The following is a 57671-nucleotide window of genomic DNA, read 5'->3' as shown; positions in this document are numbered from 1 at the left end:
CGCTTCTAAGCCACGACGATTCAATAACCCTGTCATAGGGTCTTTGGCTGCGAGATCTTTGAAGTAACCACGTTCAATATTGGAATTGACGTAGAAGAAGATGGTTACTGAGAACAGATACACAATGATGGCAACAATAAGGCTGTCTTTCTCGTAGACGAAAAAGTGCTCAACCTCTTTCGCGATGTCTAATTTGTAATACATCGCATGGTGAGACGAGACACCATCCAGTTTGATCTCGTGATAAAAAGCCGCAGAATCTACCGGAGTCGCTAAAGTGGTATCAATGATATCGATCCGACCTGCAAGATGCTCATTCGAGTTTGCGAGCAGCTTGTCAGCATTAATATCCACCGACAGCATCCCTTGGTGAACGCCTTTATGGAATACAGGGATCGTCATACTGATTATACGGTCAAGGGAATCAAAACGATAACCAGGGCCTGAAAGGGTAAGTTGGTCAGGGTTGTTGGCTGTTTTCTGCCAATAAGGACGACTCTTTATGGTCGAGAGTAACTCTTTGCTCAGCCCTTTGGCAAAACCTTCAGGTGAAGAGATCACATAGCCGCTCGTATCAATAAAGTGCACGCCGGCATGGTATTCATCAAGCTGGGATAAAAATGAAAGAATAGGAGCTAACGCTATTTTTTCTGACGCGCTCTTATAACTATCACTGCTTTCAGAACAAAGAGACTCTTGACCAATTAGCATATAGTCGATATCGACAGAGGGAATGTCTGAGGTTTTACCGTCGGCAAGTAGCAATACATCAATAGGCCAGATTTGGCAAAGACCATCCACAACATGTTTGTTGTGATCAAGAAAGAGAGGGTTTCCTGATTTATAATAGTTGGAGAAGCTGTAGTCTAGGGCTGTCGCCACTTTTGTGGTTCTTTTGAACACATCTTCAATACGATGAAACTCACTACTGATATCTTTTTCTACCGCGTCAAAATGATTCTTTCCTATTAGGCCAAGTAACATCGCGGCGATCACAGCGGGAAACCCGAAAACAAAGGTTAGGCTAAAGTGCCTATTTACTTTCATATAATGTGCTCTTAGCGTTCAGCTATTTTCATTTTCCCCATTAATATTATTACATTAATCGGCAATTCGCTCGACGTAAAATAATGTAAATTGATATTAACGACACACCTAACGGTCAAATAACCGCTTACAAATGAATAAAATAGAGAAGCGCCAACATATAGAGCAGGTGAGTTTGTTATCTGAGCCCATTTCAATGCTGTTAATAATATGACTTATGGCCTATTAGCTCACCTAACACCAAACTCAATTCACCGGCTAATGACCGCACGCTCAATCACAGATTGAGGCACTGTCACGCCAAGCTCACGAGCAGCATCTAGGTTGACCACCAGCTGAGAGCTCTGCGCAGTTTTGACACTCAACTTCCCGGGCTTCTGTCCTTCCAGAATGGCTGCGACATAATCCGCGGTCTGAACCCCAACATCATAATAATCTAGACCTAAACCAGCAATCGCTCCCTTTCCGACATAAGATGTGGCGCCTGCGACGACTGGCGTATCTGCGTGGTTAGCCGCTTTGATAAGACCCTCCATGCCGCTTGCAACCGTATTATCGGTCAAGGCATAGATAACATCGGACTTCTTAGCAATGGATTCTGCTTTTGCTTCGACATCGTCAACAGTCAGCGCTTTTTCGGTGTGAAGTGTATAACCGAAATCTCGAGTTGCCTTTCTCAATAACCCAACTAACGCAACGGCATTTGCTTCTGCTGGGTTGTAAACTACACCGATTGAATTAGCTTCAGGGAGCAGTTCTTTGATTAATGACACATGCTGAGTGATCGGAGATAAGTCAGAAAGCCCCGTGACATTACGCCCCGGCTTTTCTAATTGTTTAACGAGCCTAGCGCCGATAGGATCCGTAACCGCGGTAAACACGATAGGAATCGAGCGAGTCGCCGACACTAAGGCTTGTGAAGTCGGTGTCGCGATACCAACAAGTACATGTGGATTTTCACTGACGAGCTCTCTGGCAATCTTGGCTGCCTGAGCCGGGTTACCATTCGCCATTTCATAGGAGAATTCTAAGTTCTTACCGGGTTCATAACCATTGGCTCTCAATCCTTCAATAAGCCCTAAACGTGTCGCATTCAGATCTGGATGGTCAACAACTTGTGAAACCGACACTTTGGCAACGTTTGCCATTGCATTGCCAGTCCATAGCAACATCAAGCAACTTAAAACCGCTGCCAATACCTTTCTTACAGAACTCATTATCGCTCCCTGAATCAAGCTCTACCCGTCATTACTCGCTCAAAGAGAACAACATCAAAATCACTATTGACATTATTACCAGTAACCATTGATAACTTGAAGTGATATTTAACAAAAATACAACAAGGCTCGAGTTATGTGAGAAAGGTTATATTGACTTCGGAGGAAGGTAAGAAACCAAGTGAATAAGGACAGGTAAGCTAAACGGAAAGTAAGCGAGGTAACAAAAAGAGGAGCAAATCTGAGAACAAGCTATAGAAGATGAATAGTTGTTCTCAGACAAGAGGGAGAGCTGGGATTCTTTAGAACCAACGCTCCATTGAGGATTTATCTAACTGACGAAAGGCACGATTTAAAATGATTGCCAATTCTTTATAGCGAGGGCGCGGCTTCATAGGCTCTAACGCAAAACCCGTTTCAGTGATCTTTTCATGCAGTTCGCGGTACCACGATACTAGCGCCGGCGGAAGTTGTGTATTTGAGCGATTGCCCAACCACCACATACCTTGTAGCGGCAAGCTGATCGCAAACAAAGCCATAACCACAGCCTGTGGCATCGCTTGGTAATTATTAAAGACCATTTGTGTAAGAACACTGATAGCGGCAATCGCAGGCATCACTTTCACGCCAAAACGGGTCGCTTTAATAATGCGTTGTTCTGGGAAGATCGCGTTTAACTCTTTTCGGACGGGCCAGAGATCCATGTACTTTTGGCCATCTTTTAAACTACTAGCTAAACCAACTCTATTGCTCATATGAGTCTCCCATTAAAAAAAAGTTGAAATCATCAACTAAAAACACAAAAATTTGACGAAAAATAATATTCTTTCAAATTTTTTTGTTATATTTGCACAATATCGCTATTATTTGCAGACCTCAATCTCATTGTTGCCCTTATTTACAATTTAAGCAACTTTGAGAAGACTTCTGCAAGGAATGCACAAGCCTCTTTTTGATAAAGAGCGCTTTCACTTTATACGGAAATTAACGTTTTTTTGACCAAGGTTAGTACGCAAGCCTATGTGCTTCGACTATTCTTGAGATTAATTTTCATCCTTAACTGATTTCGATCAGAAAAATAAACAGGTAGTCATTAATGTCTAAGCTAGTTTTAGTTTTAAACTGTGGTAGTTCTTCTCTTAAATTCGCTGTTGTTGATGCAGAAACAGGTGCAGAGCACCTAACTGGTCTTGCTGAGTGTCTAGGTCTTCCAGAAGCTCGTATGAAGTGGAAACTTGATGGCAAGCATGAAGCACAACTAGGCGCGGGCGCAGCTCACGTAGAAGCACTATCTTTCATGGTAGAAACTATTCTTGCTTCTAAGCCTGAGCTTAAAGCTAACCTTGGCGCTATCGGCCACCGTATCGTACACGGTGGCGAGCAGTTCACTTCTTCTGCACTTATCACTGATGAAGTTCTTAAGGGTATTCAAGACGCTGCGACTTTCGCACCTCTTCACAACCCTGCTCACCTTATCGGTATCGAAGCGGCTCAACAGAACTTCCCTGGTCTACAAAACGTTGCTGTTTTTGACACTGCGTTCCACCAAACAATGCCTTCTGAGTCTTACCTATACGCTCTACCGTACAACCTGTACAAAGAGCACGGCATCCGTCGTTACGGCATGCACGGTACTTCTCACCTATTCATCACTCGTGAAGTTGCAGGCCTACTAAACAAGCCAGTTGAAGAAGTTAACATCATCAACTGTCACCTAGGTAACGGCGCTTCTGTATGTGCAATCAAGAACGGTAAATCTGTAGACACTTCTATGGGTCTTACTCCTCTTGAAGGTCTTGTAATGGGTACTCGTTGTGGTGACCTAGACCCTGCAATCATCTTCCACCTACACGATGCTCTTGGTTACTCTGTTGAAGAAATCAACAACATGCTGACTAAAGAGTCTGGTCTTGCTGGTCTAACTGAAGTGACTTCTGACTGTCGTTTCGTTGAAGACAACTACGGTGAGAAAGAAGAAGCAACTCGTGCAATGGACGTGTTCTGTCACCGTCTAGCTAAGTACGTTGCTGGTTACACTGCAACTCTAGAAGGTCGTCTAGACGCAATCACTTTCACTGGCGGTATCGGCGAGAACTCTGGCCCAATCCGTGAAATGGTTCTTAACCGCCTAGGCATCTTCGGCATCGAAGTTGACGGTGAAGCTAACCTTAAAGCTCGTTTCGGCGGCGAAGGTACTATCACTACAGCTAACAGCCGTATCCCTGCAATGGTTATCTCTACTAACGAAGAGCTAGTAATTGCTGAAGACACTGCGAAACTAGCAGGTCTTTAATTGATTTTCCTGACTAGCTTCACTCGAAGCTAGTCAGTTTTTCATATCAAGAAAATGGGGCTCAACTTCTATTCCTACCCCAATTTTAATATCGGTGGGAATAGCAGTTGAGCTTTTTTTATTTCCAATAGTTAAAGGTGTTCGTCAATGTCCCGTACTATTATGCTTATCCCTACAAGCGCTGGTGTTGGTCTTACTAGTGTTAGCATGGGTGTTCTTCGCGCTATGGAGCGTAAAGGCGTAAGTGTTTCTTTCTACAAGCCAATCGCTCAGCCTCGTAGCGGTGGTAACCAACCAGATCTAACGTCTACTATCATCAGCGCAAACAGCGACATTAAGATTGGTGAGCCAATCGCAATGACTAAAGCTGAAGCTTTGATCGGTAGTGAAAAAATGGACGAGCTTCTTGAGTCAGTTGTTGAGCAATACAACAAGATCAACAAAGACGCAGAAGTAACGCTAATCGAAGGTCTAGTACCTACTCGTAAGCACCCATTTGCTAACCAAGTGAACGCGGAAATCGCAAAAACACTTGGCGCGGAGATCGTATTCGTTGCGACTCCTGGTACTGACAACCCTACGCAGCTTAAAGAGCGTATCGAAGTAGCATGTTCTAACTTCGGCGGTACTAAGAACAAAAACATCAAAGGCGTAATCATCAACAAGCTTAACGCTCCTGTTGATGAAGCTGGCCGTACTCGCCCTGACCTATCTGAAATCTTTGATGATGCAGACAGCGCTCAGCAAGCGAACCTTGAAGTAATGCAAATCTTCAATTCTAGCCCTATCCGTGTTCTTGGCTGCGTGCCATGGAGCATCGACCTAATCGCAACTCGTGCGGTTGATATGGCTAAGCACCTTAACGCTGAAATCGTTAACGAAGGTGAAATCTCAACTCGTCGTATTAAGAGCATCACTTTCTGTGCACGTTCTCTACCTCACATGATTGAGCACTTCAAACCAGGTTCACTGCTAGTAACTTCTGCAGACCGTCCTGACGTTATCGTTGCTGCGGCTCTTGCTGCGAAAAACGGTGTTGAGATTGGCGCAATCCTGCTTACTGGCGGTTACGACATTCCAGAAAGCATTGCTAACCTTTGTGCACCAGCATTCGCTTCAGGTCTACCGATCTTCAAGGCTCAAGGTAACACTTGGCAGACATCTCTAAACCTACAGAGCTTCAACCTAGAAGTTCCTGCAGACGATAAAGAGCGTATCGAGTTCGTTAACGATCACGTTGCAAGCCACATTGATGGCCCTTGGATTGATTCTCTATCTGAAGGTACTCAAGGCATCCGTCGTCTAAGCCCACCAGCATTCCGTTACCAGCTAACTGAATTTGCTCGTAAAGCGGCTAAGCGCATCGTTCTTCCTGAAGGTGATGAGCCACGTACAGTTAAAGCTGCGGCTATCTGTGCTGAGCGCGGTATCGCAACGTGTGTACTTCTAGGTAACCCTGAAGAAATCCGTCGCGTTGCAGCGCAGCAAGGTGTTGAGCTTGGCGCTGGCGTTGAGATCATCGATTCTGCATCAGTTCGCGAAAACTACGTAGCTCGTCTAGTAGAACTTCGTGGCGCTAAAGGTATGACTGAAGTTGTTGCTCGTGAGAAGCTAGAAGATTCAGTATTCCTAGGTACTATGATGCTTGAAGCTGGCGAAGTTGATGGCCTAGTTTCTGGTGCTGTTCACACAACGGCGAACACAATCGTTCCTCCGTTCCAGATCATCAAGACTGCTCCTGATGCTTCTATCGTATCTTCAATCTTCTTCATGCTTCTGCCTGATCAAGTTCTTGTATACGGTGACTGTGCGATCAACCCAGATCCAACAGCTGAACAGCTTGCTGAAATCGCTATCCAATCTGCAGATTCTGCTGCGGCATTCGGTATCGACCCACGCGTTGCTATGATCTCTTACTCTACTGGTGAATCTGGTAAGGGTGCAGACGTAGATAAAGTACGTGAAGCAACGAAACTTGCTCAAGAGAAGCGTCCTGATCTAGTGATCGACGGTCCTCTACAGTACGATGCAGCAATCATGGAAAACGTAGCCGCTTCTAAAGCGCCTAACTCTCCAGTTGCAGGTAAAGCGACAGTATTCGTATTCCCAGACTTAAACACGGGTAACACGACTTACAAAGCTGTACAGCGTTCAGCAGATCTAGTATCTATCGGTCCAATGCTTCAAGGTATGCGCAAGCCAGTAAATGACTTGTCTCGTGGCGCTCTAGTAGACGATATCGTTTACACAGTAGCTCTAACGGCTATCCAAGCAGACCAAGCTGCACAAGCTGAAGAAAAAGTAATTAACTAATTTTTCTTTTGTAAAAAGCAAAAACCCTAGATGTTTATCTAGGGTTTTTTTATGTCTGGAGTAAAGGAACTACTTGGTAAGCCTAGCCTCGACCATGTGGTGATTCTAAGTCTAGCTCTGGTCCTTTGGGTACAACTTGAGTCGGATTGATACCAGTGTGGCTGTAGTAGTAGTGACGCTTGATATGATAGAAATCGGTCGTCTCTTTAATACCCTCTATTTGATAGAGCTCTTTTAGATAACCTTGGATATGTTTGTAATCCGCAATTCGTTGCTTGTTACACTTGAAGTGACCCACATACACAGCATCGAATCGAACCAAGGTCGTGAACAACCGCCAATCCGCTTCAGTAATCTGCTCTCCCGCTAAATAACGTTTCTCACTAAGATGCGCATCCACTTTATCTAACGCTTCAAATAACGCTTCATACGCCTCTTCGTAGGCTTCTTGTGTTGTCGCAAAGCCGGTTCGGTATACGCCGTTGTTGATGTTTGGGTAGATATAATCATTCCACTCATCAATCTTCTTGGACAACTCCCACGGGTAGTAATCATCGGTGTTACCCGTTAGCTCGTTAAACTCTGAGTTAAACATGCGAATGATTTCAGACGACTCGTTACTCACAATGGTGTTGGTTTTCTTATCCCACAGCACAGGTACCGTTACTCTACCCGAGTAGTCAGGCTTGGCTTGAGTGTAGATTTGGTGCATGCGGGTATGGCCAAATAGAGGTTCAGGTAACCCCATTTGCCAACCTTCACTCATCATGTCTGGGCAAACAACCGTCACGTCAATGTGATCGGTTAGGTCTTTCAGCTCACGGAAGATAAGGGTTCGGTGCGCCCAAGGGCAAGCCAATGATACGTATAAGTGATAACGGCCGCTTTCAGGCTCAAACTGCGCGCCCGGTTTGTTCTCTATCCAGTGACGAAAGCCCGCATCTTCACGAACAAACTTACCACCGCTTTCTTTGGTGTCATACCACACATCGTGCCAAACACCTTCAACTAATTTGCCCATATCCAAACCTCTGTGATGCTAACTTTTCTCTAGTATAAAAAAAGCCAACTTTTTCAAAACTAGAAGAAGTTGGCTTAGTTGTTCGAATTATTTGATGAAGCTGTTGAGCAAAATATAGGAACTAGGTCTGCAGTACAAAAAAAGCGCGACTCTAAAAACTAGTCGCGCTTAAGCCTGTCACAGGCTGAACCGTTTTAAATTGGCCCTAGACTTGTACGTGCAAGCAAGATACTGCGTGCACATCATCGCCTTGAATCGTTGGCTTAGTTTGCGCACACGCTTCTGTCGCTTGTGGACAACGAGTACGGAAAACACATCCTGATGGTGGGTTGATTGGCGATGGTAGGTCACCTTCCAGCATCTGGATAGTTTTACTACGCTCTAAGCGAGGATCTGGAATAGGAACCGCAGACATCAACGCCTTGGTGTACGGGTGCTTTGGATCAGAGAATAGTGCATCTGACTCACCCAGCTCAACCGCATTACCTAGGTACATTACCAATACACGGTCTGAGATGTGCTTAACCACTGACAAATCGTGCGCGATAAATACCAGCGAAAGACCTAGCTCTTTTTGCAGTTCTTTCAAAAGGTTAACAACTTGAGCTTGGATAGATACGTCAAGTGCCGAAACAGGTTCGTCACAAATGATCATCTTAGGTTTCAAGATAAGTGCACGTGCAATACCAATACGCTGACACTGACCACCAGAGAATTCATGTGGGTAACGGTTGATTACGTTTGGTAGTAGACCAACCTTTGCCATCATCTCTTTAACTCTGTCCTTCACTTCTTGTTTAGAAAGTTCAGGGAAGAAAGTCTCTAGAGGCTCAGCAATGATATCGCCTACTGACATACGTGGGTTAAGCGACGCTAGCGGGTCTTGGAAGATCATCTGAATCTCTTTACGAGTCTCACGACGCTTCACTTCCTGCATCTTAGTTAGGTCTTGACCTAACCACATCACTTGACCTTCAGTCGCTTCAACCAAGCCGATAATCGCACGGGCAAAAGTTGATTTACCACAACCAGACTCACCCACTACGCCTAGTGTTTCGCCTTCGTAAAGGTGAACATCAACCCCATCAACCGCTTTAAGGTTTGATGGTTTTGCCCAAGGCCAAGCAGACTTAGCTGCAATGCTAAAGTGAACTTTCAGGTCTTTAATATCTAATAGTAATTCTTTACTCATTTTGTCCAAGTCTCCCAGTCTGAAAAACAAGCACGCTGACGGTCTTTAGCAAATGGCTGCAAAATCGGTGCTTCTTGCTTACAACGGTCCATTACACGGTGACAACGGTCTTGGTAAGGACAACCTGTTGGTAGGCGAAGTAAGTTAGGTGGGTTACCTGGAATCGTCGGTAGAATTTCACCTTCGGTATCCAAACGAGGAATCGCTTTAAGCAGGCCTTCCGCGTATGGGTGGCTTGGCTCGTAGAAGATTTCATCAACCGTGCCGTACTCCATTGTACGACCCGCGTACATCACAAGTACTTTGTCACAAGAACCAGCAACAACACCCAAGTCATGGGTGATCATAATGATTGCTGTATTGAACTCATCTTTTAGTTCGTTCAGCAATTCCATGATTTGCGCTTGAATGGTTACATCCAGTGCCGTTGTTGGTTCATCAGCGATAAGCAATTTAGGACGACACAGCAGTGCCATTGCGATCATCACACGCTGACGCATACCGCCCGAAAACTCGTGCGGGTACATAGTGATACGCTTGCGTGCTTCAGGGATTTTCACCGCTTCAAGCATGCGTACTGATTCTTCAAACGCTTCTGCTTTACCCATGCCTTTATGCAGCATAAGTACTTCCATCAGCTGATCACTTACTTTCATGTAAGGGTTCAGTGAGGTCATTGGATCTTGGAAGATCATCGCGATCTGTTCAGCACGAACCTTGTTCAGTGCTTTTTCAGGCAGGTTGAGAATTTCATTGCCTTCAAACTTTGCACTGCCCGAGATGATGCCGTTCTTAGCCAGCAGCCCCATCAGTGCAAATACCGTTTGTGATTTACCTGAACCCGACTCACCAACAATACCCAGCGTTTCGCCTTGGTTAAGTGAGAAGTTCAAGTCGTTTACTGCGGTTACGATACCATCTTGTGTGGTAAATTCGACGCGCAGATCTTTGACATCTAATAAGCTCATTATTGCTTCCTTAATCTTTTATAGCTTTTAATTGCTATTTCGTTATCTGTCTTTTGGATCAAGCGCGTCGCGCAGACCATCACCTACGTAGTTAAAGCAGAACAGCGTAACTACCATGAATGCCGCAGGGAATGTCAATTGCCAGATTGCAACTTCCATTGTTTGCGAACCTTCTTGAAGCAATGCGCCCCAGCTTGTCATAGGCTCTTGAACACCAAGACCAAGGAAAGATAAGAATGATTCTGTAAGGATCATGCTTGGAATAAGCAACGTAGAGTAAACCGCTACGATACCCAGTACGTTCGGTACGATGTGACGTGTAATGATCTTCCATTTGCTTACACCACATACGTGTGCAGCTTCAATGAACTCTTTACTACGTAGGCTCAACGTTTGACCACGTACAATACGCGCCATATCTAGCCAAGCAATCGCACCAATAGCAACGAAGATTAGGACGATGTTACGACCAAAGAACGTTACCAGTACGATTACTAGGAACATGAATGGCACTGCGTACAAGATCTCTAGGATACGCATCATCACTCGGTCAGTACGACCACCGATGAAGCCAGAAGCTGCACCGTAAAGCGTACCAATCAGTACCGCTACGAATGCGCCCATCACACCAACCATCAATGAGATACGACCACCGATAAGAGTACGAACGTACAAATCACGGCCTAAGCTATCAGTACCAAACCAGTGGTCCGCGCTTGGCGCTGCATGCATTGCGTACCAGTCAGTATCATCATAAGTGTACTGAGCAAGCATCGGTAAGAAGATAACTGCCAATACCATAAGCGTAAGAATAAACAAGCTTACCATTGCCGCTTTGTTTCGCATAAAACGAATGCGGGCATCCTGCCACAAACTGCGACCTTCAATCTCTAAACTCTCAGAGAACTTTTCGATCGCTTCTAAATTTTCTTTTTTCTTCAACATAACCATGCGTCCCTGTTAGTAGCGAATTTTCGGGTCAATTAGCGCTAGCAAAATATCAACGATTGCGTTGAACAAGATGAATAGGAAACCAATCAAGATGGTTACACCCATTACTAGCGAGTAGTCACGGTTAAACGCGGCGTTAACAAACAGCTTGCCGATACCTGGTAGGCCGAAGATGGTTTCAACAACAACAGAACCTGTAATGATACCTACAAACGCAGGTCCCATATAAGAAACGACAGGCAGCAGTGCTGGCTTCAGTGCATGTTTTAGAACGATGTAACGGTAACTTAGGCCTTTTGCACGAGCAGTTCGGATAAAGTTACTGTTTAGCGTTTCAATCATGCTACCGCGAGTAATACGAGCAAATGTGGCTACGTAAAGAAGAGACATCGCGATAACTGGCAGGACGATGTACATATAAGTACCGCCGTGCCAACCACCTGCTGGGAATATGTTCCAGTGCAGAGAGAACAGGTAAATAAGCGCTGGAGCCAACACGAAGGATGGCATTACTACCCCGAGCATAGCGGTCGACATTATGGTGTAGTCAATCCAGGTGTTGTGCTTCAAGGCGGCAATCGTCCCGACCGATACTCCCATAATCAGGGTAAAGATAAAGGCAATAAAACCTACCTTCGCAGATACTGGAAGTGCGACTGCGATCAGCTCATTTACGGTGTAATCTTGATATTTGAATGATGGACCAAAGTCACCTTGAACGATGTTAGTCAAGTACGTGGTGTACTGTTCAAATACAGGTTTATCTAAGCCGTATTTAGCTTCGATGTTAGCCATAACTTCTGGCGGTAATGGGCGTTCGCTCGAAAACGGGTTACCCGGTGCAAAACGCATGAGAAAGAAAGATATAGTGATCAACACCAACATGGTTGGAATCGCTTCGAATATCCTTTTCATAATGAATTTAAGCATAAACTCACTCTTTTCAGTCTGTGACAATTAAAAATTAAATAGACACTGCGTGCGATTTCTCGCACACAGGTCTAAGTTAGTTATATTTTATTTTTATAGGAGGTTATTTTGCTTTGATATAAAGATCTTTTGAATAGATCTTATCTTCGGCGTTACCTTCTGGGTAACCACCTAGCTGAGGTGATACAAGACGTGTTGTAACGTACTGGTAGACTGGAGCAATTGGCATGTCTTTAGCTAGCAATTTTTCTGCTTCGATGTATAGCTTAGTACGCTCTTCTTCTGAAGTAGAGCTTAGTGCTTTATCGATAATCTTGTCATAGTCTGCGCTCTTATAGTGCTGACCAGCAGTTGTATTTTGACTAACCATCAATGTTAGGAATGAAGATGCTTCATTGTAGTCACCACACCAACCTGCACGAGCAACGTCAAAGTTACCAGTATCTTTACTGTCTAGATATGATTTCCACTCTTGGTTTTCGAGTTTCGCGTTAATACCAAGCTCTTTCTTCCACATTGATGCGATTGCTACAGCAAGCTTCTTGTGGTTTTCAGACGTGTTGTAAAGCAGGTTAAATTCAAGTGGGTTGCTCTTCGTGTAGCCCGCTTCTTCAAGAAGACGCTTCGCTTCAGCAATACGCTCTTTTTGAGAAAGTTGACCATACTCTGGAGTTACCGGGTCAAAACCAGCAGTAATTTCAGGAGTCAAGAAGTAAGCTGGTTTTTGACCTTGACCAAGAATCGCTTTCGTCACGATGTCACGATCCATCGCATAAGACATTGCTTTACGAACACGTACGTCGTCGAAAGGTGCTTTCTGTGCATTAAATTGGTAGTAATAAGTACACAGGTTACCCTTAATGTTTACATCTTCTGGGTATTCTTTCTGTAAGCGACGGAAGTGCTCGTTAGGAACTTCATATGTGAAATCTAGTTCGCCAGAGAGGAAGCGGTTCATTTCCGCTACTTGGTTTTCGATTGGTAAGAATGTTACTTTGTTAAGAACTGTATGTTCGTTATCCCAATAATTTTCGTTGCGTACTAGTTCAAGACGCTCGTTAACTACCCATTGATTTGGAACAAATGCACCATTACCAACAAAGTTTTCAGGCTTAGTCCACTGGTCACCGAATTTTTCAACAGTTGCTTTATGTACTGGCTTCACTGTTGTGTGACCCATCATCATTACGAAATATGGGACAGCTGTATCTAAAGTCACTTCTAACGTGTAGTCATCTAAAGCTTTAACGCCTAGTTCACTCTTGTCTTTCTTACCCGCAACGATGTCTTTCGCATTCGCCATCTTGGTATATTCCATGTACCAAGCGTATGGAGAAGCAGTTAAAGGATCAACCGCACGTTGGAAGCTGTAAACGAAGTCATTTGCCGTTACAGGATCGCCGTTAGACCATTTTGCGTCTTTACGTAGGTGGAAAGTGAATGTTTTGTTGTCTGTCGTTTCCCAGCTTTCAGCTACTCCTGGGATAGTATTGCCGTCGCCATCTTGGTTCACTAAACCTTCTAGAAGGTCACGAATTACGTGAGATTCTGGTACACCTTGAGATTTGTGAGGGTCGAGTGTTGCTACTTCAGTACCATTACCGCGAACCAGTTCCTGAACTTTTGCTAGTTCAGTGCCTGCTGGAACTTCAGCAGCGATAGAAAGAGTAGAAGTGGCAGCCACTGCCAAACCAGCACCTAGAAGAAGGGCCTGAGTGATTTTATTCTTGTACATTTAATAAACTCCAAGTTTTCCGTATTGCATCCATGACTTCTTTGCTTGGTTCACTGAACGGCAGTGATTTAGATTTATTTAGCTCAAATTTTAAGCATAAAAATCTAAAACCTTACAAAGATTGAGGCACACACTATCAACCATTGAAGTAATTTGCCATAAACAAGTCGCAAAAAATCGGATAATTCTCCGAATTACTCAAGGTAACAGTGTAAATCTCTAATAAAAACCTAATGAATAGTGAGTTACACATAGGGATTAATTAAAAAACAGCCTTTAGTGTTGATGTATCTGTATTGATACTTTTTTTAGCATCTTATGCTAGAACACGGTCAGCAAATTAACATTAATGCCACATGAAATCTAATTGCACATCACATATCCCCTAAATAGACTCCACTATTTGTGAGGATTATCACTTTATACAAAACAGCATAATGCACTGCACCAAAACAGATTTAGAAATGCACCAAGACAGGCAAAATCACGTACCGAATTTATATGCAACTTGAATGATTAACCATTTATTAATACACCACTTATTTATAAATAGCTTTGTAGCACGTACAAAAAAACCGACTTTAATAGTCGGCTTTTAATATTCGTTCTGAAGGTGAGTAACCTTGGGTGATTATTTTTCCCAACGCTCTGCAGCTTTCGCGTCTGAGTCTCGAGAGTCAACCCAACGAGTTGCTTCAGTGGTGCGTTCCTTCTTCCAAAACGGCGCTTTGGTTTTTAGGAAATCCATCACAAACTCACAGGCTTCAAAGGCCGCACCGCGGTGTGCACTGGATACACCAACGTAAACAATCTGGTCACCGATATCTAGGTCACCAACACGATGGATAACTCGCATCTTTTGGATTGGCCAGCGTGCCTCAGCTTGATCACAGATCTCGCTCAGTGATTTTTCTGTCATACCCGGATAGTGCTCCAGAGACAAACCAATCACATTGTCGCCAAGGTTCATGTCGCGAACTTTACCAACGAACGTCACAATCGCTCCGGCAGCTGTACCTTGAGCCAAGTAGTCGTATTCGTCGCCTACCGAGAAGTCCTCAGCTGTCACTAATACTCTTGGATCCATGCTTAGCCTCCAGTCACTGGTGGGAAGAAAGCCACTTCGTCGCCGTCTTTCACTTCAGCTGTCAGAGGTACGATTGATTGGTTAAGTGCAGCCAGAAGCTTCCCCTCTTCCAATGCGATATCCCATTTGCCTTCTTGTGTCACAAGATGACTACGAATCGCTTCAATCGTCTTAAATTGTGCATCAACTTCAACGCTGTCCACACCAACAAGTTCACGAGTTTGAGCAAAGAAAAGTACTGTAATCATGACTCCACCTTAAAGTGACCAGATTTACCACCTGTCTTCTCTAGCAGGCGCACGTTTTCGATAACAATGTCTTTCTGAACAGCTTTACACATATCGTAAATCGTTAACGCAGCCACAGAAGCAGCCGTTAGCGCTTCCATCTCTACGCCCGTCTTACCCGCAAGCTTACAAACAGATTCGATGCGAACCTTGTTTTCAGACTCAATAGCTTCAAGCTGCACTTCTACTTTAGTTAATAGCAGAGGGTGACACAGGGGAATCAGATCCCACGTCTTCTTCGCCGCTTGAATACCCGCAATACGTGCCGTTGCGAAAACATCACCTTTATGGTGGCTACCAGAGACAATCAGCTCTAGCGTTTCTGCCGACATTTGAACGAAGGCTTCCGCTCTCGCTTCACGTACTGTTTCCGCTTTAGCCGATACATCGACCATGTTTGCTTCGCCAGACGCGTTAATGTGTGTAAATTGGCTCATACTCAAACCGCCTTATACAGAAAGGTGTGGCATGAAGTTACAAGGACGGTGGCTAGCATCCATCTGTTGCTTGATGATCTTAGTCCAACCGGTGCGGCAAGCGCCTGTAGAACCTGGCATCGCAAAGATAACCGTGTGGTTAGCAAAACCCGCAATCGCACGAGATTGAATTGTCGAAGTACCGATCTCTTCGTAAGATACTTGACGGAATAGCTCACCAAAGCCTTCTACTTCTTTGTCGAACAGTGGCTTAAGCGCTTCAGGCGTGCTGTCACGAGAAGTGAAACCAGTACCACCCGTGATCATGATAGCTTGTACGCTTTCATCAGCGATCCATTTAGATACGATCGCACGGATCTTGTACATGTCATCAATAACGATTTGCTTATCAACCACGTTGTGACCCGCTTCTTTAGCATGCTCTGCTAGGTAACCGCCTGAAGTGTCGTTTTCTTCTGTACGAGTATCTGAAACCGTTAGTACTGCGATGTTTGCTGCTTGGAATTTGCTTTCTGCGTGACCCATTTGTTCACCTATATAAATTTTTCATTAGACTGATTCGCCCAGCCTGAAGAAGCTGAGCGATAAAATGCTTTAGTGTGTGTAGCGGGTTAACCGCCGATTGACGCCAAGTTTGGAGTCATGCCGCTGTTGCCATCGTGTAAGAAGTGGCTAACGGACTTGGTTTGAAGCTGAGCCTGAATTCGATCAATGAGTTCTTGCTCTTGTTGATCTTCTTGAATCAGATCTCTCAGTTCAACACCATGGTCGCCAAACAGACATAAGTGAAGTTTACCGGTCGCAGAAACGCGCAGTCGGTTACAACTCTCACAAAAGTCTTTCTCGTAAGGCATGATCAAACCGATTTCACCCTTGTAGTCTGGGTGGACAAACACTTGCGCCGGGCCATCGTTAACGGCTTTGACTTTTAACAGCCAACCATTAGCAATAAGCTGGTTGCGAATCGCAACGCCAGACACATGATGTTTATCGAACAACTCGTCCATCTCGCCGGTTTTCATCAGCTCGATAAAACGTAATTGAATAGGTTTGTCTTTGATCCAATTAAGGAAGGCTGGTAATTCCTGACTATTGAGGTCTTTCATTAATACGACGTTGACTTTGACTTGTTCAAAGCCAACCTCAAACGCTTTATCAATGCCTCGCATAACCTCAGTAAACTTATTCTCACCAGTGATCTGATGGAACATGCGCGAATCTAAACTATCCACGCTCACGTTTATATGGGTTAAACCAGCATCACGCCATTGCCCTACTTGTTTCTCCATGCGGTAGCCATTCGTTGTGGTGGCTACTTTTTCGATGCCTGGAGTAGAAGCAACGGTATGTATGATTTCAGGAAAGTCTTTACGCAGACTCGGCTCTCCGCCTGTAATGCGGATCTTTGAGGTACCACAATCTGCAAACGCTTTAACAACGCGTTTGATCTCGGGAACACTTAAAAAAGACGAGTTTTTTTGCCCTGACGGTTTGTAACCATCTGGTAAGCAGTAAGTACATTTAAAGTTACAGACGTCTGTAACCGACAAGCGCAAGTAATAAAACTTGCGATGGAATCTATCTTCGAATTGTTGCGCCACGGAACACCTTTCCAAACACGGGAGGCATAATCATTTCCAATTAAGCCCTTGTGACAACATGTCACTGGCTCTTGATGCGTATCGGTACAGCAAATACCACTGTGCGACTTAGCATGCGAGAGCTCGGAGTTATGGCAACTGAGCGTTATATTCACACGCGCAGTAGCTGAGTAATAAAATACTTAATATTTGTACGTGAATCTAGCTCTGATGGTAAAAAACGGGTCACATCGGCAAAAAAAACGTATCAAACGCTCAAAATAACTCTTGTTGAGTATATAGCGAGAAGCATTTAACCTAAATTATAGTTGGTAATAACCTAACAAGAACAATAAATGAATATTTACTCTTCAAAGAAAGTCGTAGCAATCGGCGGTGGCCATGGCTTAGGTCGCATGTTAGCTGCATTAAAAGACTTTGGTAACAACGCAACTGGCATTGTTGCAACGACAGATAACGGCGGTTCCACCGGACGTATTAGAGATTGCCAAGGTGGCATCGCATGGGGAGATACACGCAACTGTATCAACCAATTAATCACAGAGCCTTCAATCAGTTCGATGATGTTCGAATACCGCTTTCGTGGTCAAGGTGAGCTAGACGGTCATAACTTGGGTAACCTAATGCTGACGGCGTTAGACAACCTTTCCGTTCGCCCATTGGAAGCAATTAACCTGATTCGAAATATGCTCAAGGTCGATGTCAATATCGTGCCGATGACTGAGCATCCTTCAGACCTCACGGCTCTATCAATAGACGGCCGCTGGGTTACCGGCGAAACCAACGTTGATGACATGACGGAAAAGCTGCGCATGATGGACTTGTCTCCAGAAGTGCCAGCAACCAAAGAAGCCGTTGCTGCCGTTGAGCAAGCAGACTGCATTGTCCTTGGCCCTGGAAGCTTTTTAACCAGTGTGATGCCCCCTCTTCTCCTTCCAGAGATTGGCAAAGCAATCTCTGAGAACACCAAGGCAAAAGTTATCTTCGTTGAAAACCTTTCACCAGAGCACGGTCCCGCAGGGAAAATGACGCTTCAAGAGCAATTGGAGTGGTGTGAACGTACCTGTAAGGCAAGGAAAATAGACATCGTGTTAGGCAATGAACCTCACCCGGAACTAGAAGTGCAATGGAATTGTGTGACCACAGATCTTGCATCGGCAAACCGAGATTGGCGACACGACCGTGTGAAGCTTCAACAAGCCATTGAAGCCCAGTTGGCGTAGCCATAGGTTCAAGCGACAAACAACAAAAAAGGAGCATGCTGCTCCTTTTTTAATCTCAGTAATAACTCGCTGTTTTAAAGGTCCGTCATCAACTGCTGATATTCAGTGTACGTCGATAACAGGAGGTCTTGCATATCTTGAAAATCAATCTCGGTTACAGGCAACGCTTGCTTCACTTTTGCGTCTAAGCTAATCGCAAAACTACACAAAGAATCCGCACCAAAGCTTGCTGCGCTGCTCTTAAGCGCATGACTGATATCAGCCAAGTACTTAGAGGTATCCGACTCTTTATTTATCTCTAGGTGTTCGTAGTAGCCTTTCAACTCACCTAAAAAGATTTCCAGTAAAACCGGGACATTCTCTTGGCCTATTTCGCCGGCAAGCTCATCAACTTTTTGCTGATTTAATACTTTCGTCATTATTATTTTCTTATTGTTTGTTGATTACTGCTTCGCATTCCACGTTTGCAACTTACGGTATATCGTCGATGGACTGACATCTAAGAAACCTGCCGCACGAGGGATGTTGCCATCACACGCTTTAATGGCCTGCTCGATAGCCGTTTTCTCAGTGATCCACAATGGGAAAATATCTTTTACCGTGATGTCTTCATTCTGCTTCTCTTTCAATCGCAGACTGTTTTCAATCGGTTGGTTCAACGGTGGTGGAAGCATGTTGAGAGTAATCTCTTTGCCGTTATTCAAAACCACTACGTTCCGCAACACGTTTTGTAGCTGACGAACGTTACCCGGCCACTCATATTGATTAAAGCGATCAAGTACTTCCTGAGCAAAACGTACAAACGCCTTCCCCTCCTCGACCGACATATAGCCTAGCAGAGAATACGCGATCTCGATGACATCTTCACCACGCTCACGCAATGGCGGCAAGTGCAATGGAATCACGTATAAACGATAGTATAAATCTTCTCTAAAGCGACCTTCTTGTACTTCTTTCCAAGGGTCACGGTTGGTCGCACACACAAAACGAACGTCGACACTCTTCATCTTCGAAGAGCCGACTTTTTGGAAAGTACCGGTTTGGATAAAGCGCAGCAGCTTGGTTTGCAGCTCTAAGTCCATTTCGCACAGTTCATCAAGGAACAGTGTTCCACCATCAGCAAGCTCAGCAGCACCTTGGCGATCGGTCGCCGCACCGGTAAAGGCACCTTTAACGTGGCCAAACAGCTCACTTTCAATCAGGTCTTTAGGGATAGCGGCACAGTTAATCGCGATGAACGGCTTATCGCCACGCTTACTCGCCGCATGAATGGCTTCTGCACATACCTCTTTACCGGTACCACTTTCACCAGTAATGAAAATGCTCGCCTTACTCGATGCAGCAGAATCGATAGTTCGGTAAACCTGCTGCATGGTTTGGCTGCTGCCGATAAAACCTTGGTAGTTCTGGTTTCCCGGGTGTTCCGAGCTATTTTTAAGTTTGGTGGCTTTGCGGATCGCATTATTCACCGTAATACGGAGTCGGTCGGCTTCACACGGTTTGATAAGGAAATCTTGAGAGCCATGACGCATCGCTTCTACAGCGGTATCGATAGAGCCGTGAGCCGTCATGAAGATAACTGGAACTTCAGGGTATTTTTGTTTTACAGCAAATAGTACGTCCATACCCGTCATATCAGGCAGACGTAGATCTAATAAAATAAGGTCTGGGATTCGATGATTCAAACTCTCGATTGCATCGCGGCCAGTGCCGACAATGTTGATATCAATTTCGAGCGGTGTAAGATACGAGCGATATAAAGCTGCTACCGAAGCGGTATCCTCTACCATCAACAAATACTTCGATTTGTTATCTAGCGTTTTTGATTGCATATCCTAGCCATTTATAATTTGCATTTCTTATTATAGTCGCATTCCGCTTTGCATTATGCAAATTAGCCACAGTATTTGTAGTGTGTTTTTTTACTTGCTTCAAACAATCAATGTTTTATCTATCTGGCACGAACGATGCAACGGTATAAATGACCTTCGGGTCACCTAGCCAACTGACGTTGTTAGTGGACCGATTGTTCACAAACGTAAGCCAGTAGAACATTTACTACTGGCTGTTTTTTTGTCTGAAACACTCTCAATTCTTGTGTTGAGGGGGATCAATTCTCGAGCGAAAAGTGAGATTAGCTGTTGGTAATAAACTGCTTTCTTAACTGCTCAATTTCATCACGCTTCTGTGCGGCCAATTCAAATTCCAGATTCTGAGCATGCTGATACATCGCAGATTCTAGCTTGCTGATCTCTTTATCAAGCTGTTGCGGCGTAAGTACTGCATAACTTTCAGAAGGCTCTGCCACCTTAGATAGTGGAACTTGTTTCGATTGGCGCTGCTGCTTCGACTTGGTTAGATCACCCAGTTCCATAATGTCTTTGATATTGCGTTTCAACGCTTGCGGAGTGATGCCTTGCTCTTCGTTGTAGGCTTGCTGTTTCTCGCGACGACGATCGGTTTCATCAATCGCTTTTCTCATCGACTTAGTAATCGAATCACCATAAAGGATTGCTCGACCTTCCAAGTTACGAGCAGCACGACCAATGGTTTGAATCAGAGAACGCTCAGAACGCAAGAAGCCCTCTTTATCTGCATCAAGAATCGCCACCAGCGACACTTCAGGCATATCCAAACCTTCACGAAGTAAGTTAATGCCCACTAACACATCGAACTTGCCCAAACGTAGGTCTCGGATGATCTCTACACGCTCAACGGTATCGATATCCGAGTGCAAGTAACGCACTTTAACGCCGTGCTCACTTAGGTATTCGGTTAAGTCTTCTGCCATTCTTTTGGTCAACGTGGTAACCAAAACACGCTCTTCTTTCACTGAACGGATTCTGATTTCAGACAGCAAGTCATCCACCTGCGTCGCGACAGGTCTTACTTCGATGATTGGGTCTAACAGACCAGTAGGACGTACCACTTGATCAGCAATCTCGCCATCTGATTTTTCAATCTCGTAATTACCTGGTGTTGCCGACACAAAAATCGTTTGTGGGGCTATAGACTCAAATTCTTCAAACTTCATTGGACGGTTATCCAATGCAGAAGGCAGTCTAAAACCAAACTCGACCAAGGTTTCTTTACGAGAACGGTCACCTTTATACATCGCACCAATTTGCGGCACAGTCACGTGTGACTCATCGATGATCAGCAAACCATCATCAGGCAGGTAGTCAAATAACGTTGGCGGCGCTTCCCCTTCCGCACGGCCGCTCAAGTATCGTGAATAGTTTTCGATACCGGAACAGAAACCCAACTCCGTCATCATCTCGATATCAAACTGAGTTCTTTGAGAAATACGCTGTTCTTCGAGAAGCTTGTTGTTGTCTTTTAAATATTGAGCCCTATCGCGCAACTCATCCTTAATCTTCTCAATCGCCTCAAGGATCTTCTCTCTTGGGGTTACATAGTGAGTTTTTGGATAAACTGTAAAACGCGGTAAGTCTCTTTGTTTCACCGCACCAGTCAGAGGATCAAAAATACTAATGCAGTCCACTTCGTCATCGAACATCTCAATTCGAACCGCATCTTGGTCAGATTCAGCCGGAAAGATATCAATCACCTCACCACGAACACGGAACTGACCACGTTCAAAGGCGACATCGTTTCTTGAATATTGCAGCTCAGCCAATCGACGCAGGATGTCTCGCTGATCCATCACCTCGCCACGACTCAAATGAAGCATCATCTTCAAATAAGACTTAGGATCACCCAGACCGTAGATAGCCGACACAGAAGCCACAATGATGGCGTCTTTTCGTTCTAATAAGGCTTTGGTTGCCGAAAGCCTCATTTGTTCGATATGAGCGTTCACAGACGCATCTTTCTCGATGAACGTGTCCGTGGTTGGAACGTAGGCTTCAGGTTGGTAGTAATCGTAGTAAGAAACGAAATACTCAACGGCATTGTTTGGAAAGAAAGATTTCATCTCACCGTAAAGTTGAGCCGCCAATGTCTTGTTAGGCGCTAACAGAATCGCAGGTCTTTGAGATTGGGAAATGACGTTGGCAAGGGTAAAGGTTTTACCTGAGCCCGTTACCCCTAGTAGAGTTTGATGTGCCAAACCAGAATCTAATCCGTCTAGTAATTTGGTTATCGCTGTCGGCTGATCACCGGACGGGCTGTAGTCCGATACCAAGTCAAAGAGTTTACTCATAGGTCGCCATTTCCATACTGTTTTTTTAATCAGGTCATTGTCACTCTAGGAGGAGTGTAGTTGCAACTATTATCTAGAGAAATACATCTTAAGATCAGAGATCAGTTATAGCTTTTATTTTTAGAACTTGGTATTATCCGTGCCCTGCAAAGTTTCCCCAGCTAAATTACTCGAATTTTAATCCACTACTTTTCCCCAAAAAACCTAAAAATACCGCTTGTTTTACTGTTCGTTTTATAATCTACAAAAGTTATACAATTGCGACATTTTGCTATAAATCTTTTAAATACATTACGTTAGATAAGGTTTTTACATTTTTCGATTTATCCCGATTATTGTTGTTAAAGTTTCACACACACACTTATCCACAATTTTGGTGGATAACTAAAGCAAAGCTAAATCCTATAAGGCGTTCAAGAAAGTAAAGTTTTTTATCTTACTTTTTTCTGATATTTTTTATTGACAGAAATCCGGACAATTATTAGAATTCGCGTCGCTAACAAGCAATTCCCCTTTAGTTCAGTTGGTAGAACGGCGGACTGTTAATCCGTATGTCGCAAGTTCAAGTCTTGCAAGGGGAGCCAAATTCAGAAAAAAGCTCAATCGAAAGATTGGGCTTTTTTCGTATATAATATAACTGCGACTAACTTGTTCCAAGTTAATGTCACAAACCTAGCCGCCCGCGTTCAAGTCTCGACAAGGGGGCCAAATTTAAAGAAGCCGCATCACTCGATGCGGCTTTTTGCGTTTTAGTGCTTTGGGCTCGTATTTTACTCGCCTCTTTCACTCCTCTTTTTGATAGTTCTGAGCACAAAAAGCCACAAATATGACCCTATTCGTAGGAAGCAAATCGAGTTCAATTCAAGAATGATCTTATGAAAGATCCAATTCAACTACTCCTACAAACTTGTCTCACGAAGTAAAAATTGGCCGTCTATACTTACGGTAACTTTAATAATCAATCGATTACCTGATGTTTTTTTCACCAAGTGTCTAAATCCCTAGTGATCCTTGGTTGTTATTAGGTGAGCAAAGCAGGATAATATCGGGATCGGAATCTCAAGAATTAATCCATTATGACCGAATACCTTTTGTTGTTGGTTGGCACAGTGCTGGTCAATAACTTTGTGCTAGTGAAGTTTTTAGGACTATGTCCATTTATGGGAGTCTCCAAGAAACTGGAGACTGCGATTGGCATGGGCCTCGCGACGACTTTCGTTCTAACGTTAGCGTCGGTCTCTGCATACCTAGTAGAAACCTACATCCTTACCCCTCTGGGTATTGAATACCTGCGTACCATGAGCTTCATCTTGGTTATCGCGGTGGTTGTTCAATTTACGGAAATGGTCGTTCACAAAACCAGCCCGACTCTTTATCGCCTGCTGGGTATCTTTCTGCCTCTTATCACCACCAACTGTGCGGTATTAGGTGTGGCACTTCTGAACATCAATGAAAACCACAACTTCATTCAGTCGATCATCTATGGTTTCGGCGCAGCGGTGGGTTTCTCTCTTGTATTGATCTTATTTGCTGCAATGCGTGAACGTATTGCGGTTGCTGATGTTCCAATGCCATTCAAAGGCGCATCGATTGCGATGATCACAGCAGGCCTAATGTCTCTGGCATTCATGGGCTTTACTGGGTTGGTGAAATAAACATGAGTACCATTTTAATTGCGATCATTGCGCTAGCCGTTTTAGCCGCTGTTTTTGGCGCTATTTTGGGCTTTGCTTCTATCCGTTTTAAAGTTGAAGCTGATCCTATCGTCGATCAAATCGACACCATTTTACCGCAAACTCAATGTGGCCAGTGTGGCTACCCTGGCTGTCGCCCATACGCAGAGGCGATCGCTAACGGAGACAAGATCAACAAATGTCCTCCGGGCGGCCAAGCAACCATTGAGAAGCTAGCAGATTTAATGGGCGTAGAAGTTGAAGACTCCGCTCATGACTTAGATAACAAAGTAAAAACCGTTGCCTTCATTCACGAAGATATGTGTATCGGCTGTACCAAGTGTATTCAAGCCTGCCCTGTTGACGCCATTGTTGGTGGCACCAAGGCACTGCACACAGTAATTAAAGATGAATGTACAGGTTGTGATCTATGTGTCGCACCGTGCCCTACTGACTGTATTGAAATGATTCCAGTGGCAACAACGACTGAAAATTGGAAATGGCAGATGAACATCATCCCTGTTACTGATATCACTAACCAAGCGACTGATGCGACTGCGTCAGAGCCTAAAGCATAGGGTTAGTATGATCTCTTTAATTGAACAAATTCGCACGGGCTCTATTTGGAACTTCCCTGGTGGCGTGCACCCTGCTGAAAACAAGAAACAGTCGAATACTACTGATATCGTCCATGCAAGGCTTCCAGAAGAAATCGTTCTTCCTGTGAAACAGCACATCGGTAAGCCGGGGAACCTATTGGTTGCTGCTGGCGACACTGTGTTAAAAGGTCAGCAACTTACGGCCTTAGACACAGGTTTTACTTTGCCAGTACACGCACCAACATCGGGTGTGATTACCGCTATCGAACCGCGAACTACCGCTCACCCTTCAGGCTTGAGCGAAATATGCGTGGTTATTAAACCTGATGGCCTAGACACTTGGATTGAAAAAAATCCAGTTGAAGATTTTTCGACAAAGACTTCTGACGAACTGCTTGATGTGATTCGCCAAGCTGGTATTTCAGGCATGGGCGGCGCAGGTTTCCCTACGGCTAAGAAGCTTCAATCAGGCTTAGGTCGTACCGACATTTTGATCGTCAACGCTGCGGAATGTGAACCTTACATCACCTCTGATGACAAGTTGCTTCAAGAACATGCCGACGAAGTATTAAACGGCATCGAAGTGGTTGAACACATTCTTCAACCAAAGCTGACGGTTATCGGCATTGAAGACAACAAACCAGATGCGATAAAAGCACTTGAGATTGCAGCGAAAGACAAAGATATCGTCATTCGCGTTATCCCAACCAAATACCCTTCTGGTGGTGAGAAGCAACTTATCAAGATCCTCACCAACAAAGAGGTTCCAGCTGGCGGCATTCCTGCAGACATTGGTGTTTTGGTTCAGAACGTCGGCTCTCTTTACTCGATTAAGCGAGCGGTAATTGACGGCGAACCTGTGGTTAACCGCGTTGTGACATTAACCGGTAAAACCTTTAAGCAACCTCGTAACGTTTGGGCGCTATTAGGCACACCAGTACATGAGTTACTTGAAGAGTTTGGCTACAAAGCAGATAAAAAACTGCCGCGTTTAATTTTGGGCGGCCCGATGATGGGCTTTACCTTGCCGCATGCCAATGTGCCAATCACCAAAACGTCGAACTGTATTTTGGCGCCAACGCGTCGTGAGATCTCACCAAGCACTTACGAGATGGAATGTATCCGTTGCAGCGCATGTGCTGAAGCTTGCCCTGCGTCTCTACTTCCTCAACAACTGCAATGGCACGCCAAAGCCAACGAGTTGGATAAGTGTGAAGAGCTGAATATTAAAGACTGTATTGAATGTGGTGCATGTGCATTTGTCTGCCCAAGCGAAATCCCTCTTGTTCAGTACTATCGCCAAGCAAAAGCTGAAATCAAAACTCGAAAAGATGAAGCCGCTGCTGCAGAACGCGCCAAGATTCGTTTTGAAGAGAAGAACGCTCGTATGGAGCGTGATAAAGCCGAACGTGAAAACCGCTTTAAAAAAGCCGCAGATAACCGCCGTAAAGATATGAAAACATCCGGCGGTGATGATGCTATTGCTGCTGCGATTGCTCGTGTTAAAGCACAAAAAGCCGCTGCGGATCAGGCTCCGAATGAAGAACCAGCAGTGAAACCTGCGGTTGCTGCCGCTATTGCGAAGGCAAAAGCGAAACAAGCTGCAGCTCAAAAAGCGGAAGGCGCTGAACCAGACAACTCTGAAATGTCTAAACTGCGTGAAGAGCGCAAGCGTCAAGCGAGAGAGCGCAAGGCACAACAAGCAGCAGCCGATACTCCTGCAGAAAGCTCAGGCGATACGAAGAAAGACGCCGTTGCTGCTGCGATTGCTCGCGCTAAAGCGAAGAAAGCACAGCAAGCGGAATCTGCTTCGGATGCTCCTGTTGAAAGCTCTGGCGATGCTAAGAAAGATGCTGTCGCTGCGGCCATTGCTCGTGCTAAAGCCAAGAAAGCTCAACAAGCTGAATCTGCTGCTGAAGCTCCTGCTGAAAAATCCGGCGATGCCAAGAAAGATGCTGTTACTGCCGCTATCGCTCGTGCTAAAGCCAAAAAAGCCCAGCAAGCGAAGCAAGCAGAAACATCTGAACCAGTGGTTGAAGTTGAAACCGAGACTCAATCGGAGCAAGTCGACCCTAAGAAAGCTGCTGTTGCTGCGGCCATCGCTCGCGCTAAGGCTAAGAAAGCACAGCAAGCGACACAAGAAACAACCGAAGCTCCTGAACCTGCAGTTGAAACTGAAGCTGGAAGTTCTGGCGATGCTAAGAAAGACGCCGTTGCTGCCGCTATAGCCCGTGCTAAAGCAAAAAAAGCACAACAAGCTAAGCAAGCAGAAACATCTGAACCAGTAGTTGAAGTAGAAACTGATACTCAATCTGAACAGGTCGATCCGAAGAAAGCTGCTGTTGCTGCAGCTATCGCTCGTGCTAAAGCGAAAAAAGCCCAGCAAGAGCTAGATAAAAAGAACAATGAGGAGAAAGAGTAGTGGCCTTCTTTATCGCCAGCTCACCGCACGCGCATAGCCGTAGAAGCACCCCAGATCTAATGAAATGGGTGGCTATTTGTGCATTGCCAGGTCTACTAGCTCAAACCTACTTCTTTGGATGGGGTACCCTCATCCAGTTAGTATTTGCTATTGCACTTGCTGTTACCTTTGAAGCAGCCGTCATGCTATTGAGAAAACGCCCGCCAGTAATGGCACTGCGTGATTACAGTGCTGTTGTAACCGCTTGGCTACTGAGTGTCGCGATTCCCCCACACTCTCCGTGGTGGATCCTCGTCATTGGTATGTTCTTCGCTATTATTATCGCGAAACACTTATACGGCGGCCTAGGGCAGAACCCATTTAACCCTGCGATGGTCGCTTACGTTGTTTTGCTGATTTCATTCCCAGTTCAAATGACCAGTTGGAATGCTCCCGCGAGCCTGACAGCAGAAGCAACAAGCTTTATTGACTCATTCTTGATGATCTTTACTGGCTTCAATAACGAAGGTTTGTCTCTGCAACAAGCACGCCTTGGCATTGATGGCACCACAATGGCGACGCCGCTTGATGCATTCAAAACGGCATTAACGGCAGGCAATACTGCCTCAGAAGCACTATCTCAACCTCAATTTAGTTGGTTAGCTGGCGTAGGCTGGGAGTGGGTAAACCTTGCTTACCTAATCGGCGGTTTAGTGCTGATTAAGCAACGTGTTATTCAATGGTATATCCCTGTGGCTTTCATCGGCAGTCTTACTCTGTTTAGCTTAGTGTTCTTAGTGCTCACTCCTGGTGAAACCGCTTCTCCAACCATTCACCTTCTGTCTGGCGCGACTATGCTTGGTGCATTCTTTATTGCAACCGACCCAGTTTCAGCATCCACGACAGTCAAAGGTCGCTTAGTGTTTGGCGCTCTGATCGGCGGTTTAGTCTTTATCATCCGCAGTTGGGGTGGTTTCCCTGATGGCGTGGCGTTTGCTGTATTGTTAGCCAACATGTGTGTTCCACTGATTGACTACTACACCAAACCTCGCACATACGGTCACTAAGGGAGCGGATACCATGCTAAATGCAATTAAGAAAAACGGCCTTGTACTCGCGATTTTTGCGTGTGCTTCGACGGGTTTGGTCGCGGTAACTCACTACCTGACCAAAGATCAGATCAAACAACAAGAACAGGCTCAGTTACTGTCTGTTCTTAACCAAGTGATCCCACACGATCAGCACGACAACGAGCTGTTTTCGTCTTGTACTTTGGTTCAAGCAGAAGAGCTTGGTACTGAGCAAGCGATGCCGGCTTACATTGCTAAGCTTAATGGTGAGCCAAGCGCGATTGCGATCGAAGCGATTGCACCAGACGGCTACAATGGCGCGATTAAAGTCATTGTTGGAATGAAAACTGACGGTACTATTTTAGGTACTCGCGTGCTTTCTCACCAAGAGACTCCGGGCTTGGGTGATAAGATTGATCTGCGTGTGAGTGATTGGATTCTTTCGTTTGCAGGTAAGCAAGTGACGGATTCTAATCTAGACCGTTGGAAGGTTCGTAAAGACGGTGGTGATTTTGACCAGTTTACTGGCGCTACTATCACGCCAAGAGCAGTCGTGAAGTCAGTCAAACAAGCGGTCCAGTACGTTAACCAAAACAACCAAGCATTGCTTGCTCAACCTCTAAATTGTGGTGGTGAATAATGAGTGACCATAAAACATTGATCAAAAATGGCATGTGGGCCAATAACCCTGCCCTAGTGCAACTTCTTGGGTTATGTCCGCTGCTGGCTGTATCGTCAACAGTCACTAACGCACTTGGGCTAGGCATTGCTACCTTGCTTGTACTGGTCGGCTCAAACGTTTCTGTTTCTTTGGTTCGTAATCATGTGCCAAAAGAAGTACGTATCCCAGTATTCGTAATGATCATTGCCTCGCTAGTAACCTGTGTTCAATTGCTGATGAACGCTTACGCCTATGGGCTTTACCTCTCTTTGGGTATCTTCATCCCGCTGATCGTAACCAACTGCATCATCATTGGTCGTGCGGAAGCCTTCGCTTCAAAAAATGAAGTGCTACCAGCGGCTCAAGATGGTTTCTGGATGGGTCTAGGCATGACATCAGTATTGGTCGTGTTAGGTGCGATGCGTGAAATTATTGGTAACGGGACCCTATTTGATGGCGCAGACCTGCTGCTTGGTGACTGGGCTTCGGTGTTACGAATCCAGATATTCCAATTTGATAACAGCTTCTTGTTAGCCCTGCTTCCACCGGGTGCCTTCATTGGTGTTGGTTTCTTAATTGCTTTGAAAAATATCATCGATAACCAAGCAAAATCTAGACAACCAAAACAAGAAAAACCAGTCATTGAACGCGCTCGCGTTACCAATGCCTAATAAGTTAAATTAGCTTAAACCTCGCTGAGTTAGCTCAACCACTCAGCGGGGGAAATCAGATCTAAACAGTACATATAATAATGACGCTCATAAGAGCGCGTAACCGATGATAAAGCAGAAGCAATCCAAGCTTCATGCCCTAACTATTTGAAAGTAATGTCGCTATGAACAATGTAAAACGAGTAGAAATACTTGAGCGTTTAAGAGAAAACAATCCAAAGCCAGAGACTGAGCTTAACTGGAACAGCCCATTCGAGCTGCTGATTGCCGTTCTATTGTCTGCACAAGCAACCGATGTCAGCGTGAACAAGGCGACGGATAAGCTGTACCCTTTAGCCAACACTCCGCAAGCAATTTTCGACCTAGGTGTTGATGGCTTAAAAGAGTATATCAAGACCATCGGCCTATTTAACTCAAAAGCAGAAAACACCATCAAAACGTGTCGTATGCTGCTTGACCTACATAATGGTGAAGTACCGGAAGATCGCGCTGCATTAGAAGCCCTTCCAGGTGTCGGTCGTAAAACAGCAAACGTAGTGTTAAATACCGCATTCGGTTGGCCAACCATTGCCGTTGATACTCACATCTATCGTGTATCAAACCGCACTAAGCTAGCGATGGGTAAAACCGTCGACGATGTCGAAGCAAAACTACTTAAAGTTATCCCAAAAGAATTCAAACTGGATGTCCACCATTGGCTCATTCTTCATGGACGTTACACCTGTGTCGCACGTAAACCACGCTGTGGCAGCTGTATCATTGAAGACCTCTGTGAGTATGCAGCGCGACTGGGGAGCTGAGTTAAGTAGCTGTTATACAAAGTTAAGCAGGTTTTTTATTGGATATTAATAAGCTTTGTTAGGTAGTGAACAGCGATCTTTAGATTAAATTAGGCTAGGGTATTATGAATAACGAAATTGAAAGAGATAGCAAAGGAATAAATAAAGAACTCTACAAACGAGTTGAAGAGGTGATCAAGCCCAAGAAAGAAAACGGGAAGAAAGTAGTTGAAGAGGGCAGATTGGAATATAAACGTGTTAGTAGAAACTTTAAAGTCATGACTAGGTGGAACACAACAGTGATGTTTCTGTCATGGTTCTTGGCAGAGGGCTTTATGCAGATGATTGTTGGCTCGAATAATACGCCGTATTACAGCATGTTTCTGATCTGTGTCCTTCTTGCCACTTGGTATTTTGATACGTTAAAGCGCTCGAACCCTGTTAACATCTTGGCTGCATGGCCTGCAAAATGGGCTAATGTGCCGTGTCACATGCTAGTTTGCCCTAGTTTTATCAGCGCTTACCTACTTGGTGTGTACCTCTATGCTAACGTAGGCATGGATTATCATTCTACGATTGGAATAGCAGGTGCATCGTTCATTGGGTTTCTTTATCTATTTGCTCCAATATTTAAACTCTGTAAAAAGAATTCTCCATACTACACTCAAGAACATTTTGATCTGTATTTTTTGGACTTTATCATGTATCCATTCGGAGTTTTCTTTGGCAAGATGCTTATTGTAGATTTTTTATTGGGATACAACTTCTTGCCTTACATCGATGCGCTGTATTGGCTGCCTTACGGAGTGCCTGTAGATATCACAGATGCTTATTATAATTTTATCGGAAGTATAGAATATTAGTAATTATTGATTAACAATTTGCCCAACCAACGAATACAAGTGTATTTCTTTCATCAATAAATGATGGGGCTTGAACCCATCATTTATCTTCACTTTATGATTAAGCTTCTTGAGTACGCATCAATCCTATAGAGGATATAATGGTAATACAAAGAAAAGAGCGAAGATTAGTCTTTCCGTTCACAACGATTAATCAATACGGCAGCGCTTAAAGCGCTGCTTTTTTATTGCCACTCTCTAGAAGCCGCCTCTACATCAGTTTTCACTTCTAATTCTGCGTTCCCAAAGATAACAGGCATAAAAAATCCCGCCTTTTATGGCGGGATTCAATTATTTAGCTAAGAAGTCTGTCTTAGATAAACTTCACTTTAGTCACTTCTTTGATAGCAGATAGAACAAATGTTGGTACTGCTGCAATGAAGATTAACGATATTAAGTGATTAAACTCTAGTGCTTCTGTGCTGAATACCAGCTGACCGAAGCTTGTGTACACAACGCTTAAAGACAAGATAGCCGATACTGCCACCGCACCAAGTAGGTAGTGGTTAGTGAACGGATTCTTACGATAAATCGTTGTAAACGTACGTGCATCGAACAAGCTCCAAAGTTGAGCAAAGATCAGTGTTAAAAACGCAACGGTTTGTGCGTATTGAGCACTGTAACCACCGTCGAGTGCGTAAGAGAATGTCACAAAGCTTAGACCACCTAATGCGAGACCACGAGTTAGGATACGAGCGCCTAGACCATTAGAGAAGAAGCCTTGGTCACGTTTGCCTGGCTTACGCTCCATGAGATCTTTCTCTTCTGGTTCAACACCAAGTGCGAGTGCTGGTAGACCATCAGAAACGAGGTTAACCCATAAAATCATTAGTGGAGTTAGCGGAAGTACTACATCTGGTCCCATGAGTAGGAATGCAAATAGGATTACCGAAACCTCACCCACGTTCGCTGTAAGTGCTTGGCGGATAAACTTACGTAGGTTATCGAAAATTTGACGACCCTGACGTACCGCCTTCACGATAGTACTAAAGTTGTCATCCAACAGGATAAGGTCACCTGAGTCTTTCGCAACAGACGTACCTGTAATACCCATCGCAACACCAATGTCTGCACGACGCAGTGCTGGCGCATCGTTCACGCCGTCACCGGTCATAGAGGCAACTTCGTTGTTCTCTTGCTGCGCTTTTACGATACGCAGCTTGTGCTCTGGAGTAACACGTGCAAATACTGCAACCTGAGAACAGATAGACAAAAGCTTCTCGTCATCCATTTGGTCAAGCTCAGCACCCGTTACCACTAGATCGTCTTCGCTACGGATGATTCCGATTTCACGAGCAATCGCTGCTGCCGTGACTGCGTGGTCACCGGTAATCATTACCGTACGAACACCAGCGCTATAACAGCTATTTACTGCATCGCGTACTTCTGGGCGTGGTGGATCCATGATGCCATAGATACCCAAGATGCTGACGTCTTTTTCAAGCTCAGGGAAATCTAACTCAAGCTCTTCTTCTTTTAATTCACGGAAACCAACGGCAAGTGTACGCAGAGCATCACCACCAAAGGTTTGGATTGCCGCTTCAAAGTTTAAATGAAGCTCTTGAGACGGTGCGGTATCGAGAGCCAAGTTGCCTGAAACTTCACAGCCAACCGTTGGTACGAAACCACCGTCAACCATGAAGCTGGTTGATTTACCAAGAACAACATCTGGCGCACCTTTCAATGCTAGGAAGTGCTTACCTTGTGGGTCACGAACGATAACAGAAGCCATCTTACGACCAGAATCGAACGGGAACTTCTTAACGATTGAGTAGCCACCCGTTGATAGCATTTCATCTTGTTTAAGACCTGCTTTTGCAGCTGCAACAATTAGTGCACCTTCTGTCGGGTTGCCACGAACCGTCCATTTACCATCAGCATTTACATATTCAGCATCGTTACAAAGCGTTGCAACAACAAGACCTTTCATCATTGCAGGGCTGTTTGTCGCTTCGACATTGTGACCTTTGGTAATGAATTCACCCTTAGGATCAAAACCTTTACCTGACACATCCCAGTAACGACCAGACACATCGTACGCTTTCATCACCTGCATTTGGTTTTGTGTTAGCGTACCGGTTTTATCTGAACAGATAACGGTTGTAGAACCAAGCGTTTCGATTGCTGCTAGCTGTTTAGCCAAAGCATTATTCTTAACCATCTTAGTCGAGCCCATCGTTAATACGATAGTAACCACCGTTGGTAAACCTTCAGGAATAGCGGCAACCGATAAAGAGATACCTGTTGTTAGGATTTCTAACCATGGCATACCGTGGTAAACACCGATAGCACAAACAATAGCAACAACCACAAGAGCAACAACCAATAATGCGAGTGCGATGGTGTCCATACGCTCTTGCATTGGTGTTTTCGTCTCTTCCGTTTGGTTCATCATATCAGCGATGTGACCAACTTCAGTTTGCATACCTGTGCTTGTTACCACAGCAAGGCCTGTACCTGTAGTCACGATTGTTGTCATGAAGCCCATGTTCTTCTGATCGCCAAGACCAAGGGTCTCATCTTCAAGGCGTTCAGACTGCTTATTCACTGGCTCAGATTCACCGGTCAGTGCAGCCTCATCTACCGTCAGACGGTTTGACTCAAGAATACGAACATCAGCAGGCAGAATATCGCCAGTATTAATTTTGATGATGTCACCAGGAACGAGGGTTTTAGCTGGAACACTGATCCATTTACCATCGCGCATCACTTCGGCTTCTGGAGCTGCCATTTCTTTTAGCGCTTCCATCCCTTTCTGAGCTTTAAATTCTTGCCAGAACGCGATACCAGTATTGATAAGGATAATCACTGCAATAGCCATAGCATCAATCGCGTGGCCAGTAGACCAAGAAACGATTGCACCAACAGCTAGAATAAAAATCAGTGGGTTTTTATATTGATGAATATACAGTTCCCACGCAGAAGCTGACTCTTGTGCAGTCAGTTCGTTAGTGCCGTGCTTCTCTAAGCGTGCATCCGCTTCAGAAGTTGATAAACCTGTCGTTTGATCTGCGTTCAGTTCGTTTAAAACATCTGAACTTTGTTGTGTAAACCATTTACTCGTCATTTGAGTACTCCACATCAATGCCTCACGCCGAGGCTAATGTAATAAAATAATACTTATTCTTATGTGATAGAAAAATCGCACAAATCAAAAGTGAATATTTAGTCGATTTGGTGCGCTTGAAAAACTATATAGTAAGGATTGTCTATTTAGCAAAGATCGCAAAAGATACACTTGATACACACTTGACAACTACTTTGAAAACACAACCACATCAAACATCAAACATAAAACAAACAATACAAGCCCAAACTATTGTTTAAAAAAGATAAGCACAAAAAATAGACACCCTTTGCACTTTCGTAAAAACCATTGGTTATCGGCGTATTTTATCGAAAATTCCTTAATAACGAAGTAAAACATCGGAATAACCTTTCTATAAACAGGGAGATTTTGGCGTAATCATAAATTGATAAAATGGAAAGTTAGATGCCAATTGTAAAAACGAAAGGAAATCAGCAACAAGATGGAGATATAAGTCACAATTCAACAACCAAGGCCATTCTTGGCCATTACAAAAAAGACCAACACTCAAACTTACTATTTATGCAAAACTGCGAATTAAGCGCTAGTGACTGACAAATTAATAAGGCCGTCGCTCTTTAATTTCTTGTAATACAAATAAGAAAAAAGGTAGAGGGGGAGAGTAAGATAGATGATGAGAATAAGAAAATATGACCAAACTCATCATCTCTTTGGTGTTGCTTATGAGCTTGCTCATATATAGTGCTATAAAAGAAACAACCAATAACAAGCTAGGAGCAAATCATGTCAAACGGTCGTATTTTACACACCATGCTACGCGTGGGTGATCTAGACAAGTCTATCGAGTTCTACACCAATGTAATGGGCATGCAGCTATTACGTAAGAACGAAAACAAAGAGTACGAATACACACTGGCTTTCGTTGGCTTTGGCGACGAATCTCAAGGCGCAGTGATTGAGCTGACTTACAACTGGGGCACCACGGAATACGATCTTGGCTCTGCTTTTGGTCACGTTGCTATCGGTGTTGATGACATCTACACAACGTGTGATGCGATTAAAGCAGCTGGCGGCAACGTAACGCGAGAAGCGGGTCCGGTTAAAGGCGGCTCTACACACATTGCGTTCGTTAAAGATCCTGATGGCTACATGATTGAGCTGATTCAGAACAAACAAGCAAGCGCTGGTCTAGAAGGTTAATTCCTTAACCTCTTTGAGAAGTTGAGTTTGAACGCCTGATGAAATGAAAAAAGAAGTGAGCACTATGCTCGCTTCTTTTTTATCACTCTCCCCATAATCGATATGCTTCACCAATTATTCTTAACAATCTCATTGATGAAACTTTACATGATAATGATTATCATTTAAATTAACCGCCTATTGATTAATGAGGTAATACAATGATTAGCGAATGGGAAAAACACACGTTACTTGCCGATACTGCATTGCAGCTCGACGATCCTGTACGAAGTATTCTTCATTATCAGCAGGCTTTGAACTTAAGTGAAGAAATTACAGAACGCACCGATATTCAAGCCGATGAACGCTTACTGATCTCGGTGATTTCTTGCCACAATCTTGCTCAATTCTGGCGTTGGGCTGGCGACACTGAATACGAGCTCAAGTATCTTCAACTGGCTTCTGAAAAGGTACTCACACTGATCCCTCAGTGCCCTAATACTCAATGTTCAAGCTTTATCGATTCTATTGGTTGCTGTAAGAAAGCGCTGATCGATTTCATGAAACGCCACCCAAACCCTAAAATTGCCTCTATGGTGGAAAAGATCGATACCGCGACCAACTGTGAAATGATCGCTCGCTTTCGCTTGAATTAAACAAGTTCCGTTAAAACAACGACTCCAAATTTAAAACATAAAAAAGCCCGTCATCAAGACGGGCTTTGTCATTTCAAAACAAGCTGTTGTTTAGCTTAAACCTGTGTGCGACCTAAAGAGATCACAACACGTCGGTTCTTATCTTTACCAATTGGCGAGTTATTGTCCGCAATCGGACGACGCTTGCCATAGCCTTGCACTTGGATACGATCTTCTGGCAGGCCTAGAGATTTGAAGTACTCTCTTAACGATTCTGCTCTGCGCTCTGAAAGGTTTTGGCTAATCCCTTTGCTGTCGACAGAGTCGGTGTACGTTGCCACCAGCACAAGGTCGATGTCTTGGTTATAGCGAACGTAATCGGCAATCTGGCTCAGCCTTTTGCGCGACGACTTGTTCAGCTGGTCGCTGTTGCGGTCGTAATGCAAAATAGTGAAAGAGATATCTTCAAAGCTGTAAGGCAGCAGGTTAGCAACACAGTCACTGAACACATTGTATTTTTCTTGGAACAACACCGACGACAACGACACTTCGATACGTTGATCTCGGCTCTGCCACTCTTGGTAGCTGAATGTCGGATAACGCCCTTTCTCCAACTCACTCAAGATGCCCCAAGCTGTTTGACCGCCGACATAGCCGTCAAATTGCTGGAAGAACTTAATGGTTGTCATACGATCAGCACTTTCACCCGGACGCCAAGGTGGCGGCATAGAGATCAAGCTTACATTGCGCGTCGCACCCATTGGACGGCGCATTTTAAGCTCAAAGTCCAAAATGATTTTTTTACTCGCGCGAGATGAGAACTCAGCATCACCAAAGTTTGGAATTGGGTGGACCAAGCGACATTCAAGTGGCGTGTTGGCTACCATCTCCCATGTCGACTGTTGAGGAGATGCTCCGTAACGCTTTTCTTGTGCCATGACCGATGACGACACAAGTAGCGAAAATAGCATTGAACCTGTTATGAGTTGTTTCTTCATAAAGTGGAGTATCTCTTAAGCAATTCGTTTAACAATGCAGCCAATTGCCGCATTTTTCTCTCACGTTTAAATATGCAATTATCAAGCCGCAATGGGTTAGGTAATTTAAGATTTATTGCCCTTCCCTAGTTTTTATCACTGCTATTATCTGCAATAATGCAGCCTTAATCACACTTATTTGGGCTAACATGACTGTAGAAAACGAAGCTCTGACCCTAAAAAAACGCTTTCGCGGCTATTTTCCAGTGGTCATCGACGTGGAAACCGCAGGGTTTAACGCTGAAACCGATGCATTATTAGAAATCTGTGCCATTACATTAAAAATGGATGAGAACGGAGATCTGCACCCTGCATCAACGCTTCATTTTCACATTGAGCCTTTTGAAGGCGCAAATATAGAGCAGGCAGCATTAGACTTTAACGGAATTAAAGACCCATTTAGCCCATTACGTGGTGCTGTGTCGGAACAAGAAGCCCTTAAAGAAATCTACAAGCTAGTGAGAAAAGAACAAAAAGCTTCAGATTGCAGTCGCGCAATCATGGTTGCTCACAACGCTACATTCGATTTGAACTTCGTTAATGCGGCAAGTGAGCGCTGTAAGCTTAAACGCGTCCCTTTCCATCCATTTGCTACTTTTGACACTGCAGCTCTTAGTGGTCTTGCCTACGGCCAAACCGTTTTGGCTAAAGCTTGCCGCACTGCAGGGATGGAATTTGACAACAAAGAAGCACACTCTGCTTTGTATGATACGCAAAAAACCACAGAGTTGTTTTGCGGCATTGTAAACAAATGGAAAGCCCTTGGTGGTTGGCCTCTTGTTGACGAAGAATAAAAAATAGAGTCGGTAAACGTTTTTTCGTATTGCCTTCATAAAAAACACAACATCCCGAGAATAATATGAATCCTGTTGTAATTTCAGTTTGCATCATGCTTGTTTTAGCTTTGATGCGCGTAAACGTAGTCGTTGCTCTGACGTTCAGTGCAATTATCGGTGGCGTAGCCTCTGGTATGAGCTTGAACGACGCAGTCGCGGCTTTCGAAAGTGGATTAGGCGGCGGTGCAACGATTGCACTTAGCTACGCTATGCTTGGTACATTCGCTGTTGCTATCTCACGTTCTGGTATCACAGATCTCCTTGCTCAAAGTGTTATCAAACGCATTCACGGCAAAGAGAACAGTGCGGCATCGACTGGTCTTAAATACGGCATGCTTGCGTCGTTGATCTTAGTGACCATGTCTTCGCAAAACGTGATTCCAGTACATATCGCCTTCATCCCAATCTTAATCCCACCTCTACTAGGCGTATTCGCAAAAATGAACCTAGACCGCCGTCTAGTTGCGTGTGTACTTACTTTTGGTCTGATTACACCTTACATGGTGCTACCGATTGGTTTTGGTGGCATCTTCCTAAACAACATTCTGCTTAAAAACCTTCACGACAATGGTCTTGAAAACGTAGTAGCAAGCCAAGTGCCAATGGCGATGTTGTTACCCGCTGCGGGCATGATCTTCGGTCTTCTTACTGCAGTATTCTTTACTTACCGTAAGCCTCGCCAATACAAAGAAACCTCTCACACTGTTGTTTCAACAGAAGTGAAAGAGATCAACAAGAAGCACATCCTAGTAGCAGCAGCTGGTATCGTAGCAGCGCTAACAGTTCAACTATCGACTGGCTCTATGATCATCGGTGCTCTAGCGGGTTTCATGGTATTTACCTTCGGTGGCGTTATTGCTTGGAAAGAGACACAAGATGTCTTCACCAAGGGCGTTCACATGATGGCAATGATCGGTTTCATCATGATTGCAGCAGCAGGTTTCGCGGCAGTTATGAAGCAAACAGGTGGCGTTGAATCTTTGGTTGAAGCACTTTCAACAAGCATCGGCGACAACAAGCCTCTAGCAGCACTACTTATGCTAATTGTTGGTCTATTGGTTACTATGGGCATTGGTTCTTCGTTCTCTACGATTCCAATCCTTGCAACTATCTACGTTCCACTAGCAGCAGCATTTGGCTTCTCGCCAATGGCAACAATCGCTCTAGTAGGTACAGCTGCTGCACTTGGTGATGCGGGCTCTCCGGCTTCTGACTCAACATTAGGTCCAACGTCTGGTCTAAATGCTGATGGTCAACACGAGCACGTATGGGAAACCGTAGTACCGACGTTCCTGCACTACAACATCCCACTGATCGTATTCGGTTGGATTGCAGCCATGGTTCTGTAATTAGGTTCTGTAGTTAAACAGTCCTACGCTCACTTTTATAAAGACCGCCTCGTGCGGTCTTTTTTGTCTCTGAGATTCATTCTACTCTTCCTTCCGCTCACTCTCATTGAACTAGCGACACCAAACAAAAAAGGCTTACTCTGATGAGTAAGCCTTAGAAATCATTGCGAATACAGATGACTCTCGCTGAATTACGCAGCGGGAGCATTACTCACTAAAATTTCGCGAATAGACTTAAGCGTCGCTTCCGTTGAATGATAATCCAATTCAACTTCACTAAAGATGCCGTTCACTTCAAGCATTAAGGTCGGGTAAGAAAATACACCCATCGCTTCTTTAAAGCCTAGCTGGTCATCTAACTCACTTTCCAATAACTTGCTAGAAAGGTCATTTTCAAACTGTTGAACATTCATACCTAGCTCTTCAGCCAACTGCAAATGTGTGTCTTGGCTATGTGGCAACATCGCACGAAGGTAGTAAGCATGTTGAATCGCTTCAAGCATCGCTTCGTAGTGGTCTTGAAAACCTGCAGCAATCACAGCGCGGCACGCAGGGTAAGTACTACGAACAGGTTGGCACTCTGTCCAAAAATCATGGTTAAACTCAGTACCCAACTTAGCTTCGATCTGCTTCCAAATCGCTTGCAGCTTGCCTTTCATCTCTTCTGACATTGGCTCATCAGAATCCGGGGCCAAACCACCCACTACATAGTTAAACTCAATGCTCGCAGGCAATTGTTGTTTCAATAACTCAAGTGTTGGCTTGTAACCCCAACACCAGCTGCACATTGGATCATGCACATAATGAAGTTTTACGTTCATTGTTCATTCCTTATCGAGTCAATGATTCGATCAATTCAAACAAAAAAGGAGCCTGATTAAGGCCCCTCATTTTAACTATTCAGCGCAAAGGCTAGAACTTATTCAGCGTCATCGCCAGCAACTTTAGCCGCTGCTTCTTTGATGATTGGCTGAAGTTCGCCTTTTTGGAACATCTCAAGAATGATGTCACAACCACCGATTAGCTCACCTTCAACCCAAAGTTGTGGGAAAGTTGGCCACTGTGCGTAAGCAGGAAGCTCTGCACGGATATCAGGGTTTTGTAGGATATCTACGTAAGCAAATTTTTCGCCACATGCCATTAGAGCTTGAGACGCTTGAGAAGAGAAACCACAGCTGGGTAGCTTAGGAGAACCTTTCATGTACAGTAGAATAGTGTTTTCTTCAATTTGCTGTTTGATTTTATCGATAGTTTCCATTGCTTCCTCGTTAATGGATTACGGCTTTTATTGCCTTTATTCTACCCCAAACTAAAAGAATAAAAACCATATAAAAAAAGCGGTTAACAAGCTAAGCTAACAATTCACACAAAAGTGATGAAATAAGCTTTTAATAAAGTAAAAACTTGCTAAACTATATCGCAAGTCAGCAAATTGACCATGGTTGGCAGTATAGCGAGCCATGAATAATAATATCACTGGAAGCAATCGAAAGAGTTAACTCTTTCATATCAATGGAGAATTGAGCAATGGCATTTGAACTACCGGCTCTTCCTTACGCGAAAGACGCGCTAGAACCACACATCTCAGCAGAAACGCTAGATTTCCACCACGGTAAGCACCACAACACTTACGTTGTTAAGCTAAACGGTCTTATCCCAGGTACTGAGTTTGAAGGCAAAACACTAGAAGAGATCGTTAAGACTTCTACTGGTGGTGTTTTCAATAACGCTGCTCAAATCTGGAACCACACGTTCTACTGGCACTGTCTTGCTCCTAAAGCAGGCGGCGAACCAACTGGCGCTGTTGCAGAAGCTATCAACGCTGCATTCGGTTCTTTCGAAGAATTCAAAGCGAAATTCACTGATTCAGCAATCAACAACTTCGGTTCTTCTTGGACTTGGTTAGTTAAGAAAGCTGACGGTTCTCTAGACATCGTTAACACTTCTAACGCTGCTACTCCTCTAACAGAAGAAGGTGTTACTCCACTTCTAACTGTTGACCTATGGGAACACGCTTACTACATCGATTTCCGCAATGTTCGCCCTGACTACATGGCTGCATTCTGGAACCTAGTAAACTGGTCTTTCGTAGAAGAGAACCTAGCTAAGTAATTATTGCTTACGCTGCGCTATTTATAGCGAGTTATCTATTGAAAGCTCATGCCTCGGCGTGAGCTTTTTTGTATCTGTCGTGTTCCACAAAATCTAAACATTTCGTAATAAACCCGCCAATAGCGCTTACTTCTCGAACTATTGATAGCCTTCTTCCCAACCCTACATAAATTCTCTATTTGCCTGTAATTAAACACTAAAGTTTGCCGACTCCATGCCGTTAAAGGTGTATCCAATGAGAGGCGACATGCAAATACATACTTTAGACAAAGCAGGAATCATCAACGAACTGAAGTTCGGCATCGGGATCAGCCAAGCGGTTGAGCAAGGTCGCCGTGCAGATTTCGCGTTGCTGTTATCTATGTTTTCTAATGATGTCCGTGATTGCACGCCAATTGACACCATTGAAATCACAGAGACAAATGAAGATCGCCTGCGCAAACAATTTGGCGTAGCAGAACCTCAACAACTGCGTTCAAACCAGTCTTCATATGAGATTTCAGCTCAGCAATCTAATCATTTTCATCAAGCTAGCCTTGCCAGCGCCAAACTCAGCCATTACTTGAAACCTGAAGCGCTTGCCTTCATGCCTGAAGATACAGCCGACTTACCCGAAGAGGTTTACCAAAACCTTTCTGGTCATGACCGACGCAAACTCGCAAACAAGCATTTACCTGATTTGCCACATGCCACGCTCTACAATGAGCTAACCACCGCGCAACGTCGGTATCAAATTCAAGCTCAAGTATAGCGATCACCTACCTTTCCCTTTTTCGCTGTCTATCCATAGCTCTTCTTCGACTAACTCGCACACTTCAAAGTATTCACACGAATGATATGAACCACTAGCCTTAGGCAACCTAAAAACACCTGATGTCGGTTACCGCTTGAAGTTACTACAAAATGTGAAGTGCCACTAAGTTCATAAAAACTTATTAATTGGCACACCTTAGTTTGAACCAATTCACACCCGTTGTATGAATTTTAACCCATCCTTATCCGACATGGACGATTTGTTTAGGTACTGGGATGGAAATAAAAAGCTCAATCATATTGGTGACATCTGCCGGCTCGCGACTGGGGGGGGCGATTGCGAACCACTTTGTTAACCTTGGAGCCACCGTCATCCTTTGTGATAAAGACACGGAAGCACTTAAAGCGACGTATCTACAGTGTGCCCGGTTTTCTGACTCTGTTTACCACTACACGCTCAAAGGCAATGACAGCCAAGCGATTCTCAGCGTATATGATTTTATTCAAACCACCTTCAACACGACACCCGATGTGCTGGTCAATAACTGGATAAGCTCCCCAATGCCTAGCCTAATTGGCGATCAGCCTGTGAGCAGCTTTATTAATGATCTCTCATCGATGGCATCGACCCTGTTCGCATTTGGGCAAATCAGTGCTGAGAGATTGCGAGAGGAAGATAAGGAAGGCGTGATTGTGAATGTGATATCTCATGATGACTTTCACGATGTGTCTGGCTTAGAGAGCGCAAACTCAATGATAACTGGCTTTACCCATAGTTGGGCGAAAGAGCTGACTCCCTTTGGCATTCGAGTCGGTGGCGTTGTTCCCGCCGTTCATAACTCCGATGGCAAGCTCAACCGATGTCACTGGGCGCAGCTGCAAGACGAGCTGACCAGAACAACCGAATACATTGTCTCGAATGACTACTTCAGTGGGCGAGTTGTCGCGGCAGAGGTTTAACTCCCTATTCCAATTGAACATGACTGGCTCAGCTCATATTAAGTAGCAGAGCTATTGCCTCTCAATCCGTTTTACAAACGAACCAAACATAAAAAAAGCCCCAGTCTCTCGACTGGGGCTTTCATCTTTTCCCGATAGATAAGTATCGTGCTAGCGAAAACTTATCTCAAAACTAATGCTTACTTATTATGCGTTAGCTTTTTCTTTTTTAGCTTTTGGCGCTTTCGCTTCAGCTGGCTTTTGGTCTGCTTTCTTAAGGATAACTGTAGTACCTTCGAAAGTTTCGCCTTCAACGTATGGTTGGCCGAAGTAAGAAGTTGTTAGAACTTCTTTTAGCTCAGTGATTAGAGGGTAACGTGGGTTAGCACCTGTACACTGGTCATCGAACGCTTCAACAGCTAGCTCGTCTAGTTTAGCGATGAAGTCAGACTCGTTAACACCCGCAGCTTGGATAGATAGTGGGATATCTAGGTCAACTTTAAGCTCTTCTAACCAAGTCAGTAGACGTTCAATCTTCTGAGCTGTACGGTCACCAGCTTGGCTTAGGCCTAGGTGGTCAGCAACTTCAGCGTAACGACGACGTGCTTGTGGACGGTCGTACTGAGAGAATGCAGTCTGCTTAGTTGGGTTATCGTTCGCGTTGTAACGTACAACGTTTGAGATAAGTAGTGCGTTAGCAAGACCGTGTGGTAGGTGGAACTCAGCACCAATTTTGTGAGCCATTGAGTGACACACACCTAGGAATGCGTTCGCAAATGCTACACCAGCGATAGTTGCTGCGTTGTGTACTTTCTCACGAGCTATTGGGTCAGCCGCACCATTTTTGTAGCTTGATGGTAGGTATTCTTTAAGCATCTTAAGAGCTTGAAGAGCTTGACCGTCTGAGTACTCGTTCGCTAGAACAGATACGTAAGCTTCAAGAGCGTGAGTTACTGCATCGTAACCACCGAACGCTGTTAGAGACTTAGGCATGTTCATTACTAGGTTCGCATCAACGATAGCCATGTTTGGCGTGATTTCGTAATCAGCTAGTGGGTATTTAGCACCAGTCTTGTCGTCAGTAACAACAGCGAATGGAGTAACCTCTGAACCTGTACCTGAAGTTGTAGTGATACATACAAGCTCAGCTTTTTGACCCATTTTAGGGAACTTGTAGATACGTTTACGGATGTCCATAAAGCGCATTGCTAGTTCTTCGAAGTGAGTTTCTGGGTGCTCGTACATAACCCACATGATCTTAGCAGCATCCATTGGAGAACCGCCACCTAGAGCAAGGATTACGTCAGGTTGGAAGCTCTTCATTGCTTCAGCGCCTTTCTCAACAACAGATAGCGTTGGATCCGCTTCTACGTCGAAGAAAGTTTGAACTTCGATGCCTTGTGCTTTAAGCAAGCTAACTACGTCATCTGCGTAACCGTTGTTGAATAGGAAACGGTCAGTTACTAGGAATGCGCGTTTCTTACCTTCTAGGTCGCTCATTGCGATTGGAAGGCTACCACGACGGAAGTAGATAGACTTAGGTAGTTTGTGCCACAACATGTTTTCAGCTCGCTTCGCTACAGTTTTCTTGTTGATAAGGTGCTTAGGACCTACGTTCTCAGAGATAGAGTTACCACCCCATGAACCACAACCTAGAGTTAGAGAAGGTGCAACGTTGAAGTTGTACAGGTCACCGATACCACCGTGAGTAGTCGGGATGTTGATTAGGATACGAGCAGTCTTCATCTTGTCACCGAAGTAACGGATGCGGTCTGCGTTAGTATCTTGGTTAGTGTAAAGACCAGATGTGTGACCGATACCACCGATTTCAACCATAGTTACCGCTTGAGCAACTGCGTCTTCGAAGTCATCTGCGCGGAATAGACCTAGAGTTGGAGATAGTTTCTCGTGAGCGAATTCGTCATCGTAAGAAACTTTACCAAGACCTTCACCTACAAGTACTTTTGTATCAGCAGGAACTTTAACACCAGCCATTTCAGCGATTGCTGGAGCAGGTTGACCTACGATTTTAGCGTTTAGGTTGCCGTCGATAAGCAGAACTTTACGTACTTTATCAGCGTCAGCTTTAGATAGAACGTGAGCTTTGTGAGAAGCGAAACGCTCTTTAACTTCGTCATATACTTCGCTAACTACGATTGCAGCTTGCTCAGAAGCACATACTACGCCGTTATCGAAAGTCTTAGACATAAGGATAGATGCTACAGCACGTTTGATGTCAGCTGTTTCATCGATAACGACAGGAACGTTACCAGCACCAACACCGATAGCAGGCTTACCTGAAGAGTATGCTGCTTTAACCATGCCTGGACCACCAGTAGCAAGGATAAGTGCGATACCGTCGTGCTTCATAAGCGCGTTAGAAAGCTCTACAGATGGTTGGTCGATCCAACCGATGATGTCTCGTGGAGCACCCGCTGCAACAGCTGCGTCTAGAACTAGTTTCGCTGCGTCGTTAGTTGAGTTCTTTGCACGTGGGTGTGGCGAGAAGATGATGCCGTTACGTGTCTTAAGAGAAATTAGAGATTTGAAGATTGCTGTAGAAGTTGGGTTCGTTGTTGGAACGATACCACAGATGATACCTACAGGCTCAGCGATAGTCATTGTGCCTAGGTTGTCATCTTCTTCTAAGATGCCACATGTTTTTTCGTCTTTGTATTTGTTGTAGATAAATTCAGATGCAAAGTGGTTTTTGATAACCTTATCTTCAACAATACCCATTCCAGATTCAGCAACTGCTTGTTGAGCAAGTGGAATACGAGCGTGGTTAGCAGCAAGAGAAGCTGCGCGGAAGATTGCATCTACTTTCTCTTGAGAGAATGTTGCAAACTCTTCTTGTGCTGCTTTAACGCGAGCTACTAGAGCATCAAGTTCCGCTAAGTTAGTTACAGGCATGGTGGATCTCCTAAAATAATAAATATTAAAAACTTTTTATTAAACTCGCTGCTTGCCGTTAACCTTAAACACCAACGTTCTTAGTAAATTGCTTTCAGGGCTGAGTATATTATTTCACTGTGTGAAAAAAATTGACCCAGATCAGTTACCCAAAAAGAATTAACCAGAAAGTAGTAAGGCAATCGCAAAAATGAACTTAAGAGCATGATTTATATAGATTAAACTCACACTTTTCGTTCGCGAAAAAAACAAGCAAACAGACAACTTTTTTCTACATAGCGTAATAAACTGTAAAAAAGTTTCATTTTTAGTCCGTTAAATTACATGTATACAGCTATATTCGTGCTACTGAGAGTATATCCATACCGTTGTACGGGCTAGATTCTGACATAATTTTTATTAATTTCGTGCGTCGGTTAACAGTTACTCAATAATAAATTACAAAATTAAACACTACCAACTAGCTTGCAACAGGCTTAAAACAAAAGTGAGATTCAATTAGTTTTTCTAAAAAGAATCACCCATTTCAAGTTAGTTTTTTTCATTCGCGTAAATCGAGTTTGTCCCTTACATTACGCGCCTAAACTATTCACAGATCAACCCTTCAACCTTAAGTACGCTAACTGGAGATCGCTCTCATGCAAGGCTTAGAACTCGCAATTTTTATGCAATTCTTCCTTGGGCTTGTTGCTGCCGTAAACCCAATCGGCATCATGCCTGTTTTTGTTTCTCTTACTGCTCATATGCCGCCAGAAGAGAGGAACAGGACAGCCTTACAAGCAAACATTGCTGTTGCCGTGATCCTCATTGTCTCTCTTGTTGCGGGGCAAATGCTGCTTGATATGTTTAGTATCTCGCTGGACTCATTCCGTGTTGCAGGTGGTTTACTATTACTGAGCATCGCATTTTCGATGATGAGCGGTAAGCTCGGTGAAGATAAGCAGAACAAACAAGAGAAGTCTGAATACATCAGCAAAGAGCAGATCGGCGTTGTTCCACTTGCTATGCCGCTAATGGCAGGCCCAGGTGCAATCAGCTCGACCATTGTTTATGGTTCTCGCTATCCAGCCGCGATTGATACGGTCGGCATCGGCATTAGCATCATCGCATTCGCAACGTGCTCTTGGCTTTTGTTCCGTTCAGCGCCGGTTATCGTTCGCTTTTTAGGTCAAACGGGTATCAACGTGATCACTCGTATCATGGGTCTGATTCTTGGCGCATTGGGCATCGAGTTCATCGCCAATGGCCTACGTAATCTGTTCCCAGGCTTGGCATAACCTTTAACAACATTTCGGTTGCTCTATAAAGGGCAACAATATTGAAATATAGATGAGGCGAGTAAAGCAATTGGGCTTTCACTCGCCTCGTTATTATGAAGCTTGTATAATGACTGTTTAATGCATTTAACAGAAGACGAACCTCTCCTTATGTCACGCAAGCCACTCAAGCATCATTTGTACGTCATTATCTTTGGTACTCACACGCCAGCCGGACGTGCATTTGATATAACTCTGATCGTTGCAATCTTGGCTTCGCTGTTGGTTCTGATCTTAGAATCCATCCCTAATGTGATGACCGAATGGTCACAACAGCTGCGTTATATCGAATACACCTTCACTGCACTCTTCACTCTTGAGTATTTGTTAAGGCTCTATTGCTCCCCAAAGCCAAAATCTTACGCCACCAGTTTTTATGGTGTCGTTGACCTATTGGCGATTCTTCCGACCTACCTAGCAATCATCTTCCCAGGCGCTTCATTTATGGGTGTGGTGAGACTGCTGCGTGTGATGCGTATCTTCCGAATTCTAAAGCTGGTTCGCTACCTGCAAGATTCCAATATTCTGTTGCGCTCACTATTAATGGCACGACGAAAGATACTGATCTTCTTTAGCACCGTCGGCATCTTGGTGGTTATCTTTGGCGCCTTGATCTTTGTTATTGAAGGTCCTGACAATGGCTTCACCAGTATTCCTCACAGTATCTATTGGGCCATCGTGACTATCACTACGGTAGGTTATGGTGACATGGTGCCGCAGACCGCGCTTGGTAAAGCCATAGCATCACTGACCATGCTATTGGGTTACTCTATCTTAGCAGTGCCAACCGGGATCATTACTGCAGAACTCAGTAATGAGATGAACTCGCACAAAGAATTGGTTAAGTGCCCGAACTGTAACCGAGCGGGTCATGATTCAGACGCCATGTATTGCAAGCACTGTGCTAGCGAATTAGCGGATCCAGACAAGCGTGTCGTCACCGACGAGAAATAAAAGCAGACACGAGATTCGAGTAGCGAGATGCGAAGAGATTTAAGGGCAGTTTCGAGGGCCGAATAACGAGGTAGCAATAAACTAAAAAGGGTTGACGTTTGTCGTCAACCCTTTCGGTTTATCAGCTAATAGAATTTAAGCAATCTTGCCTATTACGCTTTCTCAGCAAGGATAATGCGCAGAGTACGACGTAGTGGTTCTGCAGCACCCCAAAGTAGTTGGTCACCAACCGTGAAGGCGTTTAGGAAGTCGTTACCCATCGACATCTTACGCAGACGACCGACAGGTACAGACATTGTGCCTGTTACTTTCGCTGGTGTTAGCTCCTGTGCCGTGATGTCGCGGTCATTAGGAATCACTTTAACCCAATCATTGTGCGTTGCGATGATCTCTTCGATCTCGTCCATTGGCACGTCTTGCTTAAGCTTGATCGTTAGTGCTTGAGCGTGACAACGCATTGCACCGATTCGTACACAAGTACCATCAATTGGGATTGGCAGACCATCTAGACCAAGAATCTTGTTCGCTTCAACACCGGCTTTCCACTCTTCTTTACTCTGACCGTTTTCACGCTTCACATCGATCCAAGGAATCAGTGAGCCTGCAAGCGGAGCACCAAATTGGTCTGTTGGGAATGAAGATGAACGAATCGTATCAGCCACTTTCTTATCGATATCAAGAATTGAGCTTGAAGGGTTTGCTAACTCAGAACTTACGCTGTCGTTGATCACACCCATTTGTGAGATCAGCTCACGCATGTTCTTAGCACCCGCACCAGAAGCTGCTTGGTAAGTCATGGCACTCATCCACTCAACCATGCCTTTCTCGTACAGACCACCTAGAGCCATAAGCATTAAGCTCACAGTACAGTTACCGCCAACGAACGTGTTGGTGCCGCTGTGAATGCCTTGCTGGATTTGAGCCAAGTTAACAGGATCAAGAGTGATGATTGAATCAGCATCCATACGCAGAGTAGATGCTGCATCAATCCAGTAACCTTTCCAACCTGCTTGACGCAGTGCTGGGTATACTTTTGATGTGTAATCGCCGCCTTGACAGGTAATCACAGCATCAAGCTGTTTTAGGCTATCAATATCAAAAGCGTCTTGAAGTAGACCCGCATCTTTACCACCTAAAACAGGGGCAGGAATACCAATCTGAGATGTGCTGTAATAAACAGGCTCAATCAAGTCGAAGTCTTTCTCTTCAACCATACGTTGCATCAGTACAGAACCAACCATACCGCGCCAACCAACTAGACCTACTCTCATCGCTCACTCTCCATGTATAAATTAAAAATTGCTCTCCCCCATCTATAAGTTTTTCAGAAACAGAACTCAAGTGCTTTTTGTCAAAAAGTGTAACTTTTTCGTTTCTTTTAAGTGAACGTAATGAATCGTGCAGTTATCTCTGTATCGACATTCCATCTCCACCTCATTGATTAAGCGTCCATTATCGTCAAATTCAAACATTTACATCGCCAAAGTCGATTCAATCGACGCTCATCACAAACAGTAAATCCCTCTTTTAAACCAAGGTTAATCAGAGTTTTATTTTACAAAACGAAAACAACGTGCGACAGATTTCAACATGTAACAATCATGAATGTAACAAAAATTTAGATTATGAAACCACAATTGATTGAGTTAACAGTCAAATATCACAACTTGGGCGTATTTTTTCGATATAATAAACTAATTACTGTAGTGTCCGTTTTGCACCACACACTATAACGAAGCACTATAAATGCTCGAAATCACAAGAGGCTTTTATGAAGCAGAGTAAAACTCGCCTACCGAACCTATTGCAGGTATTCATCGCGTTAGGACTATTTCTATCCCTTGCTTTTTCCTTTACTGCAAAGCTTGACCTTCCAATTCAACTTGCCTTGTATATTGGCTGGTTCATTATCATGGTTCTTGGTATTCGTCTTGGACACCAATACAAAGACTTAGAAAAAGCAGCACTCAAAGGAATATCCAATGGCTTAGGCGCGGTTTTAATACTTTTAGCCGTTGGCGCTCTTGTTGGTACTTGGATCTCAGGCGGGATCGTACCTACTATCATTTACTATGGTCTGAAAGCTATCCACCCTTCTATCTTCCTTTTAGCGACCATGATCATCTGTTCTCTAACTGCATTGGCGACCGGTACTTCTTGGGGTGCTGCGGGTACAGCAGGTATCGCGATGATGGGTATCGGCCAAGGCCTAGGTGTTCCAGCACCGATTACTGCAGGTGCCGTGCTGTCAGGCTGTTACTTCGGTGACAAGATGTCTCCTCTTTCTGATTCAGTGATTCTGGCTTCTTCAATGTCTGGTGTTGAAGTGGTTGAACACATCAAGGGCATGCTTCCAGTTGCGTTAATCAGCTACGTGATTACAGGCATCATGTTTACTGCGTTTGGTTTCCACTACGCGGGCAACGTTGACATGAGCCAAGTAGACTCTGTAATCAAAGCAATGGAAGTTCAGTTCTACATCACGCCTTACTCATTCGTTCCGGTACTTATCGTGCTTGGTCTGTTGGCTTTCCGTATGCCTTCATTCCCGGTCATCAGTTTTGGTTCTCTGCTGGGTATTATCTGGGCAGTCATGATCCAAGATATCGACTTCCTAACGGCATTCAACACTGCTTGGGCACCGTTCTCAATCTCATCTGGCGTAGAGTTTATTGATTCGATTCTTAACCGTGGCGGCATGTCTTCAATGCTAGGTTCAGTTGCGGTTATCGTATTTGGTCTAGGTTTCGGTGGCTTACTGGATAAAGTGGGCGTACTAGAGACAATCGCTAAGGTGTTTGAGCGCCGCGTAAACAGCGCAGGCTCACTAGCGACGAGCACAATTGGTACGGCCTTCATGGGTAACGTGTTCGGTTCTGCAATGTACGTATCGTTAATCCTTACGCCAAAAATCTGTGCGAAAAACTACGACCGTTTAGGCTACAAGCGTAAGAACCTATCTCGTAATGCTGAGTTTGGTGGCACGCTAACGTCGGGTATGGTTCCCTGGAGTGATAACGGTATCTACATGGCGAGTATTCTTGGTGTTGCGACGCTGTCTTACGCACCCTTCATGTGGTTAAGCTTCATCTGTATCATCGTGACTATCGTGACATCTTACATGGGTTGGTTCGTTGATAAGTGTGAACCAACAGCACCAGCGTTTGAAGCTGAAGAAGCGACCGAGTTAAGCAAGCAACAAGCTTAAGTTCAGGAGCTAACGCTTTCGAACGTAACTCAAAACGTTAATGGATAAATGCAAAAAGAGCGCCCTAGAGCGCTCTTTTTTGATCTGCTGATTTACTTATTTATCTATTTCTTGGCGGTTCGTTTACCCAACCAGTAACCGATGCCTAACGGTGCAAAGAACACTACTAAGATAAACAGGATGAAGTAAATAATCACACCTTTGATTAACTCCATCAGTTTATCAATCGCCAGTACCACCACCTCTTGAGCGACACGATCAAGGTCTTGCGTGAACAGTTCTCTTTCTGAAGTCACAATGCCGGCAATCTCGATGCGCTCTTTCGCAATCATCTCTACCAGAGCTTCTCTCTCACGTGTCACCATTTTTTCTAATGCCACACGCTCTTCAGTGAGCATTGCTAATTTTTGGTCTGTCTTGTCGCTAAGATCGTTGAGTAGAGGCTGCATTTCTGTCGACATAATAGAAGCCAGTGTTTGCATGTACTCCGGGTTGTTCTCAATGAAGTCTTGCATGCTTTCTGATGTTTGACGAAGGCTTTCCAGCGTCATCGATAGGTCTTCACCCGTTAGTGAGCTATTTAATGCAACCAGCTCCGCCTTCCACGACATCAGTTTCGGTGTCTGGTCAGCCATAAGGCTTAAACGATCAGATGCGTCACTCATGGCTTCTGGCATGGTGCCTAAGCTCTGAACGATTTGCGATTCGTCTTTACCAAGGTAACTTAGCCATTCACGGTAAGCAGGTGTGCTTCTGAATGTGAGGTCTTTAAATGGGTGGCTAGCAGCAAACTGCGCAACGAACGCTTTGCTGTTTTTGAAATCACTCGAGCTCAATACACCCTTTGCCAGCTTCTCGGCTTCTTGATCAAGAAAACGAGCTGTCTCTACTGCATTATCCGTCACGAACAGATCCGCGCCATCGCCTTGGCTATAAAACTGATTCATTTGAGCAGTGAAAACCCACGAATCAATTAACGCAGACATAGGGGAAGTTTGGTAAGCCGCTTGTTGTAAACCCTGCTCTGCATGGATCTTCCAAAGCAACACATAAGATTGATGTAAGGTGTCATCAGCAGGGTAAGATTGCGCGATGAGATCGGCTGAGTCTTCTACTCGTGTAAAGAACATCTTGGCGTATTCACGCGTCATGATCCGAGCATTTAACTCTTGTTGAGTGAGAGGCGTCGTTTGACTATCTAACTTAACTTCTAAGAGAGAACAACCACTTAGCACAATGCTAAGCACCAACACCATCCAACTTCGACTCGAAACTCGTAACATATAAACCTCTGACAAAGACTAAGGGCGCGGATTGTATGAGCGCTTCGTCAGAGTATTGTCAAAAATCCTGTAAAAGTTAACGCTGACTGTCTAAATATTCATGAGCAGAATCCACAGAGGCTTTTATGGCCTTCTCTAATTCAGCTAAATCATGTTCACTGATCGCTCTGGACTGCTTCATTGTCATTTCAATACTTGCGGCAATGATGGCTAATCGAGACGCTTTAATACTGCCAGCCACACCTTTTAAGCTATGTACAATGCGAGCAGCGGTGGTTTCATCTTTGGTCAGCAAAGACTTAAACTTCTCGTAGTCACCTGCGTGGTCTTGTACAAACACACCAAGCAAGAGTTCGACAGACTCAGCGTCACCATCGAGCGTTTCTAACATGTCTTCAATATCAATCGCAGGCTTTGAATCTGTGACACTGGCAACGTGTTTCTCGACTACTGGTGCCTGCTCAGAGGCTTGCTGAATAGAGTCTTGTACAACGGGTTGGCTTGTAACGTTAACGCTCTGCATAGGTTGAGAGGCGGAAGACTGGCGCGTTGGCCTGTTCTCGGATACATAAGCGTCACTATCTGCTTGTTTCACTGCTGAGGAAACAACATCGCTATAAGAAGCGTCTTCCTTACTTGAATTAATTTCTAGTTCAGAGCTGAGTTCTTGGTCTGCTTCTTTCATCGTTTTTGTGGACCTAACGCCCCAAAACACTATCCCGCTCATCGCCACCAAGCTTAAGCCTAGCATCACCAACAATAGGTTGAATTGACGATCATGGAACTCAGCTTCGAGTTTTATGATCTGTTCATTTACTGAGTTTTTCTTAATCTTATCAACCAAATAGTTAAGCTGAGCGTAATCACTCAACAATGCTGACGCATCAGCCAGTAGTTGTTGGAGTGCATCTTGTTCTTCGTTTTCTAAGGAATAAGATTTTTCTAGAATGGAATCAAAGGCGCGATAAGTCGCTGACGAACTTTGATTTTCAGAATACATGGCTTCAAATACCACAACACCGAATTCGTTGAGGAGCGGTTTTAGCTGAGGGGAAAGCTCTTTATCAGCACGCAAGATCTTAATGTTATCAACGATGTCTTGAACTTGGCTTTCTATTGGAATGAACTCATCGAACTTTTCTAGGAACTGATCAGCTACGTACAACAGTTGGTTGACATCAGGACGAAACAAGGCGTGTTGGAAATCAGATTCAATCTGCAGTCGGATCGAATAAACCAACTGAGCATCGAGTGCGAGATCATTGATACGAGAGACTCGAAGCGGTTCTGAGAAATAAAGCGATTGCCTCAATTCGTTGACTCGAATACCGAGCTCTTCGATTTGAGCTAGAGAATTGGTGTAGGAACGGCTTAGATTAAGAAGAGCCAATGAAGGAAGTAACCACAGAGCCAAGAGCACAACCAAAAAGGTGGCTGGTTTTTTAAAGCGTTTGGGCTTTGCTACTGATTGTTCCATCTATATTCCTTGTGCGTGTTAACTTGAAGCCATGACCGTAGCTAAAAGATTAAGCACAAAATAAGCGACAACGTCCTGCTGCCGCTTTTATCCGTTAACTTCGGACTATGACTTATTGCGAGTCAGTTGGTCACGTAAGTTCGGTGGAGTGCCTTTAATCGTTAGCGTGTCTGTCTCCGGATCGTAAAAGATACGTTCGCCTAGAAGCAGACTATCAAAACTAACATTCAAACCGCCACCAGCACCAACAAATTTTGTTAGTTTACGCATAGTTGCGCGATCGGCTGGGAAGCTGTCTTCTAACTCGTAGCCTTGCTCACTAGTATAGTCAAAGAAGCTTGTGCCATCTGTGCTTGCTGGCAACTCACCAGAAAGTTCACGAACTTGTACTTCATCGCCCGCTTTAAGCTGCTCGTTACAGTAATCCGCAACCTGCTTTTTGTAGCTGATCGCTTCTTCTTTCTCTAATTTAGAGTCAGAAACGAAGTCTTCTACCGCTTGCATCAGTACTTGGTTCTGCTGTTTCGCATCCAAACCAACTTCAGCTTGTAAGAAATCTAAGAAGAAATCCGCGACTTTACGGCCAACACGTCCTTTAATGTAAGTTAAGTAACGGTTTGACTCTTTATCAGTCTCATAAGTTGAAAGGTCTAGACGAGCCGCGATATCCATTTTTGAGATATCAAGGTAGTCAGTCGCACTAATATCAAGCCCTTCAGTTACCTTTAGGCTTTGGTTTGAAGGCAATAAACCAATGAAAAGGTAATCTGTTGCAAGTGACTGATATTCAGCCATTACCAAGATACCTTCGTCAGCGAATGGGTACTTTGATAGTTCGTCTTTTAGACGTTGCGCACTCTTTTGAGAAAAATCGTAAAAGTTTGTCTCACCAGCACGAAGTTGATGCAACCACTGCTGGAATTCGCTGTCAGATTTGAAAGAACCAAACCCTTTGCCTGCTTTTGAATTAAAAACACGGTGAAGTTCAGCAACTAGGCTTTCAGATGAAGCATCGTTTTCTAGAGATTCAGCACGATAGTTAACAATCAGCTCATCCTGATCGTTCTTGCTCAGCTGGTGTAAAATTACGTTGGAAAGGTGAAGGCTCATAGTGAAAATATTACCGTTCAGGTTTCAGTTGTCGTGCATAGTAGGTTATCATAAGCCGCTTTTACTATCATTATTAGAGTCCTTATGCCGATTATATCTAAATACACAGATGATCAAGTTGAAAAAATCCTAGCTGAAGTAGGTGCTGTACTAACTAAGCACAAAGCTTCGCCAGAACTTTCACTGATGATCGCTGGAAATATCGCAACCAATGTCTTAAATCAGAATGTTGCTGCTTCACAACGCAAAGGAATTGCTGAAAAATTTGCCGAGGCTTTAATTTCTTCTCTTGAAGATAAAAAGTCTCACTAAATTTGATTGACGGATAAAAGAATTATAAATGGTAGACAGCGCAAACTCATATAGCGATCGTGTATCTCGACTGGTTGGTTGGGGTCACTGGTTTGCATTTTTCAACATCATTGCTGCGATGTTGATTGGTACTCGTTATATTACTCAATCTGCTTGGCCAGAAACCTTGCTAGGCCAATTCTATTTGGCTGCATCGTGGGTTGGTCATTTTGGCTTTTTAGTGTTCGCGCTCTATCTATTAGTGCTGTTCCCGCTCACTTTTATTCTTCCGTCGAGGAAGTTATTACGTTTGGTTGCCGTTATCTTCGCGACCATAGGTTTAACTGTCCTACTGATTGATACCCAAACGTATCAAAATATAAACCTCCACCTGACGCCTGTCGTGTGGGAGGTTTTATTCAGTGGAGAGGAATCTGCATTCACGTCTGATTTGCAGCACCTCTTCATTGTTATGCCGCTTATCTTCTTGCTGCAACTCGGTCTATCTGAGTGGGTTTGGCGTAAGCAGCGTAAACTGTCTCATAAACACATTGGCCGTCCGATTACTGCCGTCTTCTTCTTGTGTTTCATCAGCAGCCACTTGACCTACATGTGGGCTGATGCGTACTTCTATAACCCAATTACTAGCCAGAAAGCGAACTTCCCACTGTCTTACCCAATGACAGCGAAAAGCTTTATGGAAAAACATGGCCTATTAGACCGTGAAGAGTACCTTGAGCGTTTAGAAGCGAACAAAGAGAATGTAAACCTAGTTAGCTACCCGCTAGAAAAAATTCAATACAACCGCCGCAGTGATGATCTTAATATCCTGATGGTGAGTGTGAACAACCTTCGCTCTGACGCTCTTAATGCGACAGCGATGCCAAACAGCTATGCCTACGCACAACAGTCGATCAACTTCACCAACCACTACAGTTCAAGTAACGATATGTTTGGTATTTTTGGCTTGTTCTACGGCCTACCGAGCAGCTACGCAAGCAGCATTGAAGCTCAGGGGTCAAGCGCAGTATTGCTCGATGTTTTAGAGAATCACGATTACAAGTTCGCTGCTTTCAGTGGCGACAACTTTAGTGATGCACTGTACTCGGATATCATCTTCCGAGGCCGTGATGTGATGCCAGAGCAAGCAACTTATGATGACCAGAGTGCCATAAAAGCTTGGTCTAACTGGATTCAATCACCGCAAGCTAAACGCCCTTGGTTTAACTTTATTGAATTAACCACACTGGATAACTTCGCCAGCTACGATTCAAGTTCAGAGTCGGACTCTACGCTAACGACAGCAGAGCGTTTTGCAGCAGACTATCAAAAGTCGGCGACAGCGGCCGATGCTCAGCTAGCAACTATCTACGCTGAACTGGAACGCTTAGAGCTTGCCGATAACACGGTGGTTATCATTACCTCTAACCACGGTACTGAGTTTAACGAAACCAAAACCAACAGCTGGGGTGCAAACTCCAACTACAGTCGTTATCAGTTACAAGTACCACTGTTTATCAGCTGGCCTGGCAAGTCTGCTTCTGAATACACCCACCGTTCTAGTCATCTAGACGTGTCAGTAACACTGATGCAAGAGCTATTGGGTGTATCTTCGAACCCAACAGATTTCAGTAGTGGTCGCAGCCTGTTTAATGAACGTAACAGAAAGTGGATTCTCGCGGGCGACTCTCGTGAACTTGCTCTTGTTACTGACCAGCAAACAACGGTGTTGGATAAATTTGGTAACTACAAATTGTACGACCAAAATTACAAGCGCCTGAAAAACGTAAGCCCTCGCTTACCTGTGTTGATGCAAGGCCTGACAGAGCTACAGCGTTTCTACACAAAAAATGACTAAATAGTCAGCAAACAGCAAAGGGAAGCCAATGGCTTCCCTTTTTATTGCCGTGAATGATTAGAAAACAAGCAACAAAACAAAATTATGAAAATTAAGGGTTTACAAGATCCTCCACCCCTTATATTATTCACGCCACTGGAGGGATGGCT

General features: G+C 44.3%; 49 protein-coding genes, 1 tRNA gene and 1 riboswitch (1 of these 51 running past the window's edge). Of the genes, 24 read left to right on the top strand and 26 right to left on the bottom strand.

The features are described from left to right. The 3 genes from AB4323_RS17330 to yfbV form a co-directional block, all read right to left on the bottom strand. On the bottom strand, nt 1–1047 hold the 5' portion of the coding sequence (locus AB4323_RS17330; RefSeq protein ID WP_017069188.1) for a sensor domain-containing diguanylate cyclase. 420 nt of this gene lie to the left of the window's left edge; the window shows 1047 of its 1467 coding nt (coding positions 1–1047); its start codon is at nt 1045–1047; the stop codon falls past the left edge of the window. Between the two features lie 251 nt (nt 1048–1298). Beyond that, the gene (locus tag AB4323_RS17325; protein ID WP_372152979.1) at nt 1299–2264 is read right to left on the bottom strand and encodes an ABC transporter substrate-binding protein; all 966 of its coding nucleotides are present in this window, start codon (nt 2262–2264) and stop codon (nt 1299–1301) included. A 302-nt stretch (nt 2265–2566) separates the two neighbouring features. Further along, nucleotides 2567–3019, bottom strand: a complete 453-nt coding sequence (gene yfbV / locus AB4323_RS17320) for a terminus macrodomain insulation protein YfbV (RefSeq protein WP_017062168.1) — start codon at nt 3017–3019, stop codon at nt 2567–2569. 341 nt (nt 3020–3360) lie between these two features. On the opposite strand from yfbV, the gene AB4323_RS17315 reads away from it, so the two are divergent. Both AB4323_RS17315 and pta read left to right on the top strand, forming a co-directional pair. After that, entirely contained in the window at nt 3361–4557 is a 1197-nt protein-coding gene (locus tag AB4323_RS17315) for an acetate kinase (RefSeq protein WP_017062169.1), read from the top strand. 147 nt (nt 4558–4704) lie between these two features. Beyond that, nucleotides 4705–6870 (top strand): phosphate acetyltransferase, encoded by a 2166-nt coding sequence (pta, locus tag AB4323_RS17310; RefSeq protein ID WP_017069189.1) that lies wholly within the window; start codon nt 4705–4707, stop codon nt 6868–6870. Between the two features lie 82 nt (nt 6871–6952). Here pta and AB4323_RS17305 read toward each other — a convergent pair whose 3' ends face one another. The 11 genes from AB4323_RS17305 to moaA form a co-directional block, all read right to left on the bottom strand. Continuing rightward, nucleotides 6953–7891: a glutathione S-transferase family protein gene (locus AB4323_RS17305; RefSeq protein ID WP_065583982.1), complete on the bottom strand. Its 939-nt coding sequence runs from the start codon at nt 7889–7891 to the stop codon at nt 6953–6955. Nucleotides 7892–8096: 205 nt separating this feature from the next. Beyond that, nucleotides 8097–9083 (bottom strand): murein tripeptide/oligopeptide ABC transporter ATP binding protein OppF, encoded by a 987-nt coding sequence (gene oppF / locus AB4323_RS17300; protein WP_017062172.1) that lies wholly within the window; start codon nt 9081–9083, stop codon nt 8097–8099. After that, the gene (locus AB4323_RS17295; protein WP_012603544.1) at nt 9080–10051 is read right to left on the bottom strand and encodes an ABC transporter ATP-binding protein; all 972 of its coding nucleotides are present in this window, start codon (nt 10049–10051) and stop codon (nt 9080–9082) included. The genes oppF and AB4323_RS17295 overlap by 4 nt, the downstream gene beginning before the upstream one ends. 42 nt (nt 10052–10093) lie before the next feature. After that, on the bottom strand, nt 10094–10996 hold the full coding sequence (gene oppC / locus AB4323_RS17290; RefSeq protein ID WP_017067675.1) for an oligopeptide ABC transporter permease OppC: 903 nt from the start codon (nt 10994–10996) through the stop codon (nt 10094–10096). Nucleotides 10997–11011: 15 nt separating this feature from the next. After that, nucleotides 11012–11932, bottom strand: a complete 921-nt coding sequence (oppB, locus tag AB4323_RS17285) for an oligopeptide ABC transporter permease OppB (RefSeq protein WP_017067676.1) — start codon at nt 11930–11932, stop codon at nt 11012–11014. A gap of 103 nt (nt 11933–12035) precedes the next feature. Further along, entirely contained in the window at nt 12036–13667 is a 1632-nt protein-coding gene (locus AB4323_RS17280) for an ABC transporter substrate-binding protein (protein ID WP_016767672.1), read from the bottom strand. Nucleotides 13668–14298: 631 nt separating this feature from the next. Next, nucleotides 14299–14754: a molybdopterin synthase catalytic subunit MoaE gene (gene moaE, locus AB4323_RS17275; RefSeq protein ID WP_102332513.1), complete on the bottom strand. Its 456-nt coding sequence runs from the start codon at nt 14752–14754 to the stop codon at nt 14299–14301. A gap of 2 nt (nt 14755–14756) precedes the next feature. Further along, nucleotides 14757–15002, bottom strand: coding sequence for a molybdopterin synthase sulfur carrier subunit (moaD, locus tag AB4323_RS17270; protein WP_017063465.1), 246 nt, complete (start codon nt 15000–15002; stop codon nt 14757–14759). After that, nucleotides 14999–15478 carry a cyclic pyranopterin monophosphate synthase MoaC gene (moaC, locus tag AB4323_RS17265; protein WP_004734026.1) on the bottom strand — a complete coding sequence of 160 codons (480 nt, stop codon included), beginning with the start codon at nt 15476–15478 and terminating at the stop codon, nt 14999–15001. The genes moaD and moaC overlap by 4 nt, the downstream gene beginning before the upstream one ends. Before the next feature lie 12 nt (nt 15479–15490). Continuing rightward, the gene (moaB, locus tag AB4323_RS17260) at nt 15491–16003 is read right to left on the bottom strand and encodes a molybdenum cofactor biosynthesis protein B (protein ID WP_004734027.1); all 513 of its coding nucleotides are present in this window, start codon (nt 16001–16003) and stop codon (nt 15491–15493) included. Nucleotides 16004–16089: 86 nt separating this feature from the next. Continuing rightward, on the bottom strand, nt 16090–17079 hold the full coding sequence (moaA, locus tag AB4323_RS17255) for a GTP 3',8-cyclase MoaA (RefSeq protein WP_009848642.1): 990 nt from the start codon (nt 17077–17079) through the stop codon (nt 16090–16092). Next, nucleotides 17068–17220: riboswitch (molybdenum cofactor riboswitch) on the bottom strand. It overlaps the preceding gene by 12 nt. Nucleotides 17221–17414: 194 nt before the next feature. Between moaA and AB4323_RS17250 the strand changes: the two genes are divergently transcribed. After that, nucleotides 17415–18302 (top strand): YvcK family protein, encoded by an 888-nt coding sequence (locus AB4323_RS17250; RefSeq protein ID WP_372152977.1) that lies wholly within the window; start codon nt 17415–17417, stop codon nt 18300–18302. 74 nt (nt 18303–18376) lie between these two features. Here AB4323_RS17250 and luxU read toward each other — a convergent pair whose 3' ends face one another. From luxU to uvrB, 3 genes are all read right to left on the bottom strand, one after another. Next, nucleotides 18377–18721 (bottom strand): quorum-sensing phosphorelay protein LuxU, encoded by a 345-nt coding sequence (gene luxU, locus AB4323_RS17245; protein WP_017062179.1) that lies wholly within the window; start codon nt 18719–18721, stop codon nt 18377–18379. Nucleotides 18722–18745: 24 nt separating this feature from the next. Continuing rightward, a complete protein-coding gene (gene luxO / locus AB4323_RS17240) occupies nt 18746–20134 on the bottom strand; it encodes a quorum-sensing sigma-54 dependent transcriptional regulator LuxO (protein WP_004734031.1) in 1389 nt (462 codons plus the stop codon). Nucleotides 20135–20436: 302 nt separating this feature from the next. Next, nucleotides 20437–22467, bottom strand: a complete 2031-nt coding sequence (gene uvrB, locus AB4323_RS17235) for an excinuclease ABC subunit UvrB (protein ID WP_372152976.1) — start codon at nt 22465–22467, stop codon at nt 20437–20439. Between the two features lie 508 nt (nt 22468–22975). Here uvrB and AB4323_RS17230 point away from each other — a divergent pair. The 9 genes from AB4323_RS17230 (at nt 22976) to AB4323_RS17190 (ending at nt 31184) form a co-directional block, all read left to right on the top strand. Continuing rightward, a tRNA-Asn gene (locus tag AB4323_RS17230) sits at nt 22976–23051 on the top strand. 492 nt (nt 23052–23543) lie between these two features. Beyond that, entirely contained in the window at nt 23544–24122 is a 579-nt protein-coding gene (rsxA, locus tag AB4323_RS17225; protein ID WP_004734039.1) for an electron transport complex subunit RsxA, read from the top strand. Between the two features lie 2 nt (nt 24123–24124). Further along, entirely contained in the window at nt 24125–24718 is a 594-nt protein-coding gene (gene rsxB / locus AB4323_RS17220; RefSeq protein ID WP_004734040.1) for an electron transport complex subunit RsxB, read from the top strand. A 7-nt stretch (nt 24719–24725) separates the two neighbouring features. Continuing rightward, nucleotides 24726–27161 carry an electron transport complex subunit RsxC gene (gene rsxC / locus AB4323_RS17215; RefSeq protein WP_102398538.1) on the top strand — a complete coding sequence of 812 codons (2436 nt, stop codon included), beginning with the start codon at nt 24726–24728 and terminating at the stop codon, nt 27159–27161. Further along, entirely contained in the window at nt 27161–28207 is a 1047-nt protein-coding gene (gene rsxD / locus AB4323_RS17210; protein WP_017063459.1) for an electron transport complex subunit RsxD, read from the top strand. The genes rsxC and rsxD overlap by 1 nt, the downstream gene beginning before the upstream one ends. Nucleotides 28208–28220: 13 nt before the next feature. Continuing rightward, on the top strand, nt 28221–28850 hold the full coding sequence (gene rsxG, locus AB4323_RS17205; RefSeq protein WP_017061171.1) for an electron transport complex subunit RsxG: 630 nt from the start codon (nt 28221–28223) through the stop codon (nt 28848–28850). After that, nucleotides 28850–29542, top strand: a complete 693-nt coding sequence (locus tag AB4323_RS17200; protein ID WP_012603531.1) for an electron transport complex subunit E — start codon at nt 28850–28852, stop codon at nt 29540–29542. Before rsxG ends, AB4323_RS17200 begins: the two co-directional genes overlap by 1 nt. 164 nt (nt 29543–29706) lie before the next feature. After that, on the top strand, nt 29707–30342 hold the full coding sequence (nth, locus tag AB4323_RS17195; RefSeq protein WP_372152974.1) for an endonuclease III: 636 nt from the start codon (nt 29707–29709) through the stop codon (nt 30340–30342). Nucleotides 30343–30446: 104 nt separating this feature from the next. After that, the gene (locus tag AB4323_RS17190; protein ID WP_372152972.1) at nt 30447–31184 is read left to right on the top strand and encodes a hypothetical protein; all 738 of its coding nucleotides are present in this window, start codon (nt 30447–30449) and stop codon (nt 31182–31184) included. Nucleotides 31185–31536: 352 nt separating this feature from the next. Here AB4323_RS17190 and AB4323_RS17185 read toward each other — a convergent pair whose 3' ends face one another. After that, complete coding sequence (locus AB4323_RS17185) at nt 31537–34290, bottom strand: cation-translocating P-type ATPase (protein ID WP_372152970.1); 2754 nt, start codon at nt 34288–34290, stop codon at nt 31537–31539. Nucleotides 34291–35055: 765 nt separating this feature from the next. Between AB4323_RS17185 and gloA the strand changes: the two genes are divergently transcribed. Continuing rightward, nucleotides 35056–35472: a lactoylglutathione lyase gene (gloA, locus tag AB4323_RS17180; RefSeq protein WP_004734046.1), complete on the top strand. Its 417-nt coding sequence runs from the start codon at nt 35056–35058 to the stop codon at nt 35470–35472. Nucleotides 35473–35672: 200 nt separating this feature from the next. Then, nucleotides 35673–36107: a DUF2753 domain-containing protein gene (locus AB4323_RS17175; RefSeq protein WP_004734047.1), complete on the top strand. Its 435-nt coding sequence runs from the start codon at nt 35673–35675 to the stop codon at nt 36105–36107. A 95-nt stretch (nt 36108–36202) separates the two neighbouring features. Here the strand turns inward: AB4323_RS17175 and motY are convergent, their stop codons facing one another. Then, nucleotides 36203–37084, bottom strand: a complete 882-nt coding sequence (motY, locus tag AB4323_RS17170; protein ID WP_017063457.1) for a flagellar protein MotY — start codon at nt 37082–37084, stop codon at nt 36203–36205. A gap of 188 nt (nt 37085–37272) precedes the next feature. On the opposite strand from motY, the gene rnt reads away from it, so the two are divergent. Then, entirely contained in the window at nt 37273–37917 is a 645-nt protein-coding gene (gene rnt, locus AB4323_RS17165) for a ribonuclease T (RefSeq protein ID WP_017061178.1), read from the top strand. A 65-nt stretch (nt 37918–37982) separates the two neighbouring features. Then, nucleotides 37983–39308: a Na+/H+ antiporter family protein gene (locus tag AB4323_RS17160; protein WP_029235135.1), complete on the top strand. Its 1326-nt coding sequence runs from the start codon at nt 37983–37985 to the stop codon at nt 39306–39308. Nucleotides 39309–39499: 191 nt separating this feature from the next. Here AB4323_RS17160 and AB4323_RS17155 read toward each other — a convergent pair whose 3' ends face one another. Then, a complete protein-coding gene (locus tag AB4323_RS17155) occupies nt 39500–40129 on the bottom strand; it encodes a DsbA family protein (protein WP_017061180.1) in 630 nt (209 codons plus the stop codon). Between the two features lie 98 nt (nt 40130–40227). Beyond that, nucleotides 40228–40566 (bottom strand): Grx4 family monothiol glutaredoxin, encoded by a 339-nt coding sequence (locus AB4323_RS17150; RefSeq protein WP_004741702.1) that lies wholly within the window; start codon nt 40564–40566, stop codon nt 40228–40230. Nucleotides 40567–40835: 269 nt separating this feature from the next. Between AB4323_RS17150 and sodB the strand changes: the two genes are divergently transcribed. The 3 genes from sodB (at nt 40836) to AB4323_RS17135 (ending at nt 43133) form a co-directional block, all read left to right on the top strand. Continuing rightward, complete coding sequence (gene sodB / locus AB4323_RS17145; protein ID WP_004734050.1) at nt 40836–41420, top strand: superoxide dismutase [Fe]; 585 nt, start codon at nt 40836–40838, stop codon at nt 41418–41420. A 247-nt stretch (nt 41421–41667) separates the two neighbouring features. Beyond that, the gene (locus AB4323_RS17140) at nt 41668–42171 is read left to right on the top strand and encodes a VC2046/SO_2500 family protein (protein WP_276202729.1); all 504 of its coding nucleotides are present in this window, start codon (nt 41668–41670) and stop codon (nt 42169–42171) included. A 278-nt stretch (nt 42172–42449) separates the two neighbouring features. Then, on the top strand, nt 42450–43133 hold the full coding sequence (locus AB4323_RS17135) for an SDR family oxidoreductase (protein WP_017061182.1): 684 nt from the start codon (nt 42450–42452) through the stop codon (nt 43131–43133). 186 nt (nt 43134–43319) lie between these two features. On the opposite strand, the gene adhE is transcribed toward AB4323_RS17135, so the two are convergent. Beyond that, on the bottom strand, nt 43320–46025 hold the full coding sequence (adhE, locus tag AB4323_RS17130; protein ID WP_017061183.1) for a bifunctional acetaldehyde-CoA/alcohol dehydrogenase: 2706 nt from the start codon (nt 46023–46025) through the stop codon (nt 43320–43322). 638 nt (nt 46026–46663) lie between these two features. Between adhE and AB4323_RS17125 the strand changes: the two genes are divergently transcribed. Together AB4323_RS17125 and AB4323_RS17120 are read left to right on the top strand one after the other, a co-directional pair. Then, complete coding sequence (locus tag AB4323_RS17125) at nt 46664–47302, top strand: YchE family NAAT transporter (RefSeq protein ID WP_004734056.1); 639 nt, start codon at nt 46664–46666, stop codon at nt 47300–47302. A gap of 150 nt (nt 47303–47452) precedes the next feature. Further along, a complete protein-coding gene (locus AB4323_RS17120) occupies nt 47453–48295 on the top strand; it encodes an ion transporter (protein ID WP_029235134.1) in 843 nt (280 codons plus the stop codon). A gap of 152 nt (nt 48296–48447) precedes the next feature. On the opposite strand, the gene asd is transcribed toward AB4323_RS17120, so the two are convergent. Next, nucleotides 48448–49566, bottom strand: coding sequence for an aspartate-semialdehyde dehydrogenase (asd, locus tag AB4323_RS17115; RefSeq protein ID WP_372152968.1), 1119 nt, complete (start codon nt 49564–49566; stop codon nt 48448–48450). 500 nt (nt 49567–50066) lie between these two features. Between asd and nhaC the strand changes: the two genes are divergently transcribed. After that, on the top strand, nt 50067–51503 hold the full coding sequence (gene nhaC / locus AB4323_RS17110) for a Na+/H+ antiporter NhaC (RefSeq protein WP_017063453.1): 1437 nt from the start codon (nt 50067–50069) through the stop codon (nt 51501–51503). A 104-nt stretch (nt 51504–51607) separates the two neighbouring features. Here nhaC and AB4323_RS17105 read toward each other — a convergent pair whose 3' ends face one another. From AB4323_RS17105 to yejK, 3 genes are all read right to left on the bottom strand, one after another. Continuing rightward, on the bottom strand, nt 51608–52786 hold the full coding sequence (locus AB4323_RS17105; RefSeq protein WP_372152966.1) for a chemotaxis protein: 1179 nt from the start codon (nt 52784–52786) through the stop codon (nt 51608–51610). Nucleotides 52787–52862: 76 nt separating this feature from the next. Next, entirely contained in the window at nt 52863–54263 is a 1401-nt protein-coding gene (locus tag AB4323_RS17100; RefSeq protein ID WP_229647115.1) for an Hpt domain-containing protein, read from the bottom strand. Between the two features lie 105 nt (nt 54264–54368). After that, nucleotides 54369–55373 (bottom strand): nucleoid-associated protein YejK, encoded by a 1005-nt coding sequence (gene yejK / locus AB4323_RS17095; RefSeq protein ID WP_017061190.1) that lies wholly within the window; start codon nt 55371–55373, stop codon nt 54369–54371. 84 nt (nt 55374–55457) lie between these two features. On the opposite strand from yejK, the gene AB4323_RS17090 reads away from it, so the two are divergent. Next, nucleotides 55458–55685 (top strand): YejL family protein, encoded by a 228-nt coding sequence (locus tag AB4323_RS17090; RefSeq protein ID WP_004734063.1) that lies wholly within the window; start codon nt 55458–55460, stop codon nt 55683–55685. A 28-nt stretch (nt 55686–55713) separates the two neighbouring features. After that, nucleotides 55714–57522 (top strand): DUF3413 domain-containing protein, encoded by a 1809-nt coding sequence (locus AB4323_RS17085; RefSeq protein WP_017065981.1) that lies wholly within the window; start codon nt 55714–55716, stop codon nt 57520–57522. Nucleotides 57523–57671: the final 149 nt, after the last annotated feature.

It is taken from the genome of Vibrio sp. 10N.261.52.C11 (assembly GCF_041471405.1).
Classification (GTDB): domain Bacteria; phylum Pseudomonadota; class Gammaproteobacteria; order Enterobacterales; family Vibrionaceae; genus Vibrio; species Vibrio crassostreae_C.
Note: the sequence above shows the minus strand (reverse complement) of the source record. Positions and strands in the feature narration are given on the sequence as shown.

Coding starts and splice junctions, on each gene's coding strand:
- AB4323_RS17190 (WP_372152972.1), top strand. CDS start 30,447: ATGAATAACGAAATTGAAAGAGATAGCAAAGGAATAAATAAAGAACTC.
- AB4323_RS17100 (WP_229647115.1), bottom strand. CDS start 54,263: ATGGAACAATCAGTAGCAAAGCCCAAACGCTTTAAAAAACCAGCCACC.
- AB4323_RS17140 (WP_276202729.1), top strand. CDS start 41,668: ATGCAAATACATACTTTAGACAAAGCAGGAATCATCAACGAACTGAAG.
- AB4323_RS17280 (WP_016767672.1), bottom strand. CDS start 13,667: ATGTACAAGAATAAAATCACTCAGGCCCTTCTTCTAGGTGCTGGTTTG.
- moaD (WP_017063465.1), bottom strand. CDS start 15,002: ATGATTACAGTACTTTTCTTTGCTCAAACTCGTGAACTTGTTGGTGTG.
- uvrB (WP_372152976.1), bottom strand. CDS start 22,467: ATGAGTAAACTCTTTGACTTGGTATCGGACTACAGCCCGTCCGGTGAT.
- oppB (WP_017067676.1), bottom strand. CDS start 11,932: ATGCTTAAATTCATTATGAAAAGGATATTCGAAGCGATTCCAACCATG.
- moaC (WP_004734026.1), bottom strand. CDS start 15,478: ATGAGCCAATTTACACACATTAACGCGTCTGGCGAAGCAAACATGGTC.
- rsxG (WP_017061171.1), top strand. CDS start 28,221: ATGCTAAATGCAATTAAGAAAAACGGCCTTGTACTCGCGATTTTTGCG.
- AB4323_RS17090 (WP_004734063.1), top strand. CDS start 55,458: ATGCCGATTATATCTAAATACACAGATGATCAAGTTGAAAAAATCCTA.
- rnt (WP_017061178.1), top strand. CDS start 37,273: ATGACTGTAGAAAACGAAGCTCTGACCCTAAAAAAACGCTTTCGCGGC.
- AB4323_RS17200 (WP_012603531.1), top strand. CDS start 28,850: ATGAGTGACCATAAAACATTGATCAAAAATGGCATGTGGGCCAATAAC.
- asd (WP_372152968.1), bottom strand. CDS start 49,566: ATGAGAGTAGGTCTAGTTGGTTGGCGCGGTATGGTTGGTTCTGTACTG.
- motY (WP_017063457.1), bottom strand. CDS start 37,084: ATGAAGAAACAACTCATAACAGGTTCAATGCTATTTTCGCTACTTGTG.
- AB4323_RS17175 (WP_004734047.1), top strand. CDS start 35,673: ATGATTAGCGAATGGGAAAAACACACGTTACTTGCCGATACTGCATTG.
- AB4323_RS17125 (WP_004734056.1), top strand. CDS start 46,664: ATGCAAGGCTTAGAACTCGCAATTTTTATGCAATTCTTCCTTGGGCTT.
- AB4323_RS17315 (WP_017062169.1), top strand. CDS start 3,361: ATGTCTAAGCTAGTTTTAGTTTTAAACTGTGGTAGTTCTTCTCTTAAA.
- AB4323_RS17185 (WP_372152970.1), bottom strand. CDS start 34,290: ATGACGAGTAAATGGTTTACACAACAAAGTTCAGATGTTTTAAACGAA.
- AB4323_RS17085 (WP_017065981.1), top strand. CDS start 55,714: ATGGTAGACAGCGCAAACTCATATAGCGATCGTGTATCTCGACTGGTT.
- AB4323_RS17105 (WP_372152966.1), bottom strand. CDS start 52,786: ATGTTACGAGTTTCGAGTCGAAGTTGGATGGTGTTGGTGCTTAGCATT.
- luxU (WP_017062179.1), bottom strand. CDS start 18,721: ATGACGAAAGTATTAAATCAGCAAAAAGTTGATGAGCTTGCCGGCGAA.
- nth (WP_372152974.1), top strand. CDS start 29,707: ATGAACAATGTAAAACGAGTAGAAATACTTGAGCGTTTAAGAGAAAAC.
- AB4323_RS17135 (WP_017061182.1), top strand. CDS start 42,450: ATGGAAATAAAAAGCTCAATCATATTGGTGACATCTGCCGGCTCGCGA.
- oppF (WP_017062172.1), bottom strand. CDS start 9,083: ATGAGTAAAGAATTACTATTAGATATTAAAGACCTGAAAGTTCACTTT.
- AB4323_RS17120 (WP_029235134.1), top strand. CDS start 47,453: ATGTCACGCAAGCCACTCAAGCATCATTTGTACGTCATTATCTTTGGT.
- AB4323_RS17295 (WP_012603544.1), bottom strand. CDS start 10,051: ATGAGCTTATTAGATGTCAAAGATCTGCGCGTCGAATTTACCACACAA.
- AB4323_RS17325 (WP_372152979.1), bottom strand. CDS start 2,264: ATGAGTTCTGTAAGAAAGGTATTGGCAGCGGTTTTAAGTTGCTTGATG.
- AB4323_RS17250 (WP_372152977.1), top strand. CDS start 17,415: ATGAATATTTACTCTTCAAAGAAAGTCGTAGCAATCGGCGGTGGCCAT.
- rsxB (WP_004734040.1), top strand. CDS start 24,125: ATGAGTACCATTTTAATTGCGATCATTGCGCTAGCCGTTTTAGCCGCT.
- yfbV (WP_017062168.1), bottom strand. CDS start 3,019: ATGAGCAATAGAGTTGGTTTAGCTAGTAGTTTAAAAGATGGCCAAAAG.
- rsxC (WP_102398538.1), top strand. CDS start 24,726: ATGATCTCTTTAATTGAACAAATTCGCACGGGCTCTATTTGGAACTTC.
- gloA (WP_004734046.1), top strand. CDS start 35,056: ATGTCAAACGGTCGTATTTTACACACCATGCTACGCGTGGGTGATCTA.
- AB4323_RS17305 (WP_065583982.1), bottom strand. CDS start 7,891: ATGGGCAAATTAGTTGAAGGTGTTTGGCACGATGTGTGGTATGACACC.
- sodB (WP_004734050.1), top strand. CDS start 40,836: ATGGCATTTGAACTACCGGCTCTTCCTTACGCGAAAGACGCGCTAGAA.
- oppC (WP_017067675.1), bottom strand. CDS start 10,996: ATGTTGAAGAAAAAAGAAAATTTAGAAGCGATCGAAAAGTTCTCTGAG.
- rsxA (WP_004734039.1), top strand. CDS start 23,544: ATGACCGAATACCTTTTGTTGTTGGTTGGCACAGTGCTGGTCAATAAC.
- pta (WP_017069189.1), top strand. CDS start 4,705: ATGTCCCGTACTATTATGCTTATCCCTACAAGCGCTGGTGTTGGTCTT.
- luxO (WP_004734031.1), bottom strand. CDS start 20,134: ATGCAATCAAAAACGCTAGATAACAAATCGAAGTATTTGTTGATGGTA.
- nhaC (WP_017063453.1), top strand. CDS start 50,067: ATGAAGCAGAGTAAAACTCGCCTACCGAACCTATTGCAGGTATTCATC.
- moaB (WP_004734027.1), bottom strand. CDS start 16,003: ATGGGTCACGCAGAAAGCAAATTCCAAGCAGCAAACATCGCAGTACTA.
- AB4323_RS17160 (WP_029235135.1), top strand. CDS start 37,983: ATGAATCCTGTTGTAATTTCAGTTTGCATCATGCTTGTTTTAGCTTTG.
- adhE (WP_017061183.1), bottom strand. CDS start 46,025: ATGCCTGTAACTAACTTAGCGGAACTTGATGCTCTAGTAGCTCGCGTT.
- AB4323_RS17150 (WP_004741702.1), bottom strand. CDS start 40,566: ATGGAAACTATCGATAAAATCAAACAGCAAATTGAAGAAAACACTATT.
- yejK (WP_017061190.1), bottom strand. CDS start 55,373: ATGAGCCTTCACCTTTCCAACGTAATTTTACACCAGCTGAGCAAGAAC.
- moaE (WP_102332513.1), bottom strand. CDS start 14,754: ATGGATCCAAGAGTATTAGTGACAGCTGAGGACTTCTCGGTAGGCGAC.
- AB4323_RS17155 (WP_017061180.1), bottom strand. CDS start 40,129: ATGAACGTAAAACTTCATTATGTGCATGATCCAATGTGCAGCTGGTGT.